Source organism: Maridesulfovibrio ferrireducens (genome assembly GCF_900101105.1).
GTDB classification, from domain to species: domain Bacteria; phylum Desulfobacterota; class Desulfovibrionia; order Desulfovibrionales; family Desulfovibrionaceae; genus Maridesulfovibrio; species Maridesulfovibrio ferrireducens.
On the sequence record NZ_FNGA01000005.1, the window covers coordinates 1 to 57,671 of the forward strand.

Below are 57,671 nucleotides of genomic sequence, written 5' to 3' on the forward strand. Positions count from 1 at the left end.
AATGACGGCAACAATGGTTACACCCGTGAAAACTTTATTTACACGGTCACAGATCCAGACGGCGCAGAAAGCAGTGCATATCTAAGCATGGATATCCGCGGCGAAAACGATAAACCGACAATCGATCTTGATGGCGATGCTCATCTTGAAATGACGTTTGTTAAAGAATCTGCATCATTTATCAATATATTCGGAGTCTATCAGGTTGACGCTGATGGTAACAACCCTTCTGACCCTCAAGTTTTTATAAACGATCAGAATGCGCTGACCACTGGTTCAGACCATGTCCTTGGAACTTTACCCGAAGGACATTCCTATCAGTATTTTCTGATTTCAGACGGAGGTAGAAACTACCCGGACCTTGCAGACAATGAACTTTCTTTCACTTTCGGTGACGATGGGAAAATGCTTCTTAATGTAAATGGAGTACCGTCAACTAAATCTGTTTATTTTTCCCAAACGGAAAACAATCCGGATACTCTTGATGGTCGCACTGAAACGTCAGGTAACGTCGCGAAAGATGGAACTCCGGCTCCCGGTCATTTCATTATTGAAAATGACGGAGACACAACCATCATCCGTATGGAAGATGTAAGAAACGGCGGAGATAAAGATTACTTAGACGTAGTCGTCCGCCTCAGCCCAGCCGAAGCATCAGACGGAACAGGATATCAGGCAACCTTTATTGAAGATGCAGGCCAAGTATATGTAGCGTCGGCAGGACTCACCATTGCCGACGTAGACAGCACAACAATGACCACGGCCGAAATTGTGCTGACCAACGCCATGGACGGAGATCTGTTGCGTGTAGGTAACCTACCGGAAAACATCACATCTTCCACAACAGAAGTTGACGGCAAGATTATAGTTACCCTGTCAGCGGCTGAAGGATATACAGCCTCCCCTGCTGACTTTGAAAACGCTATCCGCTCAGTATCATTTTATAATAACAGCGAAACTCCAGATACGGCTGACCGTATTATCACTGTCACTGTTAACGATGATCATAATGATATCAGCAACACTGCGACATCCACTATCTCGGTTATCGCCAGAAACGATGCTCCGGCACTGCTTAACATACACGACGACACTGCCTCTGAAGCCTACAACGACGACACTGTCGCCCCTTCCACAGGCAACCTGCTTGAACACGCCACTGATGCCGAAGACACGGACTACAGCGACGAAGGCAGCAGTACAACCCAGCTGAACATAGTTAATATTTCATTCACTGATGATGAAGACCACTCCCACAACCAGCAAGTTGCGAATGACGGCAGTGACTCAACTATCGAAGGAAAATACGGAACTCTTACCGTCAGTGCCGATGGAAGTTACTCTTACACCGCAGATAAACAAGCGACCGATGCTCTCTCAGATGACAGCGGCGCAACTGAAACTTTCAAATATACCGTTACCGACAGTGACGGAGCCCGCACAACCGCCAAGCTGACCTTCGACATTGAAGGGATAAACGATGCACCGGAAATAAAATTTTCCGCATTGGACGACTCCGCAGACCTAATCACAAACGGAAGTTTTGAGACCCTTAACAACGGGAACTCCATTCCGGATGAAGATTGGGGCAGAGGAACCGGTCCCGTCGGCTGGGAAATGGATGAGGGTAATCACTGGGAAGTTATGAGCGGAAACCGTCACGGCATCATCGGTGCTACTGACGGAGACAACGTCCTTGATATGGCTGTAGGCAAAGGCGAAGCTATGGTCATTTCACAAAACATAGAAGGACTTAGCACAGGGCAATATATTCTTGAACTGGATATGTTCGACAGAGGACAGAACTTAAAGCAACCGGACAGCGGTAACATAGACGTCCTCTGGAACAATGAAGTTATTGCAACTTTCAATCCCGGCTCCACCGAATTTGAAACGGGACGGGTTCTTATAAATATTCCCGAAGACACAACTTCAGGTAAACTTACTCTGGCATCCCATAATGCAGATGATTACGGAAACGTAATCGACAATATCCGCATGCACGCTGTAAGCGAACTTCCCTCTTCTGACGACCCTGCTGTAAACATAGCGGAAAATTCAAAGGCAGGCAGTTTTGTGGCAAGCGTTGCAGGAATAGATCCTGAAGGTGACGCTCTGACATACAGTATATCAGGAGATGATGCCTCCAATTTTGACATTGATCCTAATACTGGGGAAATCAGTTTATCTGACACAGCTGAAATCAACTATGAAGATGCGGATCATAACAAATTTGAAATCACGGTAACGGTCGATGATGGTAAAACAACTTCATCTGATGATTTGACCATCAACGTAACCAACGTAAACGAAGCGCCTACAGCAAGACATATAGATCTGGGCAGCATAAACGAAGATGCACAAAACGACGACGGCTCGGCAAGTTCCATTCACATAACTCAAGAGACCCTGCTTGCCGGATCAATTGATCCCGAAGGAGACACTCTCAGCATTGAAAATCTGTCTCTGGCGAAAGGCGAAGGTAATCTGGTTGCCAATGATGATGGAACATGGACTTTCACTCCGGCAGAAAACTGGAACGGAGATGTTGAGTTCAGCTATGATGTCAAAGATGCAGATTTCACGGCTACGCAAACAGCAGGCCTCACAGTTGCTGCTGTAAACGACGGCCCTGAACTTAGCTTTACCAGTTCAACTTACGCGGAAATAGATGCTTCCCATAACTTCATCCTCAACGGAAGCTTTGAGACCCTTAACAACGGTAACTCCATTCCGAATGAAGATTGGGGCAGAGGAACCGGACCATCTGAATGGGTCATGGATGAGGGTAACCACTGGGAAGTTATGAGCGGAAACCGTCACGGCATCATCGGTGCCACTGACGGAGACAACGTTCTTGATATGAGCGTCGGTGCCGGTGAAGCTATGGTCATTTCGCAAAATATTGAAGGACTTAGTGAAGGACAATATATTCTTGAACTGGATATGTTCGACAGAGGACAGAATTTAAAGCAACCGGACAGCGGTAATATAGACGTCCTCTGGAACAATGTAGTTATTGCAACTTTCAACCCCGATAATATTGATTTTGAAACCGCAAGTGTAATCCTCGACATTCCTGCCGGAACAACCGAGGGAACATTACAACTGGTATCCCATAATGCAGATGATTACGGAAACGTTATCGACAACATCCGCATGCACGCCATCACTGAAATTGAGACCGTCAACAGCAGCGATGACACAGCTATAACTATAGCGGAAACAGCCGGAACTGCAGATCATGCCAGCATTGTAGCCACAGCAATCGGTTCTGATATAGACAGCACCGATCTTACTTTCAGCATGAAAGATTCATCAAGCAAGCTCTCGATTAATGAAAATACCGGTGAAATATACATCAATGACGGAGAAACCCTCGAAAAGGGTAGCGATTACACATTAGATATCACTGTTACTGACGGCGACGGTGGCTCGACCACAAAAACTCTCAGCATCCATGTCAATGACGCGCCAACCATCGACCTGAGTCAGGCTTACGACATTGACGCAATAGATACCAGTGACTCATGGGGATACAATGCCCTTGGAACTTACTATCTGAATGAAGCTGGAGAGCCCGTTGCAACCAACGTTCTTTACGGCTACGCAGATGAACATGGTTCTGACAGCGAGCATGCTTTAAACGTGCATAAAACCGGAGACCTGCTTGAGCATGTCGAAAGCGGACAAACTCCGCACTTCTTCGTTCTCAACAGTGTAGGCACAGACGGTGACAGAACCGGCCCCGGATTCAACGAAAATTCTGAAATAACTTTCACTAAAGACGATACTGGTCAGTGGTGGGGAACAGGTGTCAACGACAACGGCGACGCCATGAGTTTCAAAGCCTACTTTGATGACGTAAGCCTCAACAATGACGGACAGGAAAGGTTCAAAGTTGACTCTACCGACGACGGAGAGACAAGAGTTTACGACTTTGAAGAATATAACGGTCACGCTAATGACGGCGATGATGTCAGCTTTTCTGTCCATAACACTGTCGACAATGATGATGGATACACAACAACATTCTCAGTGGATGGAGACTCCGTATCGGTTGCCGGTAACATCGCAATCGGCGATTCAGACTCCAGCCAGATGAGCGGAGCTGTTGTAACGCTGCAAGATGCTCAGTCCGGGGATGAGCTCTCAGTTGACACTCTGCCGGACGGAATAACTTATTCAATAAACACCGTAGATGGTAATATCGTCGTTACGTTAACAGGTAACGGCAGTACGGCAGATTACGAAAGCGCGATTAAAGCTATCAGCTTTGATAATGATTCAAGCGACATGAACACAGCTCCGCGCACGGTAACCGTACAAATAACCGATGCAGAAGGCTCAATATCCGAAGGAAGCAATGTCGCAACTTCGACTATCAATGTTGAGGCTGCAACCGATGCTCCGATCATTAACTATGATGTAACCGGACAGGAAGTTATCTTTAACTCCGATCAGGCCAGCTACCGGAATATGCTCGGAGTCTATACGCTTGATGAAAACGGGAATCCTTCCAATCCCAGAATCATCATGGATAACAGTCGCACGGAAATACATGGCAGCACGCTCGAAACTTTTGCTGCGGATGAGAACATCCGATTCTTCTTCATACCGAATATTGCCAACAAAGCGAATCTCATTACCAATGCTGCAGCGCTATCTTTTAAATACAACCACAAAGATATTCCTGAATTGTGTGTCACGGACGATAAAGGACATGATAAAATAGTCGACGTCAAATTTGCACACGAAGGATTCAATCCTGCAAACGAAGAGTCCGGCTACCTATTCGGTAATGACCAAGACGATTCACAGTACAATCACGGTACAAATATTGAACACATGGAATCAGTTCATGTGGATAACGGCGAATCTTTAAATATCAGAATGGACGACCAGTTCAACAATCATCATCAACATAGACCGGTTGGCGGAGATGATGATGACTTTACTGACATCGTTGTAACTGTGAACGGAACCGACAACGGAGTCTTTAACGGCGGAAGCGGTGACGACATTGCGTACGGCGGAAAAGGCGATGACCATCTCAGTGGTCATGCCGGAAACGATCAGTTAGTCGGCGGCATCGGAAACGATGTTCTCGATGGCGGCGCAGGGGCAGATAAACTGTTCGGCGGCGACGGCAACGACCACCTTTCCGGTGGAAGCGGCAACGATATCTTTATTGCCGGAACAGGTGACAATTATATAGTTACCGGAGAAGGCGCAGACAAAATACTCATCGATAAATCCTTTATCGGTGACGACAGCGCAAACCCGACGACCATAACCATCTCTGATTTCAGCGTTGATGACCTCGGCACTGGTATGGATAAGATATCCTTAGGTGATGGACTACACGCGGAATCAGCTAAATACGTCGGTCCATCAGGAAGCGATGCAGGGCACACAGAAATAATCTTCAGCGACGGCATTGATAGCAACGGAACAGAAGACATCGTTGTAAAACTTATGGGAATTGAGTTGACGGATATAGGTTATACTTCAAATGACCATATTCAGTCCGGAAACGACGCAATAGACCATCTCATTCAGAACATAATTGACCATCCAGAAACAAACAGCTAATATTCCTTAAATAAATCAGCTCATCTTCATATGAAGACGGGCTGATTTATTTGCTCAATTTGATATTAACTATTTTTTAAATTGTCATAACATTATTAATAGACACCAAAAGACACTTACTAAATGAAAAAAACTATCCTACTCATACTGATTTTAACTCTGTTCACGTTCAATATCGCCCATGCAGAAATCGACGGAACTGTTTCTTTAAAGGAAAGTGTCATTGAAGCGGTTAAACAACATCCTAAAATTAAATCCCTACTCTTCAATCGTCAGGCCGTAGACGAAACTCTCTCGGCTGCTCTGGGACGTTTTTTCCCTTCACTTGATGCATCATCAAGCGTGGGCCTGCAAAATTACGACAGTGCTGCCACCAGAACTTTAAACCGAAACACTGATTCTAACGGAGCTTCGGACAACTCACTGACATTAACCCAAAACATCTTTGATGGTATGGAACGCATAAGTCAGTATGACCGTGAAAAAGCTCGACTGGAGTCAGCAAAACAACGACTTTTCGATAATGTTGAAACAGTAGCCCTCGATGCTATCCGCACACACATCAATGTTCTGCGGGAACGCAAACTTATGAGTCTGGCTGAAAAAAACATTCAAGACCACCAAGATGTTTTAAGTAATATTTCAGAAAGGGTTACAGCCGGAGCAGGTAATAGAGCTGATGAAATGCAGGCAAAAGGACGTGTAGCAAGAGCGGAAATAACCCTTGTTACATACACCGGTGACTTGCAGACAGTTGAAGCTGAATACCTCCGGGTTGTCGGCAAAAGACCAAAAGCCCTTGCCCCTACGGAATATATGGAAAGTATGGCTCCAACCACTATGGACTCAGTCCTGAGCCAGACTTTGGAGAACAACCCTAAAATCAAAGTCGCTAAAGCTGAAATCTCAGTTGCCGAAGAAAGCAAAGGGGTTATTCAGGCCCGCATGTATCCTGACGTTAATCTCAAACTCAGCTCCCGTTACACAGATCAACTGGACGGATCAAAAACATATTTACAAGACAACCGCGCAATGGTCGGTATTTCCTGGAATCTTTTTAGCGGCGGTACTGATTACAAAGACGCCAAGGCCGCTGACTCACGTGTTAAAGAAGTAGAGGCTGACCTTCAGGATACCAGTGATGACCTCACTCGTCAGGTCGCAACAGCATGGAGCGAATTCCAGACCGCCTCACACCAGATAAGACTTCATGAAGAAGCTCTTCAGTACAGCATTGAATCTCGCGATATGTATCTTATGCAGTTTAATGTAGGACAGCGCAGCCTTCTTGATGTTCTTGACGCAATCAACGAAGTATTCAGTAACAGCGTTTTGCTTGAAACAGCCCGAAGCAATCAGATATTCAGTATTTACAAATTCCTTACACTTCAAGGCACACTTGTGAATACGCTGGAAGTTGCCACGGCCACATACGATACTATTCCTGAATAAGCAGAATAAAGAATAATTCAAAAGGGCGTGATCTTAGGATCACGCCCTTTTTTATTTGCAAGAAACAAGATGAACTTTTCTTATTTAATAAGCTCAAATTGCCAAAGGCTGAACATAAAAAAGCCAAACTCTATTCATAAAAAAGGCTGTGAAGTAAACTTCACAGCCTGAATGTAGTAACCAAAAACCGTCAACTTATTTTAGGGCGGTACACTTTCAACAATCTTTTTAGCTGGCAAGTAACTTTTCAATTTCAGGGGTAGAAACAACCTTACTCAAAACTTCGACAACTTCATGATCAAACTTCGAAGTATCAGAAACTAAAATATCAAGAGCTTGCTCCGTCGATTTTGCTGCGCGATAGACTCTAGGTCTTATCATGGCACAAAAGACGTTCGTAACAGCCAGAATACGGGCCAAGAAGACAATCTCTTCCCCTTTGAGCTGCTTTGGATAACCATGACCATCCAAATGCTCATTCATCTGATAAATTGCCTGAATAACGTCTTCGGCGATATCTATATCCTTAAGAATCTTATAAGCGTGTTCGACATGCTGTTCCATTATCAACTTTTCTTCTTCAGTCAGCTTTCCGGGCTTAACCAATATCTCTTTGGGCACAAAAACTTTACCAATCTGAGAAAGATTCGCCGCAGTCTCAAGCTGCAAAAGATCTGTTTCAGAAAGATTCATAATTCTCCCTATTGCCACGGAGATTCCGGATACAAGCTTTGTATGACCGCCAAGATGAGGATCTGCGGCCTCAATTGTATTGGCAAGAACCATTATAGCTCGTTGAACAAGTCGTTTATTATTTTCTTGAACAGCTACAAAATCCGTAATATCCCGAAAAACAGAAACAACTCCCAGACATGCGCCTGCAGCATTTCTATATGGAGATTTTGCAATATGAAACTGATAACGTTTTGAACGCAAAAAGACTGACTCAGTGAAAGTAATTTTACGATCAGATCCGCAAACAGCTTTATCAGGAGCTGTTAAACGTTTTGCCGTATCAAATCCGAAAATAGCTGCGTCATCCATTCCGATAAGATCTTCTTTCGAACGCCCGGTAGCCTCAGCAAAAGCATCATTAACGTAAGTGTACTTACCGGAAATATCCTTCAAGGTAATAAACTCATCCACAGCCGCGTTGATGCTGTCAATGAACCGCTTCTGACAGTCTATCTGTGAAGCTAGACATTCGAATTTTTTTGCCATGCGCTTGCTGTTGACACTGGCGAGAACCCACCAGACTAATCCGGCCATGAGAATAACTATGAGAATAGCGAAAATTGAAACGATATAAACTGAGCGGGTAAAAGCATCAATGGACTTTCTGGATATCTCATAATCATTTTGCTGAACAATCCACCAATCCAGAGAATCAACTTTGACACCTAAAGAATAAACTTTTCTTTTATAATTATCCAAACCATCCCGTTCACCAAAAGCAAGACCGGAATTTTCAAATTCCATGGAATTCGGAACTTCCGCAAATCCCTCAGAAGTCCAAGGCAAAACATTCAAATACCCTTCGCCCTTCTTCTGAACTAAACAGGTACGCTCCCCCTCTGCGGATAAAGCAGAGTTAGAGAGTAATTCTGTAATTTTGCCTGTTACCTGCTGTGTCATCATCAAAAGCCCAACGACTTTTGAAGCACTGCTATCAGCAAACATCGGCACAAAAACATCCATCTCAAGCCCCTGCGGGGTTTTTCTAAGTGGTGAATATTGAGCATTTTTATTAGTAACTGTGTCACTGGCAAGAGCCATCTGGGCCTCATCAAGAGGAGGAAGATATCCATCCGTAGCAATATAAGCCTGACCATCAGTGCTAAGTATTCTTGCAGTTACAAAGCCCGTATAAGTCGTAAACTCTCTGAGCATATTTTGCATCATAGGCAATTGCGCTGCCAGTTCTGCCTTATCTTCTGTAAGCTCACCATTCTCAAATGAACTCACACTGAAAATTGAAGATAAATCATCTTTGAAGACCTCAACTTCCGAGGCATACAACCTGAAAAGATCTGATTTGATCAGCCTGTCACCTTCTTTGCTAAGATGTTTCAGCCATGTTTCCATTGCTTCGGCTCGCCCTTCGCCGAGTAAAGCTAATCGTTTCTGCTGATTATCTAAAAAGTCTTCGTTGCGATCCGTAATACTTTGGTTCGCTACGAAACAAATCCCTATCGAGACAAGCAGCACCAAAAGAAGAACCACAACGATCTTGCTCGTCGGCTTATCTTCCTGAGGATGATACGTCTCATTGTGCATAATCGGGGATTGTTGTTCTGCCATGATTTAACTCCATCTGAATGGTTACTTTTTATTTATCGGTTTTTTATATGTAGTTTTCTTAGCAGGTGCCACATGGAACCATCTAAAGTTCTCATTCACAGAATACTGCGGCACGTAATGCTTGTACTTCGCGTGCGACAAAACGAGAACTGTCTGATTATCAAGAACATAAACATCATCACTCAAATAAACGACTAAAACGGCATGTCCTATCCCTCTGATGCTGTCCCGGACAGCGACAATACGCATTTTATCCTTGCTGAATCCCAGCTCTTTAAGAGCGTAATACTTGGCGATGGCGTAATCTTCACAATCACCGGATTTGCTCAAAAATTCTATAGGAGTCGCCCAGTAATCCGTCACACCGTAATTTTGCTTATCCAAACGGTAGGGCCACTGGTTAAAATATTTGTTCACAGCCCTCAGCCGGTCCATCTCCGGCTTGGAAGCAATCTGCTTCTTTAAAAGCTTCCAACCCGCCTTGGATGTTTGAGACGCTTTAGATTTAGAGCTGAAATATCCTTTCCATTGTTTCATACCGGCCAAAACTCTAGTCCATTTAGGTAGTTTCGATATCTTACCTTTGAACTCGACAGTTCCGAATATTTTTTGTTTAACAACTTTTTTTGAGCCTGCGAAACCACTTTCTTCAGTCCCGATTACAAAAAAGGCCACAAACAGAACACACAGAACAGTTGCTCTTACAGCGCGTATGCTTTGAAAGAACAACATAAAATATTAACGCTCTCGCAGCGCATTCTGCTTAGCTTTCAAAATAGGCTTTAACAAATAATCCAGAACTGATTTCTTGCCTGTCAGAACATCCACCTGCGCAGTCATACCCGGAATAATAGGAAGTTTTTCTCCGCGATAAAGCATCGCATTTTTCTTTGTTCTTACCTTAACCAGATAAAATTCTTCACCCTTTTCATTCTGGATTGTATCAGCACTGATACGCTCCACAATGCCCTCCAGTCCGCCATAAATAGAAAAATCATACGCTGTAATTTTAACCATCGCCCTCTGGTCGGGATGCAAAAAAGCAATATCCGCAGGACGGACCTCTGCCTCCACTAACAAGGTGTCATCAAGTGGCACTACTTCCATTATGGATTCACCTGAACGTATAACCCCTCCCAAAGTATTCACCATTATGCGTTTAATGATTCCTTTGACAGGTGAACGGACATCAGTTCGTGTAACTCGGTCACTACCGGTGGAAAGTGTTTCCGTAAGGGAGGTAAGTTCAAGACGTCGCTTGTTAATTTCCTGCAGCATTTCATAATTAAGATCAGCCTTAAATTTATCGACCCTTCCGCGAAACTCTTCTACAGCCTTCATCGCTCTGGGAAGTCCCATCGTCAGAGCTCCCACATCACCTTGTAATTCAAGAACCTTCTGCTCCAACGCAAGATAATCCATTTTGGAATGAATCTGCTTCTCCATTAAAGGCTTTGCGATATTCCGCTGCTCCAGTGCAACCTGAAGGTTCTTAAGAAGAAGTCTTTTACGATTTCTCATTTCGGATACTTCTTGAACCTTTTGATCGTATTGATCTTCTAACAGTTCAATTTCTATCTCATTTTTGCGCATCTGAGCATGATAAGTCATTAATTGTTCTTCTACCAGCTGTGGAGCAAAATCGATGACTTCCTTATCGAAAACAGGTTTCCTTCCCTCAACCTGAGCTTTGAGTCTCGCAATGGCTGCATGGTGCTCTATGGAATGAGCGTAAGCATCCCGATAAGAACTGGCTGCCTGCTCATTCTGCAAACGGCAAAGCACCTCCCCTTTCTCTACTTCCTGACCTTCATAAACAAAGATATCACTAAGTATTCCACCTTCAAGATTCTGAATTTCCTGAATTCTCTGAGAGGGAATAACGCGTCCAAATCCGCGGGTAACTTCATCTAAAACAGCATATTCAGCCCATACACCGAAAACAACAATAAACACCATTATGGTCAAATACATTATATAAGTGAACTTTCGCCCTTTGCCGTACAAAGCCTGATCCACTTCCGACACAAAGAGTAGTTCTTCACTGTCTAATTTGTTTTTACCGAACATAAAACAGCCTCATATAGATACCTTTATTTTTCCAGACCTTAAACCGTCCAGCACTGCCTTCTTAGGTCCGTCAACAGCAATTTTTCCTTTATCCATGATCACCAGCCTGTCCACGAGGTCGAGCATAGTATGTCGATGGGCAATAACTATAAGAGTCTTGTCCTTAACATAAGGGCGCAATTTGTCTTTAAGTCGAATCTCAGATTGATTATCCATGTTGCTGGAAGGCTCATCCATAATTAAAACTTCGGGATCAAGAAGTATAGTACGCGCTATGGAAACAGCTTGACGCTGTCCGCCCGAAAGTGACGAGCCTCGTTCACCGACTTTCATACCAAAACCGGCTGGATGGTCTTTTACAAAAGAAGTAACACCCGCAATATCTGCGGCATATCTGATAGATTGATCATCTGCTTCCGGTAATCCAAAAGCAATGTTATCCTTCAACGTTCCGTAGAAAAGCAGGCTGTCCTGAGCAACATACCCTACTCTCCTTCGCAAATCCGCAACATCCATTTGCCTTAAATCGATGTCCCCGAGCTTCACACTGCCTTCAACAGGCTGATAAAGTCCTAAACAAAGTTTACCTAAAGTCGTCTTACCAGCACCGATACAGCCGATTATTCCGACCTTTTCACCGGGTTTAATATGAAGATTAACATTATTGAGCACAGCTTTGTCCGTACCCGGATAGCTAAATGAAACATCCTTAAATGTGATCGAGGGATCACCTCCGGCATAATGAAAAGTTTCCTTATCATCAGGCCTCTCGCTAGGCAGCTTCATTAACATATCCAGTGCCCCCAAAGCCATGCGGGATTGCTGATATCTGGAAAGCAATCCTGCAACAGCGCTCAAAGGAGCCATAGCTCTGCCGGACAGTATGTTACACGCTATTAATCCACCCACCGTTAATTCACCTTTAGAAATCAGAACAACTCCAAGGATAATAATCGCGACACTGACCATTTGAGTAACAAGCACAGAAAACGTAATAGAAATATTAGCCATAACCTTTGCACTACTACTGGAATGGGCACTCATACCCACAACGTTTTCCCAGCGGGATTGCATACGTCCTTCAGCAAGACTGGTTTTAATAGTTTCAAGGCCGTGAACTATTTCAAACAAAAGCGCATTCTTCTGAGTGGATTCTTTATAGTGATTCTCAATTATATGCTGAAAAGGAATCTGAATAAGAATCCCCACAATAATTACAATCGGAACTGCCGCGATTACAGGGAAAACCAGCGGTCCGCCGATCAAATAAATTACCCAGATAAACAAAAGAAGGAACGGCATATCAATAAAGGCCACTAAAGTGCTGGAACTGAAAAATTCCCTTAACGACTCGAATTCACGTATATTATTTGCAACTGCTCCGGCTGATTCCGGCATATGGTCCAATCTGGCGGACATAAGATGCTGCATAAGCCGACTACCAATCAAAACATCAGCATTTCGTCCGGCAACATCAACAAAATAACTACGCAGATTTTTTAGCAAAAAATCAAAGAAATAAGCTATCCCGACACCAATAGCCAACGCCCACAAAGTATCCATAGCGTTATTAGGTATAACTCTATCGTAAACATTCATTGCGAACAAAGGAGCACAAATAGTTATGAGGTTAGTCATAACACTAGCGCCGATAACATGTTTATAAATGGGCCAAAAACTGAATATTGTTCCCCAGAACCAGCGTTTAGCTTTAACTAATTTAAACTCGCTTGCCCGCTTATCAAGCTTACTCGCCCGGTGAGTAAAAATGGCATAACCGGTATATTCGTCCTCAAGTTCAGTTAACGGAATCTCAGATTCATCCATCCCGTTACCCGGGATCATTACACGCGCTGTATCCTCTGTGGTATCAATCAGCACACAAGCATTACCACCCCGCATAAGCAATATACTGGGTAACACCAGCTTTGATATTGATCTTAATTTAGGACGGTGTACGGTCTTTGCTTTTATTCCGATATGTTCTGCGGCCCGGACGATAGAAGCCGCCGTAATGACCCCGCCCTGTTGCGGAATGCCAGCCTTCAAAGTTGCCGAAGAAACAGGCTTACCCATGAGTCTGCTTATGATAGAAAGACAAATCACTAAAGGAGGCTGGAAATCAATATCCTTGGGGGATAATCGTTCATCCGGCTTCAAAGGATTTTCATCAAGTAAAGGCTCACTTTCTTGATCTTGAGCCTGCATTTCTGGAGCCGCGGCAAAAGGCTGTTTCTTATCCGGCATATTGAAAACACTCACATATTCTTATTAGTTATACTCTGGAAGGAGAAATATTACTAAGCCTAACCTAGAGTTTTAATAAGTATTATATATGAACCCACATCATGTCATCCTTTTTGTCAGTTCCGATATTCTATACCTAGCAATGATTTCAGTTTTTAATGAATTGGCAGGTTAAAAAAAGTTAATCCCAGTTTACCTATAAGAGTTCTATCTAAAATCAGAATAACCAATCAATTATATTAAAAAAACACTCATTTCAAAGCATAAATTGATAATATATATTAATTGACACATCGTAATAATATAAATAAACGGATAATTAATATTTGAATTATTTATTAATTACTAAAAAGGAATTATTATGAAGTTAAATGCTATATTTACACTTATTGTAATGGGACTGTTAATAAACATCAGCGGATGCTCAGTATATATGGCCGCGAATCAACCGGACGGAAAAGAAATGTCCATGATAATTGAAGGACAACCAAGGTCTGTAATGCTCGGAGAATTCGGACAACCTATCAGTACTGTTAAACGGGCGGACGGCTCAGTTGAATATGATGTTTTTTCATTCGTTGATGGCTACTCAGGCGGCGCAAAAGCCGGGCGCGCATTATTTCATGGAGTTGCCGATCTTTTTACATGCGGATTGTGGGAAGTCGTCGCGACTCCAGTAGAAGCTGTAGCTGATGGAAGTAGGATGTCCTACAAAATATTATATAGCGAACAAGAAGAAGTAGTAACAATTATCCCTCTTTCAAAAGATGCACAAAAATATGAAAGAAGAAGGACAAATGGCTTAGCAGGTAATTCTCATACAACTAACACATCACATAAAAAAACAGCTGACTCAAAATATAGAGCCCCTAAATAATTATATTACGGCCATAGGCTAAAAATTAAAATATTCTTATTTCGACCAATAAATTTTAAGATCTTACGATTAATCATCGTAGGATCTTTTTTTTATGTCCTCATAATACCTTTAAATTATGACTAAAAAAAGATTTAAATCACATCAATTACACAATTATAAAAATCGTAAAAAAATTAATTCAACAACTCTGCTGGACTCCAACACCCCCTATTTTGATAATAAAAAGCTTTTATAACAGCCACTTAAAATCAGACAATTTTAGTCGGTTATTAACATTAAAAGTGAAGCGTTTTTTACTCCTACCCCCCTTGACGAGACTACAAATATTAACATACCTAACAGGCAGGTAAAAATACCTATCAAACGAGTAGGTATTAATACCAACTTAACAGATAGGGAATGAAGCGCATCGAATCTGTGTGCCCGGGTTTTTAATGCTGGCTGCTCCCGCTGAGGGAATATGAGTCGGCGAATCCGGAAATCACGAGACGGGGCAACAAAGGACGTCTGAGCATACAGCTACATCGTCCAATGCTTTGAGAGAGGGGATCGAAATTATGGCAAACGGGAAAAAATTATTGCGATTGTCCAGCATTCTGATCGTCCTAGCTGGGGTACTCGGCTTCCACTTGGAAGCAATGAGTATGGTAGGAACCCCGCAGGGTGAAGGTAAACAGCGTCCTGATCTTATTATGATCGACGCCATTGCCGCTCAGCAAAAACTGGAATTGCCTGCGGTCGTGTTTCTACACGATGCACACACCAAGGCGGCGGCAGAACAGGGTAAAGACTGTACTGCATGTCACCAGAAAAACAAGGATGTCACCTCGCTTAAATTTATGCGGGTTGAGGACGGCACTCCTGAGAAGTTAAAGGAAATTTACCACAACGGCTGCATAAGCTGTCACGCGAAGGATGCCGCTGCAGGCAAAAAAACCGGCCCTCAGGTCGGAGAATGTCGCAGTTGTCATCAGGCTGACCCTGAGTACAAAGCGGAACGCGCAACAGCGAGCATGGATAAAACCTTGCATTTCCGTCACTGGGACTCAAAAATCATTGAAAATGACAAGGGTCAGGAAACAAACTGTGGAAGCTGTCACCACGAATACGATAAAGCAACACAGAAGCTCGTATACGTGAAAGGACAGGAAGAAAACTGTGGTATCTGTCACACTGCCAAACCAGAAGGCGATGTGAAGAAAGATACTTCAGAAGCTTTCCACAGCCAGTGCGTAACCTGTCATTTGGACCTGGCAGCAGCCAAAGCCAAAAAGTTCGGCCCCGTTCAGTGTGCCGGATGTCATGGCCTCGCCGAAGCAGCAGACATTAAAGCTGATGACGCTCAGTTGCTGAAAAAAATGGGCGGTATATTGCCCCGTCTGCCCAGAAAGCAGCCTGATGCTGTCCTGCTGACTGCACCGGCACCAAAAGATTCCACTGCCAAGACAGAAGTCAAAGGCAAGATGTCTCCGGTCGCTTTCAATCACAAGGCTCACGAAAACGTCACAGAATCATGTGGATCATGCCATCATCAAACTCTTAAGAAATCATGCTCGGAATGTCACACCGATCAAGGTTCTAAAGACGGTGGTTTCATTACTCTCGATCAGGCTATGCACAACCCCGACAGCCCACAAAGCTGTGTAGGTTGTCACGCCATCAAACAGAAAGATCCCAACTGTGCTGGTTGCCATGAGCTGATGCCTAAAAAGGTTATTCAGTCCGAAACAACATGTGTTGTCTGCCACGAAGCTCCTAAAGATGATACCAACCCGGCAGCTCTTGACGCCTCCGCCAAGGCTGAGCTTGCTAAAGACCTTATCATCGAAAGGCCTACTTCTCCGGCAATGCTCGAAACTGCTGACATTCCTGAATTCGTAACCATCAACGCTCTGGAAAACGAATACAAAGAAAGCAAGCTTCCCCACCGTAAGATTATATTCACTTTGGTGGAGAACATGAAGAGCAATTCCCTGGCCAACACGTTCCACAGCACTCCTCTGACTGTCTGTGCAAGCTGTCATCACAACAGCCCAGCATCCAAGACACCTCCGAGCTGTGCAAGCTGTCACGCAAATGCTGCAGCTAAAGAACAGGGCGGACGTCCGGCTCTCAAGGCGGCCTATCACGGCCAGTGTATGACCTGTCACGAAAGCATGGAACTTAAAAAGCCTGCTTCTACAGACTGTTCATCCTGTCACGAACCGAAAAAGAACGGCTAGCCCGAAGGAGAACGGATAAATGTTACGCAGAACATTCCTCGGAATGCTAGGCACAGCCTGTGTGGGAGCCTCTATTCCTAGTGTAGCTTCGGCTAGTAAGGAATTCAATGGCTACCCCGGCAGCAAAGGCGTCCTTTTCGACGCCACTCGCTGCATAGGTTGTCGCAAATGTGAAGAAGCCTGTAATAAGGTCAACGAATTGCCCGCTCCGGACAAAAAGTATGATGACCTGACAGTGCTGGACACAAAACGCAGAACCGATGCCAAGACTCTTACTGTTGTTAATAAATACAAGAGCGCCAAAGGCCCTCTTTTCCGCAAGTCGCAGTGTAATCACTGTCTGGAGCCGGCATGTGCTTCAGCTTGCTTTGTAAAAGCATTCAAAAAGCTGCCTAACGGCGCAGTCGTCTATGACGAATCCGTTTGCGTAGGTTGCCGCTACTGTATGGTAGCATGTCCCTTCGAAATCCCTGCTTACGAATACGACGAACCTCTGACTCCAAGAGTCATGAAGTGCACCATGTGTGCTCCTCGCTTAGCTGAAGGCAAACTGCCCGGCTGTGTTGAAGGTTGTCCTAAAGAAGCTTTGGTTTTCGGTGAAAGAGACGAGCTGCTGAAAATAGCCCGCAAACGCATTGAGCGTAACCCCGACCGTTACATTGATCACATTTACGGTGAGAAAGAAATGGGCGGAACCAGCTGGCTTTATCTCTCCGGAGTTCCTTTCTCTGAGATCGGCATGCGCGAAGATTTGGGAACCAAATCCGCACCCGAACTCACTGCAGGCGCACTCGCATCAGTACCCATGGTTGCAGGCCTCTGGCCCGCACTTCTCGGTGGTATCTATGCTGTAAGCAAACGCAAAGACAAAGTTGCCGAAGAAGAGAAGAAGGAAGCGGTTGCAAACGCTATTGCCCAAGCTAGCGCACAAGCTGAAAAGACCCTTTCCGAGGCCCTTACCAAGGCAGATGTCGCTAACAAGCGTCAGATCGAAGTTGAGGTCAAGAAAGCTGTAGAAGATGCCCTGACTCCCAAAGAAGAGCAGGAAGAAAACAGCGAGGAGGAATCCTAATGTCCAATCCCGGCAACACAGGACCAAAATCTGTAATCAACACATTCAATGTGATTGCAGGTGCCATCATTGTTATGGGTCTGGTCATAACTGTTCTCAGATTCACCAAAGGCCTCGGGGCTGTCACCAATCTTGATGACAACAACCCTTGGGGTATCTGGATCGGATTTGATCTGCTCTGCGGTGTTGCACTCGCAGCCGGTGGATATACCACCTCTGCCGCATGCTACATCTTCGGACTTAAACGCTTTCACTCCGCAGTACGTCCGGCAATTCTGACCGCGTTTCTGGGCTATGCTCTGGTTGTTTTTGCTCTGCAATACGACCTTGGCCGTCCTTGGCGGTTGCCGTACCCCATCTTCTATCAGCAGGGGACAACCTCACTGCTCTTCGAAGTTGGTTTATGCGTTATGTTATATCTGACAGTACTGTTTATCGAGTTCACTCCTGCCATGTTCGAATGGCTGGGCATGAAGAAAATCAGAGCCGTTGTAGTCAAACTGACTCTGGCCATGACCATCTTCGGCGTAGTGCTCTCAACCCTGCATCAGTCCTCCCTCGGAGCACTGTACACAATCGCACCGTCTAAGCTGCACCCTTTGTGGTACTCACCTTATCTGCCGGTGTTCTTCTTTGTGTCCAGTATCGCAGCAGGACTTTCAATGGTAATATTCGAAGGAACCCTTTCCCATAAAAAACTGCACCGCATGATGGATGAGGAATACCTCAAACACCACGACGGAGTAGTTCTCGGATTCGGTAAAGCAGCATCCTTGGTGCTCTTCGCATACTTCGCCATCAAGATGATCGGTCTGGCATACGACAACAACTGGCATTACCTGACTTCAGGCTACGGCTTGTGGTTCATGGTTGAAATTATCGGTTTCGTAGTACTGCCTTGTTTCTTATTCGCCCTCGGTGTTCGTGAAAAGAATATGAGCCTTATCAAGAAAGCGGCTATCATAACTGTTCTTGGTATCATTCTTAACAGATTCAACGTTTCACTGGTCGCGTTTAACTACCACCTTCCTTCTTCTGAAAGGTACTTCCCTACTTTGATGGAGATCGGAATCTCTATCTTCGTGGTTACTCTCGGTGTGGTTATCTTCCGTTTCATTACCACCCGGATGCCGATTTTCTTCGAACATCCTGACTACAAAGGCGAACACTAGCCGCCTAGGAGAAATCAAATGGAAATACACAACCTGCAAGAGTACTACACTTTCACCAAGGGTATCGTATACTTGATCATGGGTGGAGCTCTCATCGGGGTTACTCTGTTCTGGCAGTACCTGATGGGTGGAAACAACAACGACGATTAAATTAGCAATAGTTTGATCGATACTTGAGGAGATTAAAATGTACGATTTTCTAACAGGGCCTATGCTCTGGCTGACGTTCGCCGTCAGCTTCGGTGGCCTGTTGGTGCGCGTCGTGCTCTATATAAAGGGCCTCAGCCAGCAGCTTGACCGAGTAGCTTACCGCGCCCATATGTCCTATGGACTGAAAGGTGCGTTCAACTCAATCATCAGCTTCCTGAACCCTATAGGCGCTCGCGTCTGGAGAATTCGTCCCGGATTCACTTTAATGTTTTTTGCATTCCATATCGGGGTCGTGATCACTCCTATTTTCCTGATCGCCCATAATGTGATGCTACAGGAAAATCTTGGGTTCAGCATGCCCGCTCTTCCAAGCGGTGTAGCTGATTTTCTGACATGGATGGCCGTTGTAGCAGGTCTGTTATTGACTCTGCGCCGCGTTGCTTTCCCCGAAGTCAGAATTATCACCACAGGATATGATTATTTGATGATGGTGATAACTTTAGCACCTTTTGTCACTGGCCTTATCGCCAGATACGCAATCGGTGATTACCAGTTCTGGCTTACCGCCCACATCATCACTGGTGAAATCTGGTTGTTGAGCCTGCCCTTCACGAAGCTCAGCCATGTTGTTCTGTTTTTCATGTCCCGCGCACAGCTCGGAATGGATTACGGTATCAAACGCGGCGGCATGAAGGGTTCCTCCTTATCCTGGTAACAGGAACAGATTCATTCAGACTCATAGAGGAGAAGCACAATGCCTGAAGGAATATTATGTAATAAGACCCCGATTAAAACAGATGAGCAGCTGAAGCTGACTCTTTCTGATAGTCGCGGTACTAAATACTACGCAGAAATGTTAGAGCTGGACGTTGATTCCGATGCTCTATGGGCGCTAGTACAGAAGACCTTGAAATCCAGGACCAAAACCTGGTTGGAAATCTGTGCTCATTGCGGACTCTGCGCAGAAAGTTGTTTTTTATATCAAGTTAATGGCCGGACACCTAAGCAGGTTCCGTCTTATAAGATCCAGTCCACACTCGGACAGATCGTTAAAAAGAAAGGTAAAGTTACTAACGAATTCATGCGTCACTGCATGGATGTAGCATGGTCACAGTGCACATGTTGTAACCGTTGCGGAATGTACTGCCCTCACGGTATCGACATGGGCGTTATGTTCTCATACCTCAGAGGCCTTCTTTATTCTCAGGGATTCGTTCCATGGGAACTTAAAATCGGTTCCGGTATGCACCGCGTTTACCGCGCGCAGATGGACGTTACCACTGAAGACTGGGTTGAAACCTGTGAGTGGATGGCGGAAGAAACCGAAGAAGAATGGCCGGGTCTTGAAATTCCCGTGGACAAGCAGGATGCAGACATCATGTATACCTGTAACGCCCGTGAACCTAAGCATTACCCTGAAGACGTAGCTGAAGCTGCGATTCTCTTCCATGTTGCCGGTGAAAACTGGACCGTGCCTTCTGAAGGCTGGGAACAAACTTCCCTTTCCATGTTTGCCGGGGACTGGGAATGCTGCAAAGACAACGTACAGAACGTATACGATGCTATTGAACGTTTAAATCCTAAACGCGCAATCGGTACCGAATGCGGACATGCCCATCGTGCAACAGTCATCGAAGGACCATACTGGACAGGGCGTCCAGACGGATTACCTCCGCGTCCTTACATTCACTACGTTGAATGGCTGGCTGAAGCTCTTCGTACGGGCAAGCTCAAAATTGATCCTGCAAAGAGAATCAAAGAGCCTGTCACCTTGCAGGACTCCTGCAACTATGTGCGTAATCAGGGCCTCAAAGACATTACTAGAGAAATTATCAGTTACATTGTTGAGCCAGGCTTCTTTGTTGAGATGTCTCCTAACAAAGAACACAACTATTGCTGCGGCGGTGGTGGCGGTTTCAACGGAATAGGCATGTACCGTGAGCAGCGTAACGTTGCTCTGCGTAAAAAAATGGACCAGATCCTCGATACCGGCTGTAAGCTGGTTATAGCCCCCTGCCATAACTGCTGGGATGCTATTCGGGACCTTGAGGAAGAATATGAAATCGGCATCCGCTGGTCATTCCTCAAACCACTGGTCATCGGTATGCTGGATGTGCCCGAGCATATGTTGCCAAAGGACGAAGAGTAACTCCGACCTTTATCGGCAAGAGTGTAGCATCAACAGTCCGCAACGAACGAGGTGTCACATGTTTAAGAAAATTCTTTTGGCCACTACCGGATCTCCGGCAAGCTTCGGAGCTGCCCGCGTAGCATTCGACATGGCCAAACGCTACGGCTCGGAAGTAACGATCTTCCATGTTCTGGGAGTGCCTACCAAGGCTTTCTCTCAGGTTGTAAATGATGTTCGCACAGGCGAAGAAGTTGAAGTGGACGCGGAGTATATCTCCTGGGTTGAAGAAGAACTCAAGACCACTTACGCTAAACAGTTCGCAGGTGCTGAGAATGCCAAAATTGTGATTACGACAGGTGCTCCGCACCGCGAAATACTTCGCGAAGCGCGTAATCAGGATTCTGACCTTATCGTTATGGGCGCAAGCTCAGGCGATAACGTCAAGTACCACAGGGGATATCCCGGCAGCACATTGCAGAAAGTAGCCAAGGCAGCCCGCTGCCCTGTCCTTACTGTGCACCGTGAGTCCGCTTCCTACTGGGGCGGTTTCTCAAGCATCCTGTTCGGAACGGACTTCTCAAAGCAGGCTGCAAGCGCATTTAAATTTGCTCTTAACACAGCCCGCGAGCTTGATTGTGTACTGACCATTTTCCACGCGCTGGATATCAGCGGTAAGGTTCTTGACCAGACTCAGATCGAAGAAAATCTTATTGTTGCCCGCAAACGTATCCGTGAAACATACGTTCCGCTCATGGGTGATTTTAAGAACTACGATATCGAAGTATGGGAAGGAGCTCCTTACGTGGAAATAGTTAAGCTTGCCCGTGAAAAGCAGGTAGACCTGATTGTTATGGCCCATCACACTCGTGAGCTTGATGCTGAAAAAGCAAAGATTGGTTCCACAGTGGAACAGGTCATTGTCCGGGCTAACTGTCCGGTTGTCAGCGTCAGCAAGCCGGATAAAGTCTAACACGACCCAATAACCGCAGCCGGTCAATCCCGGCCGGTTGCGGAAATTATAATTTGCCGGTTAATTCTAGCTTCATCAGGAGGATTGTTATGTCTAAGAAAATTTTAATCGTTGATGACGATCAGGAAATTCGTTCCTACTTGAGCGAACTATTCGGTGATAACGGTTATGAAACTGTGACAGCCGAAGATGGAAAAGTAGCTATCGAAGTTGCTGAAAAAGAAACCCCGGATTTGATCACACTCGATCTGGAAATGCCTAACGAATGGGGCCCTCGCTTCTACCGTAAGCTGACCTTGAACGACGATCTCAAAAGAATTCCAGTCATCGTAATCAGCGGTCTCAATGCTAATCAGTATGCAATTCCTAAAGCAGTTGCCACTCTGACCAAGCCTTTCGATGCTGATCAGTTAATCGCGATTGTTAAAGAGACAATCGGCTAAGTATTATATAGTTCTTGACCCGGCCGGCTTGCGACGAAGTTGCAGGCCGGCCGATTTACATTAAAAGGGCTCACTGGTAAGGTGCCGCTTTTCTCCATAGCGGGAATTAAATCCCGTCAAATAATCCAATAGGTGACAAGCATGCCCAAAAAAATAATGGTTGTTGATGACGATCCGGACATCGTCGACTACCTGATTAACGTATTTGAAGACCACGGTTACCTTACCTGCCGTGCATCTGATGGTCTCACAGCTTTCGATGTAGCCATGGCCGAAAAGCCTGATTTAATAACACTTGATCTTGAAATGCCGCATGAATGGGGTCCGCGCTTCTATCGCAGACTAACTCAGGAAGAACAATTTTCAGATATACCCGTTATTGTTATCAGCGGATTATCCGGCATTCATCTTGCCATCAAACGTGCAGTAGCGACGATTAAAAAGCCTTTTGACCCTACTGATGTTATTGAAATCGTCAGAAAAGCCCTTGGCGACGCTGATGATTAGCCTGTCCGGCGATATTGCTGCAGGCTACGCTACTTTTTTTGGAGGAATGGGATGGGCAACAAAAAATTAATGCTTGTAGATGACGAGGAAGGCATAAGACGCTTTCTCGGACTCACACTTGTCGATCTTGGATATGTTGTCCAAACTGCCGAAAACGGTCAAGCTGCGTTGGAACTGCTTAAAACATTCCGGCCAGCCATCATTCTTACAGATATTAAAATGCCTCAAATGGACGGCATTGAACTTCTTAAGACTGTAAAACGCAAGTTCCCTGAAATTGAAATAATCATGCTCACCGGGCATGGCGATTTAGATCTTGCTATTGAATCTCTTAAATTCGACGCCGCGGATTTCATAACCAAGCCCATAAACGACGAAGTACTTGAAATTTCATTGGAGCGTGTTCTGGAAAAAATCCAGATGAAAAGCAAGCTCCGTGAATACACAGAAAATCTTGAACGGCTGGTTGATGAAAAAACTCAAAGAATTGTTGAATTAGAGCGTCAGACTGCGGCCTGTCAGGTAGTTGAAGGACTTAGCTCAGCACTCTCGAGCGCCTCAAGTGAAGTGGAAACAGGTTCAGGTCTTTTTAATGAACTGCCCTGCCTTGTATCCATCCATAACAGATACCTCGAAATAGTATCCGCAAACAAACTTCTCAAAGATCGCCTCGGTGATGTCGTCGGTAAAAACAGCTTCGACATTTATTCCGACCGCACCTCTGCCGGTAATGCCTGCCCTGTTCAAAAGACTTTCACTACAGGTAAGGGCCAGCGCAGCAAAGAAACTTTCCTGGGTAAAGACGGAGAAGAAATTCCCGTCACAGTCTACACCGCTCCTATTGCTAATAAAGAGGGTGAAATAGAACTTGTTCTCGATATTTCAGTGGATATGACCGAACTGCAACGCCTTAAAGATGAATTGCTGACAACTCAGCACAAATTTGAGCGGTTGTTTGATGAAGCCCCCTGCTATATTTCGGTGCAGAATCCTGACTTCACCATCGCCGAAGTTAATCGCCGCTTCAAAGAAGATTTCGATGACGCATCCGGTACACACTGCTTTAAGACCTACAAGCACAGTCTGGAGCCGTGCAGTGAATGTCCGGTACAGCTCACTTTTCAAGATGGAAATTCTCATCAAATGGAAACGGTTGTGACAACCCGCAACGGTGAACATAAAAATGTACTGGTATGGTCTGCCCCTATACGTGATGCGTATGGAAAAATTATACAAGTAATGGAAATGTCCACCGACATTACAGAAATCCGCCGGTTGCAAGATCATCTGACGTCACTCGGTTTCATGCTCGGTTCCATGTCACATGGAGTTAAGGGGATGCTGACAGCTCTGGACGGCGGTATCTATCGTCTTGAATCCGGCCTGCGCAAAAAAGATCAGGTTCGCGTTGATGCTGCTACCAAGGTGCTCAAAAATACCGTCGGCAGGGTCAAAAAGATGGTGTTGGATATCCTTTACTATGCAAAATCCCGTGAACTTGAAGTTGAAGCAATCGATGCCTCCACCTTCCTGAACGAAACAGCGGAGCTTGTTGTACCGAAGGCTAAAACCGCAGGGCTTGAGCTGACACTTGATATCCCCGAAAATCTTGGAACGATCCAAATAGACTCAAGCGCAATGTCTGCAACACTGGTAAATTTTCTGGAAAACGCAGTTGATGCCTGCGATAATTCTATTGAAGGCCGGAATTACTCCATAGGCTTTTCCGCCTCGCTGAAAGACAGCAATCTTATCATCGTAATATCAGATACCGGTATGGGCATGGACCGGGAGACCAAAGATCAAATTTTCACTCTGTTCTTTTCCTCAAAAGGGAAAAAAGGAACCGGCATCGGACTTTTCATCTCCAATCAGACAATTGAACAACATGGCGGAAAAATCGCTGTTGAATCTGAACTGGGCAAAGGAACCGTTTTTACAATAACTCTGCCTTACACTGTTTAAGCTGAAAGCATCTCCAATAAGCTCTAAAAAACTGCTGTTTTACAAGCTAAAATCAGAATAAAAGGAAATCTTCCCCTCTTTCATTATTTTCGTCCTCCTGTTATTAGCCGGTTATAAACAACGATTTTTACGATAATTCAAATAACAGACCCGAGAAAAATTTCATGAAACTAACTACTCGAAGCCGATACGGAGCACGACTGCTGGTCGATATAGCTCTGCACTCCAAGAATGGACCGGTCCCGAGCAAAGACTCGGCCAGAAGAGAAGGTATTTCTCTTAAATATCTTGAAAAAATATTAAAGATGCTCAAAGAAGGCGGGTATATTAAAGGTAAACGCGGGCCTAACGGCGGCAACATCCTTCTCCGTGAACCGGAAGATATATCCATCGGTGCCATAGCCCAGATTTTAGACGGTCAGGAAAAGATTCTCGACTGTGTCGGAGATGAAACAGTCTGCCCGCGTTCTGCTGTGTGTCTACGTCGTTCTATCTGGGATGATGCAAATCAGGCCATGTATAAAATGCTCGACTCATACTCTCTGGCCGACCTTATGAAAGACGCTTACCTCTGCCCTGCTGAAAGAATGAAATAAAATAAAACTTCTCATAGATCGCGAGACCTTAGGGAGACAGTGCCGTGTTCAAAAGATTGCGCGAAAGTTTAATCATGAAAATGATCCTGTCAGGCGGCATAACTCTCCTGCTGAGCGTTATGCTCTGGACAAGCTTCAACGTGCTCTTTTTCAAAAAGAACATTACTGACAACGTCATGTCCGACATCGCAATGCTGTCCGACACCATTCTGCTGAGCCTTAATTACGCTATGATGCTCGACTCCGAAGAAGACATCAAAGAAGTTATCCAGAACATCAGTAAACAGCGCGAAATCAAAAGTATCCGCATATATAATAAAAAAGGACAAATAGTCTTTTCCAACAAACCTGCTGAAATTAACACTGTCGTTGACCTTAAAACCGTTCCCTGCTGGACCTGTCATCAATACGACCCGATACCCGTCACCATGAGCTTAACCGAACGCAGCCGTATGCAAACGGTTAACGGCGAAAAATCCATAAGCATCATGACCCCTATTGCCAACTCGGAAGGGTGCGCACCCGGGCCTTGTCACATTCACTCAAAAGACGAACGCCTTCTGGGACTTTTAGATATGGAAGTTTCCATGGAAAAGAAAAACTCCATGATTGCAACCTTTGAACAATCGAATATCGCGATTGCTTTGATCGTTTTTATGGCGACATTCGCCGCGCTTATTGTCTATGCTTATAATTTTATTTTCAAACCGATTAGCAAACTGATTACAGCGACTAAAGATATCGGTTCCGACAAAGAATTCGTCGAAGTAGACCTTGAACAATCAGATGAAATCGGCGCCCTCTCCAAAGCTTTCAATATGATGGGCCGACAGGTTATGGAAAAGCATAGAGAACTGATTAAACAGAAAGAAGAATACCGTAACCTGTTCCATAACGTGCCCTGCCTTGTCAGTGTTGTAGATCTTAACTTTCGGGTTATTCGCCAGAATAAGGCTTATGAGGAACATTTCGGCAAGCCTGACGGCAGACACTGCTACCAAATCAACAAGGATCGCGATAAAAAATGTGTAGAGTGTCCGGTTGAAAGAACTTTCTTAGATCTATCACCCCACATGAGTGAAGAATCCGGGCTTTCAAAAACAGGAAAACCTATTCACTGGATTGTGTATACATCTCCTATCATGGATCATTCCGGTAAAATTGTTGCCGCAATGGAAATGATGATAGACATTACTCCACGAAAAGAACTCGAAGAACGTCTGGCGGCCTCTGAACAGCGCTATCACGCAATTTTCGACTCAATCCCCGGCGCAGTCTTCGTGCTTGACGGTGACACTCTGGAAATTCTTAACTGCAACGACCCGGTTGCCAGCATGTACGGTTATTCTTCTGAAGAAATATTGGGCACAAATTTTACAGAATTATTCAGAGAAGAAGAACGCCCGGATTATGACCATCTGCTGAAAATAAAAAAAGAGATCGGGCCATGCACTCAAATAACCAAGTCCAACAAGCACATTTACGTGATCATGCGCATATCTCCCGCTCATTTTCACAATAACAAAACTCTGATTGTGACTTGTAGCGATGTGACTAAAAAGCTCGAAGCAGAGCATCAGCTCATTCAAGCCAGTAAAATGACAACACTTGGAGAAATGGCCTCCGGTGTCGCGCATGAGCTTAATCAACCGTTGGCAATTTTAAAGACAATCAGCAATCTGCTCATGCGTAAAGTTTCCCGCAATCAAACTATTGAGCCTGAAATTCTTCATGAAATGGCAGAAGGGGTTGATACGCATGTGGACCGCGCAAGCAAAATTATTGACCATATGCGTGAATTCGGACGCAAAGCCGACCTGAAAACCATGCCTGTGCAAGTTAATGAAGTATTAACGCGCGGCTTTGAATTTTTCAGTCAGCAACTGCGGGAACGCAATATAGACGTAGTTTGGGAACTTGATAAAGACCTCCCTTTCATCATGGCGGATTCCAACCGTCTGGAACAGGTCGTTATCAACCTGTTGATCAATGCCAGAGACGCTATTGAAGAACATTGGGCAGACAGCTGTCCGCTTTCAGATGACAAGAAAATTTTCATCGCTACATACTTTACAAATACCAAAGTAATTATAGAAATTTGCGACACAGGTCCGGGTATCCCCGAAACAATTCAAGACAGACTGTTCGAGCCGTTCTTCACCACCAAAGACGTCGGCAAAGGAACAGGGCTGGGACTATCCATATCATACGGTATTGTGCAGGATTACAAAGGAACAATTCAAGCAGCATCCCGCGACGGCAAAGGAGCCTGTTTCACCATTGCGTTCCCGCGTGAAGATGTTGATGGAAAGGGGATTAGTTCATAACTTACGAACGTTCCCAGCCATTACAATAGCCCCTCTCTTCCGTCTCTACTCAAATAGATTTAAAAATAACCTCCGCTATTTTTTTGACAGTTCTTGCTTTGCGCTTTCAATACAGATAAACACATAGATCAAATTGAAAAATAGCAAATTTTATATACTGGAGAGGTTATTATGGATGAAGTTTTAGAATTGATTGAGCGGGCGCGGGTTGAGGAATGGGAATTACTAGATCTAAGTAATAAAAATCTAACAGAAATACCACCTTCGCTCTTCACACTTAAAAACCTTAAGATTTTAAATCTATCTCAGAATAAACTTTCAAATATACCTAAAAGAGTTGGTAAATTAAAAGAACTAATACTCCTATCCCTGTTTAAGAATAAAATTTCCAACATTTCACCACAAATAGGAACTCTAGAAAAACTGACCGAACTTATTCTCTTCGAAAATAAACTGACGCAACTCCCCGCATCTATTGTGAACCTCAAAAATTTAAAAAGATTGCTCCTTGCCGGTAATAACCTAAAAAGATTGCCAAAAAATATCCAAAATCTAAAAAACCTAGAAGAGTTAATTCTATATAACAATCCATTGTTATCTGTCCCTATAGAAATAGAAAAATGTACAAATCTTAAAAAAATAGACTTGCAAGGAAACATTACAACAAGCTCACCAATTTTTTTAAAAAAACTAGTAAACTTAGAATACCTTGACTTATCTTACGCTCTATTTACAAATATTCCAGAAAATATAATAGGGTTGTCAAACCTTAAAGAACTAAACCTAAGTGACATTAATCTTAAACAAAAGTTCAAATGGATTGAAAAGCTCACAAAACTAGAAAAAGTAAATTTATCTTTCACCAGATTTACAAAGATTCCTGAAGAAGTCGCCAAACTGAAAAATCTAAAAATATTAACTATTAATAATAATGAAATCATATCATTACCCGAGTGGCTGGACAACTTACCTAAGCTAGAAACTCTAGAATTAAAAAACAACCCTATCCCTATCCCTCCTGAAATACTTGAAACTAACGACGCTCAAGCAATTCTTAATTTTTGGAGAAAATCCCGTACAGACTCAAGACCTTTAAACCAAGGAAAGATGCTACTTGTAGGACAGGGTGGTGTAGGTAAAACTTCTCTTGCAAAAAAACTAATAAGCAATGAGTTTGATGAAAAAGAGCGGATGACGGAAGGAATTAATATAGACGACTGGCAACTCACTGTTGATGATACAGAAATCACAGCAAAAGTGTGGGACTTCGGCGGACAAGAAGTAATGCACGCCACTCACCAGTTTTTTCTAACTGAACGTAGCCTATACCTTCTTGTCTGGGACGCTCGTCAAGAAGATACCTACGGACAAGTAGATTACTGGCTTAAAACTATCCAAAGCTTTGGCGGAAACTCTCCGGTAATCATAGTTTCAAACAAAAATGACGATGGAGGAGCCAAATCTCTCGATGAAAAAGCTCTTTTAAGAAAATACCCCAACATCTTTTCTATCCACAAAGTTTCATGCAAAGAGGATACAGGATTAAAAGAACTTAAAGACGACATATGTAAAGCATACGCTGACATGCCACACATACGAAACCCTTGGCCCGCTTCATGGTTCAACGCAAAAGAAACTCTTGAAACTAAAACAACTGACCATATAACTTTCAAAGATTACAAAGAAATTTGTGGAGCAAACACAGTTGCCGAGGAAGACTACCGTCCTCTTATTGAGTTTTTACACGATCTAGGAGTTGTGCTTTGCTTCCGCGAAGACCCAAGGCTTTGCGAAACTGCCGTTTTAAACCCAGAATGGGTCACAGGCGGAGTATACAAAATTCTTAATTCAGATTTAGCAAAAGAACTACGAGGCAGCCTGTCAGTAAAATCTATCAAAGAAATTTTGAACAACGGAAGCGGCTATAAGGGTAAAGAAATGTTCATCATCGACATGATGAAAAAATTTGAACTTTGCTTTGTGGCCGACGAAGCAGGAACATACCTAATACCGGAACTCCTTGAACCTAACGAACCCAAACTGGGCTGGAATGAAGATGAATGCTTAGTTCTTAGCTACCATTACAACATTCTGCCTCAGAGTATTATATCAAGATTTATTGTTCGCATGCACAACAACATTTACCTTAAAACATACTGGAAAAATGGTGTAGTTCTTATAAACAATGAAGGAACCAACAAAGCCTTAGTACGTGCTGACCCATCAGATAAAACTCTATCAATTTATATAAACGGACCAGTTGAAAACAGGCGCGACTTCATCGCTGAGATTAGAGGCAACCTTGGATATATCCACAAGTCCTTCAAAGAACTTAAAGCCGAAGCCAAAGTTCCCGTACCCAATCAACCCAGTATCTTGGTACCATATGAACATCTTCGCATGTTAGAGAACCGTGGCGAAAAAACATTTTACCCCGAAGGGATGGATGAAAAAGTTGAAGTAAAAACTCTACTGACCGGCGTAAAACCAGACATTGAAAAGTACACCAAAGAATTTGTAACACTACTCCGTCAACTTGAAAAAAATGCACCAGATTATGCGGAATCACTTGCTCAGTTATCTTCTGAGATTGATATCGAGAAGCTTTCGCAAAATAAATATAGTAAAAAGGAAAAAGAAAGTTTTTACGCTCGGGCGCGAAAAGCAATTCAATCAGTACCCAGAGGGCTAGACATGATAGACAGTGCTGTGGCTAACATCGACAGAATAAATCAACTTTTAGATTTAATTCCTAATTTATAGAAAAACATATCACCTTAATCAGTGCATTATTAAAAGACGGCAAAGGTGCCTGTTTCACAATTGCGTTCCCGCGTGAAGATGTTGATGGAAAGGGGATTTCTGAGTAGGTTGCCCCTTCAAACGCCAACCACGCCTTAGACTCAGGAGCTTTCAACATGCTTGATATTGCAATGGAACCGATAAACTTCATCATAACCTTCATTAACTCTATGGGGCTTGGTGAACGTGTATCCATTGCCACAGGGCTGATTTATATAGTGCTGAGTGTCCGGCAGAATGCTTTATGCTGGCCTTTCGGAATTGTGAGCGTGGCGATATGGATGGTTGTTGTCTTTCAAGGCAAACTGTACTCGGACGCATTTCTGCAATTTATATATGTCGTGCTGGGCTTCTACGGCTGGCATCAATGGCTTCGCGGCGGCAAAGATCACGAACCGCTTAAAGTTCGTAAAATTGACCTCAAATTATCCCTCCGCCTTGCCGCGATCGGGCTTATCACATTCATACCGCTCGGATATATCTCAGAAAACTACCTCGGAGCATCTTTTCCATGGTGGGACGCCCTCACGACTGTCATAAGCCTTATTGCTCAATATCTGCTGGCTAAAAAGTACCTCGAAAACTGGATTCTGTGGATTACCGCAGACGCAATGTATATCGTTATATACTACCTCAAAGGATGGACCGGATACAGCGGATTGATGACGGTTTATACTGTCATGGCAATTATCGGATTCGCCGGATGGCTCAAATCTTACAAAGCGGACAGAGTGCAGCAATGCCAACCCGCATAGTAATTCTCGGCTCTGAATGTACAGGCAAAACAACACTCGCCGCAAAAATAGCTGAACATTTTAAAGTAGATTTCGCCCCGGAATACCTGCGGGAATACTTTGAGATGAAAAACGGTCATCTTACGATCAATGACGCCATCCCCATTGCAAAAGGACAACTGGAAAAAGAACGCAAGCTTGAACTGAAGGGTTACTGCCCGCTTCTCTGCGATACCGACATAATAACCTCGATTGTCTACTCTAAGTATTACTTCGGCAAATGCCCGGATTGGATAGAAACGGAAGCTATGAAGCGAGGAAGCACCCACTACTTGCTTTGCGACATAGATGTTCCATGGACTGCCGACGGGCAACGGGACAGACCGGAGGAAAGAGAATACATGCAGAATCTTTTCTTAAACGAACTGCACGAAAGAAACCTGCCATTTGATATTATATCCGGTGACATTGAAAGTAGATTTAATAAATCTGTAACTATCATCAACAACTTACTACACTGCTGACTCTATTCCTTTCTTTTTTTGTACATCACCTTCTATGTATTAACTGAAAGCATTTAACATACACAAAATTACAGTTTTTACTTTTTTACATTCAATTCGAACGTAATAAATTGCAACATCAAATTATTATGCAAAAACACATCAAATTGATTGATTGATCAAAATCCAATCAATACACAACACAAAAGTCAATATTACAAGCCCCACATTACGCATTGCTCAACTCCAAGCCGTATTTTCTTGATTTAACGTTTTTTTTATGTAAGTTATATCCAGATTCACTTGAAGACCAATAAGGAGATTACAATGCGGAAAAAATTATTGCTGACTTTTGCAATCGTAGTATGTTTTGCGCTCGGAGCAACAGTTGCACAAGCCAAAACACTGACTTTGGGCCTCAAGGGAGAACCAACTTCTCTTGACCCTCACTTTCACAACGTTTCAGCCAACAATATGCAGGCTCTGTACATTTTTGACAAACTTATCCGTCAGGACAACAGACAAAAACTCCAGCCGGGTCTTGCCGAGTCCTGGGCCCCTATTTCTGAAACAGTATGGGAATTCAAACTTCGCAAAGGCGTAAAATTTCATGACGGATCTCCGTTCACAGCTGAAGATGTAAAATTCACACTTGAACGCATTCCTAATGTTCCTAACAGCCCGTCTTCTTTCTCCGGATTTGTAAACGAAATCAAAACAATTGATATCGTAGATGCTAACACTATCCGCTTAACTACAGAAAAACCTTCACCTCTTTTGCCCAGACAGCTGGCAGCATTCACCATCATTTCCAAAAAAAATGCTGAAGGCGCATCCACTGCAGACTTCAACTCAGGTAAAGCTGCAATCGGAACCGGTCCTTATGCTTTAGTTAAATGGGAACGTGGAGACAAAATTATATACAAACGCAATGATGCATACTGGGGAGAAAAACTTCCATGGGATGAAATCATCGTCAGACCGATTACTAATGACGGAACCCGCGTTGCAGCACTTAAGTCCGGTGACGTAGACCTCATTAACTTTGTACCGCCTGCCGATATCGATCACCTTGGAAAAGAATCAAAAATTCATCTTTCCGAGTCTCCTTCGACCCGCCTCATCTACCTGCACCTTGACTCTGACCGTGACGACTCTCCTACCGTCACAGGTAACAACGGCGAAAAGATCAAGAATCCTCTGAAAGACCCACGTGTACGTAAAGCTATTTCTAAAGCTATCAACCGCAGAGCTATTGCTGCACGCATCATGGACGGACTTGCTGTTCCTGCAAGCCAGATGGTTCCAGATGGATACGAAGGCACAAGCACAAGACTTAAGCCTGAAGCATACGATCCTAAAGGCGCAAAGAAATTACTTGAGCTTGCAGGTTACCCTGAAGGATTCAAAATCATCATCAACGGACCTAATGACCGTTATGTAAACGATTCTGATATCGCTCAGGCGATTGCTCAGATGCTGACCAAAGTCGGTATCAAAACAGAAGTCAGCACCATGCCTAAGAGTGTTTACTTCGGTAGAGCTTCCAAACTCGAATTCAGTCTCATGCTCGTAGGCTGGGCAACAGATACCGGCGAACAGTCCAACTGCCTCGCATCTTTGCTGCATACTTACGATGCAGATAAAGGTTTCGGCGCATCCAACCGCGGTCGTTACTCCAATCCACAGCTTGACTCCATGCTCGAAGAAGCTCTTGTCACAGTTGATCAGGACAAACATAACGATCTGATTATCAAAGCAACTGAAATTGGTATCAGCGACACCGGAATCGTTCCTATTCACTATCAGGTGAATGTATGGGGAATGAAGAAGGGACTGGATTACAATGGCCGCACCGATGGTTACACCATCCCACGCGAAATCATTTCAGGTAAATAAGATCATTCAAACAACAGAATAAACTTAAGGGGCGTACTTGTACGCCCCTTTTGCAGTGGAGCGTTAACCCTTTATGCTCGCATTTTTGATTCGCAGAATTTCACAAAGCGTCATGGTACTGCTTGTTATGTCCATGCTGGTCTTCGTGGGTGTCTTTTACATAGGCAATCCCATCGATATTCTGATCGCCCCGGATGCTACACCGGCAGAATACGCACGTGCAGTAAAAGAGCTGGGACTTGATAAGCCCATGCTCACCCAATACGGAATATTTTTAAAGGACGCCCTGCACGGTGATTTAGGTAACTCCTTTGTATATAATGAACCGGCATTAAAACTGATCCTGCAAAGGATGCCCGCCACAATGGAACTCGCGGTCACAGCTATGCTTATGGCTGTCTTTATAGGTATCCCGCTGGGGATGCTTGCGGGAATCAAGCACGATACAATGCTTGGCCGAAGTATTATGCGCTTCTCCATTCTGGGATTCAGTCTTCCCACCTTCTGGGTCGGCCTCATGTTCATCATACTTTTTTCCGTTCAACTGGGCTGGCTGCCGTCCGGCGGACGCGGGACCACAGTTGAACTGCTGGGAGTTCCGGTAAGTTTTCTTACATGGGACGGCATACAGCACTTAATCCTTCCGGCCATGAACCTCGCACTTTTCAAGACCTCACTGGCCATCAGACTCAGCAGAGCCGGAGTTCAAGAAAATTTACAGATGGACTATGTAAAATTTGCCAAAGCGAAGGGGCTTTCAAACACCAGAATCATCGGATTGCATGTCATGAAAAACATCATGATTCCGGTCATTACGGTTCTGGGTATGGAATTCGGCGGCCTGATTGCTTTCGCGGTAGTTACTGAAACTATTTTTTCATGGCCCGGCATGGGTAAACTGGTCATCGACTCAATCGGTGTGCTGGACCGTCCTGTAATCGTTGCATACCTGCTGATTACCGTGACAATGTTCATCATTATCAATCTACTCGTTGACATCATCTACTCCATACTGGACCCCAGAGTTCGTCTGGGCGACCAAAATTAGGATCAAAATATGGCAGACATGAACGAATTAATAGAGCCGGATGTAAAAGAAGAATCCCTGCTGTTGCTATCGCTCAAAGAATTTTTTGAAAGTAGAACCGCATCCATCGGACTGGTAATTCTAACGGTGATAGTTGTGGTGGCACTTCTTGCGCCTTATATTTCTCCGCAAAACCCCTACGATTTGATGAGCATCGACATCATGGATTCCAAGCTTGAGCCCGGAAGCAAATCCATGGACGAATCTGTCACCTTTCTTTTGGGAACAGACAGTCAGGGCCGCGATATGCTCAGCTCCATACTCTACGGACTGCGCATCAGTCTCGGAGTCGGGGTACTGAGTACAATAATCGCTCTTATCATCGGGTCAGCTATCGGTCTGTGGGCCTCATTTGTAGGAGGTAAAACAGATTCCTTTATTATGCGGGTAGTTGACCTGCAACTGAGTTTTCCTGCAATTCTGGTTGCACTTATACTGCTGGCGGTACTGGGAAAAGGGATCGATAAGATCATACTTTCACTGGTCATTGTGCAGTGGGCATATTATGCCCGCGCCATACGCAGTAATGTTCTGGTGGAACGCAGAAAAGAATACGTTGAAGCCGCCAAGTGTCTTGCCTTGCCGCAACGACGGGTCATGTTCGGGCACGTGCTGCCTAACTGTACGCCGGAACTGATTGTTATCTCCACCGTAAAAGTTGCCGGAGCTATCGCGCTCGAAGCAACCCTGTCCTTTCTGGGACTGGGAATGCCTATCACAGAACCTTCTTTAGGGTTGTTGATTGCGAACGGGTTTAAATACATGCAGAGCGGATATTACTGGATCAGCTTCTATCCCGGTGTTGCACTGCTCATTTTAATTGTAAGTATTAATATCGTAGGTGACAGACTGCGTGATGTTTTGAATCCGAGGCTTAAAAAATGAGCAATAAATTACTCGATATCAAGAATCTGGAAACTTTTTTTTACACCCGTGCCGGAATTGCCAAGGCCGTTAACGGCATATCTCTAAGCATTGATAAGGGTGAAATCATAGGTATCGTAGGGGAATCAGGGTCAGGTAAATCAGTAACCGGCTTCTCAATTATGGGACTTGTGGACCCTCCCGGAGAAATAGCGGGCGGCAGTATCAAGTTCAAAGGAGAAGAAATTCTCGGACAGAGCGAAGAACAATGGCGCTCTTTCAGAGGCTCAAAAGTTTCCATGATTTTTCAGGACCCGATGATGACTCTGAATCCCGTCCTCCGCATTGACACCCAGATGATTGAAGCCATCCGCGCGCATGAAAAGGTCAGTAAAAGCGAAGCCAGAAAAAGATGCGTCGAAACTCTGGCTATGGTTGGGATTCCTTCACCGGAAGAGCGTATTAAATCTTATCCGCACCAGTTTTCAGGCGGAATGAGACAGCGCGTAGCCATTGCCATCGGACTTTTAAATAAACCGGACCTGATTATTGCAGATGAGCCGACAACAGCTCTTGATGTCACTATTCAAGCACAGATTCTGTCTGAAATGCAGACTCTCTGCCGCAAAACAGGAATGGCGCTGATCTGGATTACTCACGATCTGACTGTCATAGCCGGACTGGCTCATAAAGTAGCCGTCATGTACGCAGGAAAAATCATCGAAGAAGGCAATGTTCAGGAAGTTCTGGATTACCCGCTGCACCCTTATACTCACGGGCTGATCGGTTCTGTTCCGAGCCGGAACAAACGCGGAGAGCCTCTATATCAGATTCCGGGAATGACGCCCTCGCTGATTAATATTCCAGCAGGCTGTTCATTCAGGATGCGCTGTCCCAGAGCTGATGGAATGTGCATGCAGGAACCGGAAGAAGCAAAGCCGACCAACGGGCGCATGGTTCGCTGCCACCACCCTCTCTAAATTAAGCCGGAACAACAGGATTTATATATGAGTGATGCCACCACCCCATTTTTAAGCTGTAAAAACCTCAGCCGGGTCTTTGTTAAAAAGCTCGACTTTGCAGGCAAAATAGCAAGCGCTCTCGGTTCAAAGATTCGCGAGGAAAGAGTTCAGGCTGTCGATAGCGTTGATCTCGACATTATGCCCGGTGAAGTTCTGGGGCTGGTCGGAGAATCGGGCTGCGGAAAATCCACGCTCGGCAGAATGCTTTGCGGAATTCTACCGGATTCAGGCGGCGATATTTTATACAAAGGTCAAAATGTAAAAGACCTGTCTGCAAAGGATGCCCTGCACTACGCCATAAATGTGCAGATGATTTTTCAGGACCCTTACGCGTCACTGAACCCACGGAAAAGAGTGAGCCAGATCATCGGAGAAGCTCCGCTTTATCACGGCCTTACCACTCGCAAAAATTTTGATTCATACTTATCCGAAGTGATGCTTCGCTGCGGACTTGATCCGACCTATAAAGATCGCTACCCGCACCAGTTTTCAGGCGGACAGCGCCAGCGTATCGGTATAGCAAGGGCAATGGCTGTTCAGCCGGAATGTCTTGTTTGTGATGAATCAGTAGCCGCGCTGGATGTATCCATTCAGGCTCAAATTCTGAACCTGTTTATGAATCTGCGCAAAGAGCTGAATCTTACGTGTTTGTTCATCAGTCATGACTTGGGAGTTGTAGAGCATATTTCCGACCGCATTGCGGTTATGTATCTAGGTAGAATCGTTGAGATAGCGTCAGTTGAGACACTGTTCAGCAACCCGTTTCATCCATATTCACAAGCTCTTCTGAACGAAATTCCGAGACTGGAAAAAAGAGATGTAGATTTTGCCCCGTTAAAAGGCGAAATTCCTTCACCGTTAGATCCACCTGAAGGCTGTCATTTTCATCCACGGTGTGCACATGCAATGGATATATGCAGGCTGGCAGTTCCTGAAATACGCGAAATAGCACCGGGACACAAAACCCGCTGCCATCTTTCAAATATCAAAAAATAATTAAGCTTAAAACTTCATTAAAAAAGGGAACCTGATTACAGGTTCCCTTTTTTTATTTAATAATGAATTTCAGGTTCTTTACGATCTTTACAAGTATCAGCAAGAAATTGCGTAACTTTCAAAATCTTCGGAATTTCCATTTTTCTAAAACCTGCAGTACAGACCTTTATACAGGCACAGCACAATATACACTTATCGCCGTCAGTTACTACGTGCGCCCCGACAGCTATTGCTCCCGTAGGACAAACCCTTTCACATGAACCACACAGTTCACAATTATCCAGCGAAATCGGAGAAACAGATGCACTCGCAGATTTTGTCTTATAAGGCTTATTGCCCGGCACTTTAAGTTTTGAATCACTAGCAAAACCGTTGCTTGAAAATTTGCTTGCCAATTCTGCGCCGAAACTCTTTGCTTTATCAATATCTGCAAAATCCGGCCTTCCCACTGAAAGCGGAGTAGCCGAAGTTGAAAAGGAATGTTCCCCGATAAACGCAGCCCCTGCAACAGTTTTAAAACCAGCACCTTCAGCAAGATCTGTAAGCTCAAGCAAGGCATCTTCGTAAGCTCTGTTACCGTAAACCACGACCAAAACAACAGGCACGCCGTTTCCTTTCAAAGTTGCCAGCCTGTCGAGTACAACTGATGGCAAACGTCCTGAATAGACAGGCGCTCCGATTATAACCAGATCATCCTTTGAACAATCAAAATCATCCGGAACTCCATCGTTTCGGGTCACATCAGAAACGGTCAGTTCCTTTGCATCAACACCTTCGGCAATAGCTTTCAGCACGCGCTTTGTTGTTCTTGTAGGAGAAAAACAAATCAACCGAAGCTTAGAACAAGTCATAAATTCTCCAAAAATTATAAATTTTAATCATTAAAAGTACAAAAAACTACTTAGTCAAACTATCCCAATCAGTCTTGAATGCCGCCAATCCCTGATCTGTCAGGGGATGCTTGGCAAGCTCGCTGATAATCTTATACGGAATGGTCGCCACATCTGCGCCGATCAAAGCTGAATCGAGAACATGCAAAGGATTGCGGATACTCGCCACCAGAATTTTAGTGGAAAAGTCATAATTATCGAAAATTGTCCGTATCTGTGAAATCAATTCCATTCCATCGTGAGAAATACCATCAAGTCTGCCAACAAAAGGACTGACATAAGTGGCACCGGCTTTAGCCGCTAAAAGAGCTTGAAGAGGAGAAAACACAAGAGTTACGTTGGTCTTCATTTTCTTTTCAGTAAGAGCCCTAGTTGCAATCAAACCTTCGGAAGTCATAGGTATTTTGATAACAACATTTTTACCGAATTTAGAAAGATCTTCTGCCTCGTTAATCATTTCTTTAGCAGTTTCGCCCATTACCTCTAGACTGACGGGGACAGGAACGGGCCCGTCAACCATACGGCAAATCTCTTTTGCCTGCTCACGCCAGTCTCCGCCTTCACGGGATAAAAGCGTAGGATTTGTTGTAACTCCATCAAGAAGTCCCAAATTCTGTGCGTTCTTGATTTCACTCAAATTTGCTGTATCTAAAAAAAATTCCATTAATATTTCTCCTTGTAATTAATCATGCGTAAACGACAACGCAAACATAAAAAGTCTACCTTTTACACAAATAACCACTAGATATAAGGATATTTTTCAGTCTGTTGCATGAAGCATTTTCATAGCTCAAATGGGACATGAGCAAAAGCACTATCTTTAATCTTAATATAACTCCGAACCAAAACAATTTATAATCCGCATTTGTTGACAACTTTAAAAGATCTGCGTAAACATCAACGCACTATGAACGTAACTTTTTCTAACTTTACCCTTCGCAATTGGTGGTGGCGCATTTTAATGCGTCGCGGGTAGGTTACGTTTAACGAAAAGTAACTAGCAAATATAGCTTTATAAAACCGCGACAGTGAAAACTGGTCGCGGTTTTTTTGTTTTCTGCGACTCACTGTCGAAAAAGAAATTCAGGAGAGAAAAGATGACTGACAATGCAACAATCAATGCAGACGGTTTTTTTGGTGAATACGGCGGACAATATGTTCCCGAACAGCTCATCCCGATCCTTAATGAGCTTGCCGACACGTACAACAAATTTAAAGACGATGAAGAATTCAAACGTGAATTCGAATACTATCTCGCAAAATATTCTGGCCGCCCTACTCCGCTTTATCTCTGTTCAAACCTCACTAATAACCTTGGCGGAGCTAAAATCTATCTAAAAAGAGAAGATTTAAACCATCTCGGCGCTCACAAAGTAAACAATACCCTCGGCCAAATTCTGCTTGCCAAGCGCATGGGCAAAAAGAAAATCGTAGCGGAAACTGGAGCCGGACAACACGGTGTTGCAACAGCGGCAACAGCCGCTCTCATGGGCATGGAATGCACCATTTACATGGGCGCAGTGGATGTTGAAAGACAAAAACTGAATGTTTTCCGTATGCAGATGATGGGCGCAAAAGTTATTTCGGCGGAGTCTGGACAGCGCACTCTCAAAGAAGCTGTTGACGAAGCATTGGGAGCATGGATTCAAGACGCAGACGACACCTTTTATCTGCTCGGCTCAGCTGTCGGACCGCACCCTTATCCGACCATGGTCCGCGACTTCCAGTCCGTTATCGGCAAAGAAGCAAGAGAGCAGTGCCTTGAAGACGAAGGACGCTTGCCTGATTACTGCATTGCCTGCGTAGGCGGAGGATCAAATGCGATCGGCCTTTTCTCTGAATTCGTTAAAGATGAAAATGTTAAGCTCGTTGGAGTAGAACCGGCAGGACGCAGCCTTGAACCCGGCGGACACGCTGCAACGCTTTGCCTCGGTGAACCCGGAATAATGCATGGATTTAATTCTTACATGCTTAAAGATGAAAAAGGCGAACCGGCTCCGGTTTACTCAATTTCTGCCGGACTGGATTACCCAAGCGTCGGCCCCGAACATTCACACCTCAAAGATCTAGGCAGAGCTGAATACGTTCATGCCTCCGATAAAGAAGCTGTGGATGCCTTCTTCACTCTTTCCCAGAAGGAAGGAATCATCCCCGCGCTGGAATCATCACACGCGTTGGCATATGCCATGAAACTTGCTCCGACTCTGCCCAAAGATAATATCATCATCGTCAACTTATCCGGTCGCGGAGATAAAGACGTAGCTGAAATCGAAAATCTGATCAGCAAAGGTGACTTCTGCATGCCTTAAATCCGAAATATTTAAGTCCTGCAAACAGCTTAAAAAAAATCCTGCCAGCCTTAATTTATCAAGGCTGGCAGGATTTTTTATTTCCTTTCCATTTGTCCCCGCAAAGATTCACCTGAAAGCCAACTCGCGTAAGTTCCTTCATAATCGGTTAAAACTTGCTCCATCAAGGGCAGAAAGGATGCAATATGACCGTTAATTCCAAGCTCATCAAGAAAAGCCTGCTGCCCCGCAAAAATAAGGTCTTTCTGAATCATTATTACCGCATTCTGCGGAACGGCAATACAGTCTTTTGACTCATGACTTTTAATACAAGGACCAAGATCATGAGATATCCAGTTGCGGCATGCGATGGGGCGCACTTCATATATTGAACATTTATTATCTTTCAAAAAAGGACACGGACGAAAATATTTCATTGTAAATTCATGCAATCCGGCAGAATCAAATCCCTCTGCCCCTTCCACGCAAACTTCGACAATTTTTTCAAAATCAGAAGCATCAAGTTTCTCAGCCAAATATAATGCTATATTAAATGCTTCCTGCGGCACCAAGGTGATGTGAGAAAAACAGCAGTATGAACACCCTTCTCTACATGCAACCTGAAACGTCGGATCAAGATTACTAATCTGCCCGACTACGGCATTAAAATTAGCCTCAAAACAGCGCATTCCTTTATCAGCAATCATACGGGCAAACAGTTCATTATCAGGTGTAAGCCCCTTCAAGTCAGCACACACGGCAAGAGCCATGTCCTTAAACCATTTCTGCAGTTCAATATGAGCTTCAAACATTGCATAAACATGAGCGAGTTCGTTGTTAATCACGTTTTCAGGGCTGGAATTCATTCTTTCCTCCGTTTTATGAATGCATTTATTTATCTTGCACTCAAAAAACAAGCAACCGAATACATTTATAATCAGCACCCTATTGCCGCGACTGCACATTCATGCTTTACTGTACCAACTAAAATTTATTTATATTTGATTAATTCAGGTCACCCCAAACGTTCAAAGGATTTAACATGAAAAAAACAGCTTTAATCCTGCAAATTCTTATGGTCCTTATATTGGCCTCAGCCTCTTTTGCATACGCAAACGAAGACCAAACCGACGCTCTCATTAAGCAGGTTGTAAAAGTAGTCCCTAAAGGTGCCGAACTTATTGCCCGCGAAGCAAACGACAGCAGCGCATTCGTAGCCTATACACAGGGCGTAAAAAATTATCAGTTCACTCTGTCCGGAGATATGAACCCGCAAATAAAAGATGCAAAGGAATTTAAGTATAAAGGTAAAAAAGCTTTCTATTTCCAGCCCGGAATGGAAGACACCGGCGGGCTTATGATTATTTTAAGCGCAGAAAAAAGCATCGTGATAATTTACTCATCAGGTTTCTCAAATGACGAAGAAGTGAACCAGAAAACCATGACCCAAATGGCTGACCAAATGGACCTCGGCAGTCTTTAATACGATTTTTATGGAAGAACCGTATCCATAACCCATACATCAATGGGAAGTTTCGCATACGAAATTGCTTCATTTAAACGACGCAGATAACGCGCGTCTTTTTTCTTATTCATAATAAGAACAACTCCCGCGCGTTTTCCAGTGCAAGAAGCGTAATATAACGACTGCCCGATAGCTTCTGCCCACTTACGACCGAAATCCATTTCAACAGCATGCGTTTCAGTCAGACAATCCACACGAGTTGCATCGGGAAGTCGATATTCCGTTTTTCCATGATTCTGATCGCACCACAAAACCTGATAATCTCTTTCTGCGCCACCGGCAATGGACGGCATAAATAAAATTAGAACAGATAGTACGAGCGTTTTCATGAAATAGAATATTACATTTATTCAAACCCGAATCAACGCTTATTCTATTTAAAAACATGAAAACATCTATAATTTCGAATTAAAAATATAAATACCTATTAAATACAGGTTCTACAAACCTCTTATATATCCCCTATAAAATATTTATACCCACTCCTGATGATAAAAAACCTGTAAAAACACAGGATTATATACTTAAAAGAGTAAATATAAGAAACTTAGAGCATCAATTTAGAAAGCCCCTGTTCTAAATCTTTTTTAAGGTCATCGACGTCTTCCATACCAATATTAAGCCTGAAAATAGTTTTTCCTTCGTAAGCAAAAGAATTGTTACGCCTAAATCTTCCGCCAGTAATAAGACTTTTATATCCGCCCCAACTGTAACCGAGACCGAAAAGTTCAAGACTGTCGACAAAGGCAGAATGATCCATATCTTCATACTCATCACGAAGCGTAAAACCGAAAAGTCCGCTTGAACCTTTAAAGTCACGCTTCCAGAGTTCGTGCTCAGGATGACTTTCAAGAGCGGGATGAATAACTTTATCCACGGCTTTATGATTAACAAGCCATCTTGCAACATCAAGAGCCGATTGTTCATGATGCTTCAAACGCACATGAAGAGTTCTAAGCCCCCGTAAAGCCTGATAACAATCCTCTTGCGGTGCAAAAATTTCAAAAATATAGCAACACTTTTCAAACTCAGCCCATTTTTCTTCAGTAGTGGAAACTGTGCCAAGCAGAATATCTGAATGACCAGTAATATACTTTGTGGCGGACTGTATGGAAACATCCACACCAAGTTTAAATGGATTAAGATATAAAGGAGTGGCCCACGTGTTATCAATAACACTGATAACTCCCTTCTCGCGGCATACTTTAGTTATGGCTGGAATATCCTGAATCTCAAAAGTATTGGAACCGGGCGATTCCATAAATAGCAACCGGGTATTATTCTTCATAAATTTGCTGATATCAGTCCCTGCATCGGACGGTAGATAGTCAGCGGTAACCCCGTATTTCGACATAAAACCGTCGCAAAAATGCCGCGTCGGACCATACACATTATCACAAATTAGAACATGATCACCCTGTTTAGTGAATGCCAGCAAAACCATAGCAATTGCGTTAATACCGGACTGGAAAGCCTTGCAACCATACGCCCCTTCAAGTTCAGTCATTGCAGCTTCAAAAGCATTCTGAGCCGCAAGTCCGCAGGTTCCGTATGCAATACCTTCAAACTTACCCTGATTGGCTTTCAACATATCTGAATAACTGTCGAACAACACAGTAGAAGCACGGTGCAGCGGTGGATTGATCGTATTTATATTCTGGCGGGCTTCTTTTTTGCCCCCGTTAACTAACTTTGTTGCGATATTTTTCATTTTTTTAGTACCTTTCGTGCAGTTCAGCTTCAATCAACTCAAGCGGAAAATCATCTCTGATAACCGCATGACCAAGTTTATCAAGAGCAACCATTACAACTGCCCCGTCTTTAACTTTCTTGTCACGTTTCATGAGTTCCATAATATCAGCAGGGCGAATATTCAAACAACCAGTTGCAAGGGACAATCTATCCATTACATCCTGATGCAATTCAAGATCTGAATCAGAAAGCATCCCCGCACGATTGCAAGCCCTAGCAACAACTCTCATGCCATGCCCGACACATTCACCGTGCGATAATTTATAACCGGAAAAAGTCTCGATGGCATGCCCCACGGTATGACCGTAATTGAGTATACGCCTGAGGCCGCCTTCCTTTTCATCTCTGGAAACAACATTTGCTTTTATTTCACAACAACGCGCAACCACTGCGGACATCACTTCCCTATCGAGAGAAAGTATTTTATCGGCATTATCCAGCAGATATTCCGCAAACTTTCTATCCGCAATAAAACCGTATTTTACAACTTCGCCCAGTCCGCTCAGAATTTCCTGTTCAGGCAGACTGTCCAGCGCGGATATATCGGAATAAACGCGTTTAGGCTGGTAAAACATTCCGCAATAATTCTTACCGCCGGATATATTAACAGCAACCTTTCCGCCCACAGAGGAATCAACCTGTGAGAGCAATGTGGTCGGAACCTGAACAAAGTTTATTCCGCGCATATAACTTCCGGCAACATAACCGGAAAGATCTCCCACAACTCCACCGCCAAGAGCAACAACAACGTCCTGACGATTGATTCCGGCTTCAAGCATAGCTTCGAGCAGGGATGCGAACACATCCAGACTCTTGCTTTTTTCACCGGCCGGAACTGTAAGCAGAAGAGGATCAATATTTTCAAGTGCAAGCTTATCAGCTAATTTAAGCCCGAAAAGCTCACGTGTATTTTCATCACATATAACAACCGGAGTACGACCGAACTTTTGCGAACACAGATCCGGGATAAGACTATCCATTGCCCCGTCTTCGACTAGAATATCATAGGAGTTATCAAATTCTCCTTTCAGCGTAACATCAACCCTCGGCATTATTTATCTCCGGCAAATGTAGATTCCTGCTGACGCAAAGATTCTTCATGAATGTACTGGAAAATACGAAGCATGAAGTGCTCATCCATACCGCGGGCAACACCTTCACGAGTGCGCTTCTCAACAGTTTTTTTCCACTGTGCAGGCTGGAGGAGAGCAATTCCTTTTTCCTTTTTAAGTGTACCAATTGTACGTCCGATAGCCATGCGTTCAGCAAGAAATTCAACGATGGATTCATCTATTTCATCAAGTCTGATACGTTTCTTTTCAACAGCATGAATAAAATCTTCATCTTCAACGGCAGGATGACGGACCTGAAGTCCGGCAATAACTTTACCAAGATCTTCAGGAGTGAACTGCTGTTTGCTGTCGCTTAAAGCTTTATCAGGATCAATGTGAGATTCGATCATCAAACCGTCAAAAAGGAGATCAAGTGCTTTCTGTGCCACTGCGGGAATAAGCGCACGCTTTCCGCACAGATGACTGGGATCACAAATAATAGGCAACCCTTCGCAACGACGGCGAAGTTCAATAAAAATTCTCCAGTTAGGTGCATTACGAAGCTCTGTAACCTTTGCAGAAGAGAATCCGCGATGAATAGCACCGAGTTTTCTAACTCCGGCTTTATTAAGACGTTCCAACGCTCCAATCCAAAGCTCAACATCAGGGTTGATGGGATTCTTGACCAGTACTGGAATATCGGTACCTTTAAGAGAATCCGCAAGAGCTTGAACGGCAAAAGGATTAACTGTGGTTCTTGCGCCGACCCAGATAAGATCAACATTATATTTAAGGCAGAGTTCTACATGCTCAGGAGTTGCAGTCTCTGTGGATATAGGCATTCCGGTTTCTTCACGGGCTTCAACCAGCCACTTTAATCCTTCTTCCCCCATGCCTTCAAAACAATTAGGACGTGTGCGCGGTTTCCAGATACCGGCCCGCAGCATATGTGCTCCGGTCTTCGCAACACCGCGAGCGGTTTCAAGCACCTGTTCACGTGTTTCAGCACTGCATGGCCCTGCGATAATAAAAGGCCCTTCATGTTTGAAACCCCAGGAATCAATACCGTCGATATCAAGTTGAACACTCATAGTTAAGACCTCCTTAACTTGTTGATAGTTTTTAAGGGTAGGCCAAGCCGGAATTATGATGAAGGCGAGTAGAAGAAGTAACCGACTGGACAGAAAGAAAAATATATAAAACTGGAGATCAAATTATCTCCGACAAGACATCAGTCTTCAGACTCTTCGAATTCTTCGGGCTCTTCGGCCAAGGCTCGTTTCAAGGAAACTTCGAGCATCATTTTTTGCAGCCGGATACTCTTTGAATCACTCTCCATAATATTCTCTGCCAGGCCGCGAAGTTTATCCACAGCCTCAAGGCTGGCTGTTATCATCAATTCAGTTGGAACAAGATCAGTGGATCGTATCAATTCTAACATATTTTCAAGAGTATGAGACAATTCTTCAATATTACGAAGCTTCAGGAGATTAGAACCGGCTTTAACAGAATGCGCGTCACGAAAAATAGAGTTTATCAGTTCGTGAGATCCATTTTCAGTATTTTTTTCTAAAGTAAGCAGTCCTGATTCCAAGCTGTCGAGACGTTCCAAGGTCTCTTCTTGAAATATATCTAATAGTCTGTCGCCTGTACTCATTTAATATAATGCCTTTATTTTATTTAATCTGCATCGCTCGCTAAATACGGGTGATTTTTTTTGCAAAAACTGAATTTAAATTATATATGTTATCTGCCCTACTGCATTAATTTCGTCAATCTCCGAGATAAGGCAAAACCACTATAAAATTTCTGAGCCACTGTAAGTCCTTTCCTTTTCCGGTGCAACCATCTACACTGCTGCCCTCGTGAAGATTAATACTTTTTACGCATTTTATCAGATTTCATCATATATAATTTTTTCAGAACATAACGCGGAGTTTAAAATATGGCCTTAATGAGTGTAAATAGTGTCTCAATGTCGTTCGGCGGACCACTGCTTTTAGACAAGGCATCCTTTCAGGTTCAGCCCGGACAGCGCATCTGTATCGTCGGCAGAAATGGAGAAGGAAAGTCCACTCTGCTGAGACTCATGAGCGGGGATTTAGTTCCTGACAGCGGAGTTATTTCCACCCAGAAAGGAGTAACAGTAGCAAGGCTTTCTCAAAAAGTACCGGAAGTCCTGAATGGAACCGTCTTTGATGTAGTCTCCGAAGGTCTCGGAGAACTGGGTAACGCTTTGGCAAAATATCATCGCGTCAGCACAGAAGTGGCTAACGGAGGCGATGTTTCAAAGCTTTCTGAAATCGAAGACATCATGGAACAGCACGGTGGCTGGAATGCCATGACCACAATCGAAATGGTCATATCCCGCCTTTCTCTGAATCCTGAGACTCGTTTCGAATCCCTTTCAGGTGGACTCAAAAGACGCGTACTGCTTGCCCGCGCACTAGCCAGCACCCCTGACATATTACTCCTTGATGAGCCTACTAACCATCTGGATATCGATTCCATTGCATGGCTCGAAGAATTTATTTTAAAACATATCAAAACTCTCATATTCATTACTCATGACCGGATGTTCCTGCGCCGCATCGCTACCCGTATCATTGAAATGGACCGCGGCAAACTTGCCGACTGGACCTGCGATTATGATACTTTTTTAAAGCGTAAAGAAGAACTTCTTGATGCCGAAGAAAAGAACTGGTCCGAGTTCGACAAAAAACTCGCCAGAGAAGAAGTCTGGATCAGACAGGGTGTTAAAGCCCGAAGAACCAGAAACGAAGGCAGAGTTCGTGAACTCGAAAAACTGCGAAGCGAAAGAAGTCAGCGCCGCGAAAAAACCGGAACCGCCGCTATCCAGATTCAGGAAGCATCCCGTTCCGGTAAAATTGTAGCCGAAACAGAAAATGCCAACTTTTCATGGGACGACAAGCCTGTATTTAAAGACCTTAACGTTACCATCATGCGCGGCGACAGAATCGGGATTATCGGGCCTAACGGAACTGGTAAAACAACCCTTATTCAAGTTCTGCTGGGCAATCTGAGACTTAACTCAGGTAAAATCAAGTTAGGAACCAAGCTTGAAATTTCATATTTTGATCAGCACAGAGAACAGCTTGACCCTGATAAAACAGTGCGTGACAGCGTTGCGGACGGCAACGATGTCGTCACAATCAACGAGCGTACTAAGCATGTTATGGGTTATCTCAAAGACTTTCTATTCCCTGCTGACCGCGCCAACAGTAAGGTAAGAGTTCTTTCCGGCGGAGAAAGAAACCGCCTTCTGCTCGCCAGATTATTCACCCGTCCATCCAACCTGCTGATAATGGATGAACCTACAAATGATCTTGATGCAGAAACCTTGGAACTTCTCGAAGATAAGCTGATGGAGTACCCAGGTACTGTCATTATTGTAAGCCATGACCGTGCATTTTTGAATAACGTAGTAACAAGCACAATCGTATTTGAAGGCGACGCAACTGTTAAAGAATTCGTCGGCGGTTATGATGACTGGCTCAGACAAAAACCTAAAGCAGAAAAAGAGAATAAGCCTAAAACTCTGAAAGCGGCAAAAGAAGAACAGCCCAGCCTTGCTGTTCGTCCTAAAAAAATGAGCTATAAAGAACAGCGTGAACTGGATCTTCTTAAAGAAGAAATGAAAAATCTTCCGGCCCAGATCGAAACACTTGAAAAAGAAATCGGAACTATACAAGAACTCATGCTCGATTCAGAATTTTATAGAAAATCAGCACAGGAAATGGCTAAAACCAAAACCAGACTGGCTGAACTTGAAAGTGAACATGAAAAAACTTTTGAGCGCTGGGAAGAAGTTGAATCCAAGCTTGCTAAATATCGTTCATAATCAAAATAAAAGCTGACGAATATATATAACTTCTAAGTTAAAATCACCCCGGGCGGCGGAAAAGGTAAAACTGTTGCCATATCCTCCGCTCGGGCGTAAATTCAGCCAATGAAATCAAAAGCATCTTCCCCTTTCTGGGTGCCTATATATGCCTTCCTGACCACAATCATTGCAGGTGGTTTGTTACTGAAACTGGACGTTTGCCATCCGGGCAAACCGCTTTCATTCCTTGATGCGATATTCACAGCAACATCCGCAGTATGTGTAACCGGGCTTGCTGTAGTTGATACTGGTTCCTTTTTCAGCCGCACAGGTCAAACCGTGATTCTGACGCTGATACAGCTCGGAGGCCTAGGAATCATGACCTATGCCAGCCTTGTAATATATCTTCTAGGTAAAAAGGTCAGCGCGGCAGACCGCATCGCAGTAAGCCAGACACTTATTCACGACCCCTCATTTAATATCGGCAAATTTATTGTCGGAGTAGTAACCGCAGTTCTTTCAATTGAACTGATCGGAGCCGTTCTCCTGAACAGAATGGACCCTCAAGGATTCGCGCCCTACTCTGCAATATTCCACTCCGTATCAGCATTCTGCAATGCGGGATTCTCATTGTATCCAGACAGCCTTTCCACTTGGAAAGATCACGCTGGCATCAACTTTGTGTTCATTGCTCTCATCGTAATGGGCGGCCTTGGATTCTATGTTTTGACTGAGCTGTGGCAGAAATTATGTGATTACATCCGCAGGAAAAAACGCCCTATAACGGCGCATCCCATTTCATGGCAAACACACATAGTGCTTGAAACAACTTTCTTTTTAATCATTGCAGGCGCTGTGGCTCTTTTGCTGGCGGAAAGTTTAAGGGCTCATGCAATACCTAACTTTGAAAGCAATGAACTAAGTGCCTTATTCCAATCAGTCACTTGCCGAACAGCCGGATTCAACACTCTGGATATTTCCAGCATGACCAACGTTTCACTTATTTTCATGATATTTCTTATGCTTATCGGAGGTTCTCCGGGATCGTGCGCCGGCGGTTTGAAAACAACGACCTTCCGCGCCCTTTTCGGATTTGTTCTCGCCAAAATAAGAGGGAGAAGTCAGGTCCGTGTCGGCTGGTACGCTCTGACTGAAGACAGCATAAATAAATCCCTGACCATAATGGCTCTTGCCGGAGTAATCCTCGGAACGGCAGTAATCCTGCTCAGCATAACTGAAGGTGGCAACATTCCCCACACTCAGGCCAGAGGACATTTTATCGAGATTCTGTTTGAAACTGTTTCAGCGTTTGCTACAGTGGGTCTTTCCACCGGAATCACCCCGAAACTGACTTCCGCCGGTAAGGTAATTATCATTTCGCTGATGTTCGTGGGGAGACTCGGTCCGGTATGGCTGTTGACAGCGATTAACAATTGGCAAAGCGAACCTCGCTATAAAGTACCTGAAGACGATCTTTCATTGGGATAATATTTCTATACATTTAAGCGCACATATATTTGGAGAACTAAATGGCAGATAAAATAGAAGTAGGAGTTATCGGACTCGGTAAATTCGGGCTCGAACTGGCCCGCAACTTACGGGAACTCGGTCACGGAGTAACCGGAGTTGACTCCAGTCAGGAAAGAGTAAAAACAGCAAAACCCTATCTGACTCAAGTATTTGAAGCCGATGGAACAGACCAGCAGACGCTTGAACAACTCAGCTTTCAGGACTTTAACTATGTTGTAGTTTCCACCGGAGATTCCATGGAAGCAAGCATTCTGGTTGTTCTCAACTTGCAGGAAATCGGTGTTAAAAAAATCTGGGTCAAAGCCATGAGCGCCGCCCACAAAAAAGTTTTGAGCAAGCTTGGAGTAGATTTCGTTGTCTTTCCAGAACACTTTGCCGCAAAACAATTGGCATATAAGCTCGCAACCCCCGGAATGCTGGATTATCTTTCTATGGGACAGGATGTTCTTATAAAAGAAAAAGAAGTGGGGGAATGGAAAGGAAAAACTTTGAAAGATTTGAATTTAACAAACAATTTTCAAGTTCAGGTGATTGCAATCAGAAAAAACGGAGCGACCGAGCTTAATTTTGTACCCAAAGCCAATGACCCATTACAGGAACATGACATACTCGTCCTGATAGGCGCACACGAAAACCTCTTGAAAATATCTTAGCGCCGGGGATATTACTTGTTGTTTTCGTCTAGATTATAAAGATCTTTTTCAATTTCGCGAAGATGTCTTTCTTCCTCTTCAATTGCGATCATACGATCACGTATCTGATGGGTTTTTTCAATAGCTTCATCAAGCTCAACTCCGGCTGCAACCTGCATTTTGCGTAATAAGGACAAGATATCACTGCGAAGCTTGGTACCAACCTCAGCTGATCCGAATTCCCGGAGCATATCATCATCACTTGTACTCTTTTTAATAATATAAAAAGAGAATTTGCGAGCTTCTTCCACTCCTCTGTTTTTCTCAAGACACATGGTCAGATAACGAAAACAGTTTTCCCAGTCTCCCGCTTCAAAATGAGTTCTGGCTATATTAAAATAAAGATTTTCGTCTTCGCTGTCTAAATCTACCCCTCGATTATAATACTGCAACGCTTCTTTATACATTCCGCTTTTCCGCATAGAAATGCCGAAATCATTAAACATATGCTTATGTTCTACTTTAAAAGCAGATTTAAGCTGCAATACCTTGGAGAATACTTCCTGAGCTTTTTCTATATCCCCTTTATCAAGATAAGTAAGACCAAGCCCGAAAGTAGCGCGAACATTACCCTCGTCCACCTCCAGTGCTCCGGCATACTCCATCTCGGCACTGTACAGTTCACCTTGAGCTCTATGACTTTCCCCTCTTTGTACCGTTTTATCCAAAGTATCCATACCGGGGCGGACTTCCTGATGCCAATAATCCAATTCCAAACTATAGTCTGAAGAAAATTCTTCGCTGGATACTAATTTAATAGGACCAGTGGGAACATGGCTAGAGTTAATCTCTTGCAATTCAAACATTTCTCCGGGGGTTTCACGCACCAGCCAGTACTTTTTTTTATTTCCCCGGGCTTCAGCTTCTGACTTAAGGGAAACTACTGTAACTAATTCAGGAGTAGTTTTTTCCTCCTTCTTTGACGGAGGCTGATACTTAAAAAATGTAGTATTTGATCCCATTTTATTTACCTCTTAAGAGGCCTTTAAAAAATTTATAGAAAGTTAATGATATAAATAAAAAACAGCCTGTTCAATTCTGGAACTTCTCAAGAAAATCGGCTAGGTTTCCGAGCAATGCATAAATATCATATAATTATCGGATTAGTAGCGCTTGTCCTTATCTTGCCCATTTTTGCGGCAAAAAGCCATGCTAGAAATTTTCTACATAAAGCACCCATAATCAACTGTAAAATTCTAAACTCATTTCCACACGACGAATCCGCCTATACTCAAGGTTTTTTATATCACGATAATTTTTTCTACGAAAGCACAGGAAAGCACGGGCACTCTTCCATCCGCAAAATTGAACCGGAAAGCGGCAGGCTGTGCACTGAATATAAAATTGATCAGAACCTTTTCGGCGAGGGGCTATGCCTCTGGAATAAAAAAATATTTCAGCTCACATGGAAATCTGGAAAGTGCTTCGTATATGATTCAAAGTCCCTTGCACGCACAGGTTCATTCAAATACAAAGGCCAAGGCTGGGGACTCACCTCTGACGGACAATTTTTAATTCAAAGTAATGGTTCAGATTCGCTGACATTCCGGGACCCGCATGATTTCAAGAAAATAAACACTCTTAAAATCACTGACGGCAACACAAAAATATCCCGCTTAAATGAACTTGAGTATGCAGACGGAGTCATCCTTTGTAATGTATGGTACAAGGATAAAATCGGTGCTATTGACCCTGTAAGCGGGAAAATAAAATTCTGGCTGGACATTTCCAACCTTCGTCCTCTTGCGGGAAAAAAAGCGGAAGTTGCCAACGGGATTGCATGGGACAATAAAAATAAACGACTTTTCGTCACTGGTAAATTCTGGAATAAAATCTTTGAAATTAAATTACATCAACCGAAGCAAATTACATCTGACTTATAATATATGAACAAATCACTAGGCATTTGCGCCGGAGCCTCGACCATAGGCATGGTCCTAATTTCTTTAGAGAACGGAAAAACAACCGTTCTTAAAACCGCCTCGGTTTCTCACGAAGGAAACCCCGCTGCGACAATTCTTTCCACTTTGAAAAAATTCGGCAACCTCGAAAACATACGCATTGCAACCACGGGCAGAAAATTCAGACACCTCTTAAATCTGCCATCCATATCCGAACCGCAAGCCCTTGAGTCCGCCCTGTCCTTTATTGATCTTGCAAAAGAGGGTTACCGCACACTTCTCAGTGCGGGCGGCGAAACGTTTATGGCATATCTTCTAAGCCCGGAAGGTAAGGTCGAAACGGTTCATACCGGGAATAAATGTGCATCCGGTACAGGTGAATTTCTTGTGCAGCAACTCAGTCGTATGGGCCTTGATCTTAAATCAATGGCTGATATGGATGAAAACCTGCCTCCGCACAAAGTTTCAGGCAGATGCTCGGTATTTTGTAAAAGTGATTGTACTCACGCCCTGAACAAGGGAATCGAAAAAGACGCAGTTGTTGCCGGACTGGCCCGCATGATGGCCGGAAAATGTTTAGAGCTGCTCAGGAAACTTCCTTCTGATAAAGTAGCTCTCATCGGAAGCTGTACCCTGAACAAGTTCATGGTCAGAGAACTGAAAAAAGAATTACCGGACCTTGTCATTCCAGAGCATGCCAACTGTATGGAAGCTCTCGGAGCCGCTTTGTGGGCTGCTGAGAACGGAAAAGTTCACTCCGATAATTTCAGTGAACTGATTATTAAAGGAAACACCAGTTTTACCTTTTTACCCCCTCTTAAGGATTACATAAATTTCGTAGAATTCCATGAAGAAGAACAAGCTGAATTTACTTCCGGCAACAAGCTTGCGTTAGGTCTTGATGTAGGTTCGACAACAACGAAAGGCGTTCTGGTCGATCTCTCAACTCTTAAAATCATCGCATCCTGCTACCTGCGCACTGACGGAGACCCAATCGGAGCCTCGCGCAACGTATACTCCGAACTGGCAAAACAGATTCCCACGGGAACTACAGCCGAAATTATGGGTGTCACAGGATCAGGACGCAACATTGCAGGCCTTCATGCCGGAACCGAAGGCATCATTAATGAAATTACCGCACACGCCGCAGCGGCAGTTCATTACAATCCAGAAGTTGATACAATTTTTGAAATCGGTGGACAGGATGCCAAATATACTTGGCTGAAAAATTCAGTCCCATGCGATTATGCCATGAATGAGGCATGCAGCGCCGGAACCGGATCATTTCTGGAAGAAAGCGCCAAAGAAACGCTTGGAATTGAAGTAACCGATATCGCAGACGTGGCTTTCAAAGGACAGAATCCACCCAATTTCAACGATCAATGCGCGGCCTTTATCGGATCAGATTTAAAGCTGGCAAGTCAAGAAGGAGTGCCGCTTGATGATATGATCGCAGGTCTGGTTTATTCTATATGTATCAACTATTCCAATCGGGTTAAGGGCAACCGCACACTTGGAAACAAAATTTTCATGCAGGGCGGAGTCTGCTATAACAAAGCCGTTCCTGTTGCCATGGCGGCCCTTACCGGCTGTAAAATAATCGTGCCTCCACATCCCGGTTTGACAGGAGCTTTCGGAGTAGCCCTCGAGGCTGCAAAACGTACACAGCAGGGAATACTCTCCGAAGGAATATTTGATCCAGAACTACTCTCGAAAAGAAAAGTTCACTACAAATCTCCCTTTATCTGCAACGGTGCAGGCAGAGACTGCGACTTAGGATGTTCCATCGCCCGCATTGAAATAAATAATAAAATTTTCCCATTCGGCGGCATCTGTAACAGATTTGATAATTCTAAAATTTCCGCTCATAAAATCGAAGGGGAAGACCTCATTACATGGCGCGAAAAAAGAGTTTACCGCGACCTGAAAGAGCCTGAAAAAGGTCAACCCGTTATCGGTATGAACCGCTCACTACTGATGAATACGTGGTTTCCGTTCTACAATACTTTTTTCCGCACGCTCGGATTCGGAGTCAGGCTCCCTTCCTCGGTCGATGCCGAAAGTATTGAACAAAAAGGCGCTCCCTTCTGCCATCCCGTTGAGCTTGCTCACGGCAGCATGGGCGAACTGTTAAAGCTGAATACAGACCATATTTTCCTGCCTCATGTACGATCACTGCCACTTAAAAGCGGCGACCGTTCTTCCGCGTGCGTACTTGTGCAGGGAGAACCTTACTATTTGCGTTCAGCCTTTCCCGAACTTGAAAACAGATCAGTGCTGACTCCTGTAATTCATATGCAGGAAGGAATAGATCAAGTCCGCAAAGTTCTCGTTAAAACAGCAAAAAATCTCGGTATAAAATCAGGTAAAGCCACACAAGCTTTTGACGAAGCTGTTACAGCGCAGAACCTATTTTTTGATGACCTTCTCAAAAAAGGTGAGCAGTTCTTAATAGGCCTCAAAAATAATCCGGAAAAGAATGCTGTAGCCCTCTTCGGTAGGCCGTATAATGCCTTCAATTCATGGGCTAATAAATCAATCCCTGCCAAATTTTCCACACGTTCTATCGATATTATTCCTTGCGATATGCTGCCCAGAACGGAAAATGGAGAAACCGAAGGATGTAATAAAGACCGCAACATGTACTGGGCAACGGGTGAACAGATTTTAGATTCAGCGGATTATGCGGCAAAACATCCGCAGCTTTTCGGTACATTCATCACAAATTTTTCATGCGGACCGGACTCGTTTCTGCTCAGCCATTTCAGACGCGCCATGGGCAAAAAACCATCACTTACACTTGAGCTGGACAGCCACACCGCGGATGCCGGAATAGAAACCCGCATTGAAGCCTTTCTTGATATTGTAAACGGTTTCAAACGGCAGAATATTAATCCAGACTCAAACAAAAAAGATTTTATTCCCGCACGCAGTGAAACCCGCAATAAAATTTCAGGGATCACTGATTCCAAAGGAAAATGGCGTCCTATAAACGATCCCGAGGTAATTCTCCTTATTCCTAGCCTCGGAGAAATAAGCACAGATTTTCTAGCAGCCTCAATGAGCAGAGACAATATCCGCTACAAGGTGCTGCCCCACGCTGACGAAAAAGCACTTAAACTGGGACGAAATAATTCATCATGCAAAGAATGCCTCCCGTTGCAATTAACAGCCGGAGCTTTGCTTGCTCATCTTGAAGAAAGAAAAGAATCCGAAGTTTCACTCTTCCTTATGCCCACAGCAAAGGGACCGTGCCGTTTCGGTCAGTACTCTGTCTTTATGAATGATCTTGTCAGCAGACTGGAAATACCGGACCTTGCTATTTTTTCTCCGAGCTCTACGAAAGGTTACGGAGGATTAAGCACAAAAGTAACTCTCGGCATATGGCAGGGAATAGTTGCCGGATCTATTCTTGAAGACATCCACGCAACTATTGTGACAGCAGCAAAGGACAAGGAAAACGCACTCAAGCGGTTCTGGAAAGTACGACAAAATCTGCTTGATGCCATGAAAACGGATTGGAAAGAATTTTCAACAGCACTTCACAAGGGAGCTAAAGATCTTTCCGTCATTGAGCTTGAAAAACCTATTAATGAATATCCCGTAATTTCACTTCTCGGTGAAATATATGTCCGGCACGATCCACTTGCACGGCGCAATCTGCCCGAGCGGCTTTCAGCGGAAGGATTTATTGTACGGGTTGCCCCTGTGCTGGAATGGATGAAATATACGGATTGGCTGAATCGCAAAGGACTTGAAGGTAAAGCCGGACTGGGGTCCATCATCAAACAAGGGATAAAAGGATATTTTGAAAAACGGATTCGCTCTATCCTGTCAGCAAGCGGACTTGTAAACTTCGCCGGGCCGGATATTCAGGAAATAATAAAAACAGCCGCGCCTCATATTTCAAAACAACTCACAGGCGAAGCTGTGCTTACAGTCGGAGCCTCGCTGCATGAAATTATAACTCCATCCTGCGGAGTTATTTCTATCGGTCCTTTCGGCTGTATGCCCTCTCGAGTAGCAGAATCAATACTCAGCGAAAATTTCAAAGCCATATCCGCAGGTAAAAAAGCTTCGTCTGTTCTTGAGGATGACACAAGACTCCCCTTTCTCGCCATAGAAACAGACGGAAACCCTTTTCCTCAGCTAATCGAGGCCCGCCTCGAAGCGTTCTGCTTACAAGCCTC

General features: G+C 44.0%; 43 protein-coding genes (1 of these 43 running past the window's edge). 30 read left to right on the forward strand and 13 right to left on the reverse strand.

Annotation, left to right across the window (positions count from 1 at the left end):
- Both BLT41_RS17510 and BLT41_RS14665 read left to right on the forward strand, forming a co-directional pair.
- Window positions 1–5,595 (forward strand): tandem-95 repeat protein (locus BLT41_RS17510; protein WP_170830385.1); only part of this gene is annotated, 5,595 nt, incomplete at its 5' end.
- A 123-nt stretch (window positions 5,596–5,718) separates the two neighbouring features.
- On the forward strand, window positions 5,719–7,047 hold the full coding sequence (locus BLT41_RS14665) for a TolC family outer membrane protein (protein ID WP_092162490.1): 1,329 nt from the start codon (window positions 5,719–5,721) through the stop codon (window positions 7,045–7,047).
- Window positions 7,048–7,275: 228 nt separating this feature from the next.
- On the opposite strand, the gene BLT41_RS14670 is transcribed toward BLT41_RS14665, so the two are convergent.
- Genes BLT41_RS14670 through BLT41_RS14685 form a run of 4 tightly spaced genes read right to left on the reverse strand, consistent with a single transcriptional unit; the run spans window position 7,276 to window position 13,665 of the window.
- Entirely contained in the window at window positions 7,276–9,348 is a 2,073-nt protein-coding gene (locus BLT41_RS14670; protein ID WP_244512296.1) for an HD domain-containing phosphohydrolase, read from the reverse strand.
- A gap of 21 nt (window positions 9,349–9,369) precedes the next feature.
- Window positions 9,370–10,080 (reverse strand): transglutaminase-like cysteine peptidase, encoded by a 711-nt coding sequence (locus tag BLT41_RS14675; RefSeq protein WP_092162492.1) that lies wholly within the window; start codon window positions 10,078–10,080, stop codon window positions 9,370–9,372.
- Window positions 10,081–10,086: 6 nt separating this feature from the next.
- Window positions 10,087–11,418 (reverse strand): HlyD family type I secretion periplasmic adaptor subunit, encoded by a 1,332-nt coding sequence (locus tag BLT41_RS14680; protein WP_092162494.1) that lies wholly within the window; start codon window positions 11,416–11,418, stop codon window positions 10,087–10,089.
- Window positions 11,419–11,427: 9 nt separating this feature from the next.
- A complete protein-coding gene (locus tag BLT41_RS14685) occupies window positions 11,428–13,665 on the reverse strand; it encodes a type I secretion system permease/ATPase (protein ID WP_244512297.1) in 2,238 nt (745 codons plus the stop codon).
- Window positions 13,666–14,026: 361 nt separating this feature from the next.
- Here BLT41_RS14685 and BLT41_RS14690 point away from each other — a divergent pair, with 361 nt between their 5' ends.
- The 21 genes from BLT41_RS14690 to BLT41_RS14790 all read left to right on the forward strand — a co-directional run bounded on the left by BLT41_RS14690 (window position 14,027) and on the right by BLT41_RS14790 (window position 38,007).
- Window positions 14,027–14,542 (forward strand): hypothetical protein, encoded by a 516-nt coding sequence (locus tag BLT41_RS14690; protein WP_211477666.1) that lies wholly within the window; start codon window positions 14,027–14,029, stop codon window positions 14,540–14,542.
- A gap of 560 nt (window positions 14,543–15,102) precedes the next feature.
- Entirely contained in the window at window positions 15,103–16,767 is a 1,665-nt protein-coding gene (gene hmcA / locus BLT41_RS14695) for a sulfate respiration complex hexadecaheme cytochrome HmcA (RefSeq protein WP_092162496.1), read from the forward strand.
- 19 nt (window positions 16,768–16,786) lie between these two features.
- Entirely contained in the window at window positions 16,787–17,839 is a 1,053-nt protein-coding gene (gene hmcB, locus BLT41_RS14700; protein ID WP_092162498.1) for a sulfate respiration complex iron-sulfur protein HmcB, read from the forward strand.
- The gene (gene hmcC / locus BLT41_RS14705) at window positions 17,839–19,011 is read left to right on the forward strand and encodes a sulfate respiration complex protein HmcC (RefSeq protein ID WP_092162507.1); all 1,173 of its coding nucleotides are present in this window, start codon (window positions 17,839–17,841) and stop codon (window positions 19,009–19,011) included. Before hmcB ends, hmcC begins: the two co-directional genes overlap by 1 nt.
- An 18-nt stretch (window positions 19,012–19,029) precedes the next feature.
- Entirely contained in the window at window positions 19,030–19,161 is a 132-nt protein-coding gene (gene hmcD, locus BLT41_RS14710) for a sulfate respiration complex protein HmcD (RefSeq protein WP_092162508.1), read from the forward strand.
- A 37-nt stretch (window positions 19,162–19,198) separates the two neighbouring features.
- Window positions 19,199–19,876: a sulfate respiration complex protein HmcE gene (gene hmcE / locus BLT41_RS14715; RefSeq protein WP_092162509.1), complete on the forward strand. Its 678-nt coding sequence runs from the start codon at window positions 19,199–19,201 to the stop codon at window positions 19,874–19,876.
- Between the two features lie 39 nt (window positions 19,877–19,915).
- Window positions 19,916–21,310: a sulfate respiration complex iron-sulfur protein HmcF gene (gene hmcF, locus BLT41_RS14720; protein ID WP_092162510.1), complete on the forward strand. Its 1,395-nt coding sequence runs from the start codon at window positions 19,916–19,918 to the stop codon at window positions 21,308–21,310.
- A 58-nt stretch (window positions 21,311–21,368) separates the two neighbouring features.
- Complete coding sequence (locus tag BLT41_RS14725) at window positions 21,369–22,262, forward strand: universal stress protein (protein WP_092162512.1); 894 nt, start codon at window positions 21,369–21,371, stop codon at window positions 22,260–22,262.
- A gap of 89 nt (window positions 22,263–22,351) precedes the next feature.
- Complete coding sequence (gene divK / locus BLT41_RS14730; RefSeq protein WP_092162513.1) at window positions 22,352–22,705, forward strand: DVU0259 family response regulator domain-containing protein; 354 nt, start codon at window positions 22,352–22,354, stop codon at window positions 22,703–22,705.
- Window positions 22,706–22,846: 141 nt separating this feature from the next.
- Window positions 22,847–23,212, forward strand: coding sequence for a DVU0259 family response regulator domain-containing protein (gene divK / locus BLT41_RS14735; protein ID WP_092162514.1), 366 nt, complete (start codon window positions 22,847–22,849; stop codon window positions 23,210–23,212).
- Window positions 23,213–23,263: 51 nt separating this feature from the next.
- Window positions 23,264–25,177, forward strand: coding sequence for a response regulator (locus BLT41_RS14740; protein ID WP_092162515.1), 1,914 nt, complete (start codon window positions 23,264–23,266; stop codon window positions 25,175–25,177).
- Window positions 25,178–25,341: 164 nt separating this feature from the next.
- Window positions 25,342–25,773, forward strand: a complete 432-nt coding sequence (locus BLT41_RS14745; RefSeq protein ID WP_092162516.1) for an RrF2 family transcriptional regulator — start codon at window positions 25,342–25,344, stop codon at window positions 25,771–25,773.
- A 44-nt stretch (window positions 25,774–25,817) separates the two neighbouring features.
- Entirely contained in the window at window positions 25,818–28,100 is a 2,283-nt protein-coding gene (locus BLT41_RS14750; protein ID WP_092162517.1) for a PAS domain S-box protein, read from the forward strand.
- 171 nt (window positions 28,101–28,271) lie between these two features.
- Entirely contained in the window at window positions 28,272–30,863 is a 2,592-nt protein-coding gene (locus BLT41_RS14755; RefSeq protein WP_092162518.1) for a COR domain-containing protein, read from the forward strand.
- Between the two features lie 155 nt (window positions 30,864–31,018).
- On the forward strand, window positions 31,019–31,657 hold the full coding sequence (pnuC, locus tag BLT41_RS14760) for a nicotinamide riboside transporter PnuC (protein ID WP_244512298.1): 639 nt from the start codon (window positions 31,019–31,021) through the stop codon (window positions 31,655–31,657).
- Window positions 31,642–32,160, forward strand: a complete 519-nt coding sequence (locus BLT41_RS14765) for an AAA family ATPase (protein ID WP_092162519.1) — start codon at window positions 31,642–31,644, stop codon at window positions 32,158–32,160. The genes pnuC and BLT41_RS14765 overlap by 16 nt, the downstream gene beginning before the upstream one ends.
- Before the next feature lie 306 nt (window positions 32,161–32,466).
- A complete protein-coding gene (locus BLT41_RS14770; protein ID WP_092162520.1) occupies window positions 32,467–34,038 on the forward strand; it encodes an ABC transporter substrate-binding protein in 1,572 nt (523 codons plus the stop codon).
- A gap of 73 nt (window positions 34,039–34,111) precedes the next feature.
- Entirely contained in the window at window positions 34,112–35,086 is a 975-nt protein-coding gene (locus BLT41_RS14775; RefSeq protein ID WP_092162521.1) for an ABC transporter permease, read from the forward strand.
- Between the two features lie 9 nt (window positions 35,087–35,095).
- Window positions 35,096–36,010 (forward strand): ABC transporter permease, encoded by a 915-nt coding sequence (locus BLT41_RS14780; RefSeq protein WP_092162522.1) that lies wholly within the window; start codon window positions 35,096–35,098, stop codon window positions 36,008–36,010.
- A complete protein-coding gene (locus tag BLT41_RS14785) occupies window positions 36,007–36,969 on the forward strand; it encodes an ABC transporter ATP-binding protein (protein ID WP_092162523.1) in 963 nt (320 codons plus the stop codon). The genes BLT41_RS14780 and BLT41_RS14785 overlap by 4 nt, the downstream gene beginning before the upstream one ends.
- Before the next feature lie 27 nt (window positions 36,970–36,996).
- Complete coding sequence (locus BLT41_RS14790; protein ID WP_092162524.1) at window positions 36,997–38,007, forward strand: ABC transporter ATP-binding protein; 1,011 nt, start codon at window positions 36,997–36,999, stop codon at window positions 38,005–38,007.
- A 56-nt stretch (window positions 38,008–38,063) separates the two neighbouring features.
- Here the strand turns inward: BLT41_RS14790 and BLT41_RS14795 are convergent, their stop codons facing one another.
- Window positions 38,064–38,858: a 4Fe-4S binding protein gene (locus BLT41_RS14795; RefSeq protein WP_092162537.1), complete on the reverse strand. Its 795-nt coding sequence runs from the start codon at window positions 38,856–38,858 to the stop codon at window positions 38,064–38,066.
- Between the two features lie 46 nt (window positions 38,859–38,904).
- Window positions 38,905–39,561: a fructose-6-phosphate aldolase gene (gene fsa / locus BLT41_RS14800; protein WP_092162539.1), complete on the reverse strand. Its 657-nt coding sequence runs from the start codon at window positions 39,559–39,561 to the stop codon at window positions 38,905–38,907.
- A 433-nt stretch (window positions 39,562–39,994) separates the two neighbouring features.
- On the opposite strand from fsa, the gene trpB reads away from it, so the two are divergent.
- Window positions 39,995–41,206, forward strand: a complete 1,212-nt coding sequence (gene trpB, locus BLT41_RS14805) for a tryptophan synthase subunit beta (protein WP_092162546.1) — start codon at window positions 39,995–39,997, stop codon at window positions 41,204–41,206.
- Between the two features lie 77 nt (window positions 41,207–41,283).
- Here the strand turns inward: trpB and BLT41_RS14810 are convergent, their stop codons facing one another.
- The gene (locus BLT41_RS14810) at window positions 41,284–42,051 is read right to left on the reverse strand and encodes a YkgJ family cysteine cluster protein (protein WP_092162547.1); all 768 of its coding nucleotides are present in this window, start codon (window positions 42,049–42,051) and stop codon (window positions 41,284–41,286) included.
- Between the two features lie 176 nt (window positions 42,052–42,227).
- Here BLT41_RS14810 and BLT41_RS14815 point away from each other — a divergent pair, with 176 nt between their 5' ends.
- A complete protein-coding gene (locus BLT41_RS14815; protein ID WP_092162548.1) occupies window positions 42,228–42,668 on the forward strand; it encodes a hypothetical protein in 441 nt (146 codons plus the stop codon).
- A gap of 8 nt (window positions 42,669–42,676) precedes the next feature.
- Here the strand turns inward: BLT41_RS14815 and BLT41_RS14820 are convergent, their stop codons facing one another.
- The 5 genes from BLT41_RS14820 to BLT41_RS14840 all read right to left on the reverse strand — a co-directional run bounded on the left by BLT41_RS14820 (window position 42,677) and on the right by BLT41_RS14840 (window position 47,171).
- Window positions 42,677–43,039 carry a hypothetical protein gene (locus BLT41_RS14820; protein WP_139167361.1) on the reverse strand — a complete coding sequence of 121 codons (363 nt, stop codon included), beginning with the start codon at window positions 43,037–43,039 and terminating at the stop codon, window positions 42,677–42,679.
- Between the two features lie 218 nt (window positions 43,040–43,257).
- Entirely contained in the window at window positions 43,258–44,421 is a 1,164-nt protein-coding gene (gene metC, locus BLT41_RS14825) for a cystathionine beta-lyase (RefSeq protein ID WP_092162550.1), read from the reverse strand.
- A gap of 4 nt (window positions 44,422–44,425) precedes the next feature.
- Window positions 44,426–45,514: a 3-dehydroquinate synthase gene (gene aroB / locus BLT41_RS14830; RefSeq protein WP_092162551.1), complete on the reverse strand. Its 1,089-nt coding sequence runs from the start codon at window positions 45,512–45,514 to the stop codon at window positions 44,426–44,428.
- Window positions 45,514–46,605 (reverse strand): bifunctional 3-deoxy-7-phosphoheptulonate synthase/chorismate mutase type II, encoded by a 1,092-nt coding sequence (locus BLT41_RS14835; protein WP_092162552.1) that lies wholly within the window; start codon window positions 46,603–46,605, stop codon window positions 45,514–45,516. Before BLT41_RS14835 ends, aroB begins: the two co-directional genes overlap by 1 nt.
- 140 nt (window positions 46,606–46,745) lie before the next feature.
- Window positions 46,746–47,171, reverse strand: coding sequence for an Hpt domain-containing protein (locus BLT41_RS14840; RefSeq protein WP_092162564.1), 426 nt, complete (start codon window positions 47,169–47,171; stop codon window positions 46,746–46,748).
- Window positions 47,172–47,459: 288 nt separating this feature from the next.
- Between BLT41_RS14840 and BLT41_RS14845 the strand changes: the two genes are divergently transcribed.
- The 3 genes from BLT41_RS14845 (at window position 47,460) to BLT41_RS14855 (ending at window position 51,541) form a co-directional block, all read left to right on the forward strand.
- Window positions 47,460–49,376, forward strand: coding sequence for an ATP-binding cassette domain-containing protein (locus BLT41_RS14845; RefSeq protein WP_092162566.1), 1,917 nt, complete (start codon window positions 47,460–47,462; stop codon window positions 49,374–49,376).
- A gap of 108 nt (window positions 49,377–49,484) precedes the next feature.
- Window positions 49,485–50,846 (forward strand): TrkH family potassium uptake protein, encoded by a 1,362-nt coding sequence (locus BLT41_RS14850; protein WP_092162568.1) that lies wholly within the window; start codon window positions 49,485–49,487, stop codon window positions 50,844–50,846.
- Window positions 50,847–50,887: 41 nt separating this feature from the next.
- Entirely contained in the window at window positions 50,888–51,541 is a 654-nt protein-coding gene (locus tag BLT41_RS14855; RefSeq protein WP_092162570.1) for a potassium channel family protein, read from the forward strand.
- Window positions 51,542–51,552: 11 nt separating this feature from the next.
- On the opposite strand, the gene BLT41_RS14860 is transcribed toward BLT41_RS14855, so the two are convergent.
- A complete protein-coding gene (locus BLT41_RS14860; protein WP_092162572.1) occupies window positions 51,553–52,542 on the reverse strand; it encodes a tetratricopeptide repeat protein in 990 nt (329 codons plus the stop codon).
- A 114-nt stretch (window positions 52,543–52,656) separates the two neighbouring features.
- Here BLT41_RS14860 and BLT41_RS14865 point away from each other — a divergent pair, with 114 nt between their 5' ends.
- Both BLT41_RS14865 and BLT41_RS14870 read left to right on the forward strand, forming a co-directional pair.
- On the forward strand, window positions 52,657–53,463 hold the full coding sequence (locus tag BLT41_RS14865; protein WP_092162573.1) for a glutaminyl-peptide cyclotransferase: 807 nt from the start codon (window positions 52,657–52,659) through the stop codon (window positions 53,461–53,463).
- Window positions 53,464–53,466: 3 nt separating this feature from the next.
- Window positions 53,467–57,671 carry the 5' portion of an acyl-CoA dehydratase activase gene (locus BLT41_RS14870; protein ID WP_092162574.1) on the forward strand. The gene runs 40 nt beyond the window's last position, so 4,205 of the gene's 4,245 nt are visible here — the first part of the coding sequence; it begins with the start codon at window positions 53,467–53,469; the stop codon falls past the right edge of the window.

Bases quoted from the DNA above. Each gene is read 5' to 3' on its own strand.
- BLT41_RS14865 (WP_092162573.1), top strand. From the start codon at position 52,657: ATGCATAAATATCATATAATTATCGGATTAGTAGCGCTTGTCCTTATC.
- BLT41_RS14835 (WP_092162552.1), bottom strand. From the start codon at position 46,605: ATGAGTGTTCAACTTGATATCGACGGTATTGATTCCTGGGGTTTCAAA.
- BLT41_RS14790 (WP_092162524.1), top strand. From the start codon at position 36,997: ATGAGTGATGCCACCACCCCATTTTTAAGCTGTAAAAACCTCAGCCGG.
- BLT41_RS14840 (WP_092162564.1), bottom strand. From the start codon at position 47,171: ATGAGTACAGGCGACAGACTATTAGATATATTTCAAGAAGAGACCTTG.
- BLT41_RS14785 (WP_092162523.1), top strand. From the start codon at position 36,007: ATGAGCAATAAATTACTCGATATCAAGAATCTGGAAACTTTTTTTTAC.
- hmcC (WP_092162507.1), top strand. From the start codon at position 17,839: ATGTCCAATCCCGGCAACACAGGACCAAAATCTGTAATCAACACATTC.
- hmcD (WP_092162508.1), top strand. From the start codon at position 19,030: ATGGAAATACACAACCTGCAAGAGTACTACACTTTCACCAAGGGTATC.
- trpB (WP_092162546.1), top strand. From the start codon at position 39,995: ATGACTGACAATGCAACAATCAATGCAGACGGTTTTTTTGGTGAATAC.
- BLT41_RS14820 (WP_139167361.1), bottom strand. From the start codon at position 43,039: ATGAAAACGCTCGTACTATCTGTTCTAATTTTATTTATGCCGTCCATT.
- BLT41_RS14780 (WP_092162522.1), top strand. From the start codon at position 35,096: ATGGCAGACATGAACGAATTAATAGAGCCGGATGTAAAAGAAGAATCC.
- BLT41_RS14810 (WP_092162547.1), bottom strand. From the start codon at position 42,051: ATGAATTCCAGCCCTGAAAACGTGATTAACAACGAACTCGCTCATGTT.
- BLT41_RS14665 (WP_092162490.1), top strand. From the start codon at position 5,719: ATGAAAAAAACTATCCTACTCATACTGATTTTAACTCTGTTCACGTTC.
- BLT41_RS14795 (WP_092162537.1), bottom strand. From the start codon at position 38,858: ATGACTTGTTCTAAGCTTCGGTTGATTTGTTTTTCTCCTACAAGAACA.
- BLT41_RS14855 (WP_092162570.1), top strand. From the start codon at position 50,888: ATGGCAGATAAAATAGAAGTAGGAGTTATCGGACTCGGTAAATTCGGG.
- BLT41_RS14845 (WP_092162566.1), top strand. From the start codon at position 47,460: ATGGCCTTAATGAGTGTAAATAGTGTCTCAATGTCGTTCGGCGGACCA.
- BLT41_RS14725 (WP_092162512.1), top strand. From the start codon at position 21,369: ATGTTTAAGAAAATTCTTTTGGCCACTACCGGATCTCCGGCAAGCTTC.
- metC (WP_092162550.1), bottom strand. From the start codon at position 44,421: ATGAAAAATATCGCAACAAAGTTAGTTAACGGGGGCAAAAAAGAAGCC.
- BLT41_RS14670 (WP_244512296.1), bottom strand. From the start codon at position 9,348: ATGGCAGAACAACAATCCCCGATTATGCACAATGAGACGTATCATCCT.
- hmcB (WP_092162498.1), top strand. From the start codon at position 16,787: ATGTTACGCAGAACATTCCTCGGAATGCTAGGCACAGCCTGTGTGGGA.
- fsa (WP_092162539.1), bottom strand. From the start codon at position 39,561: ATGGAATTTTTTTTAGATACAGCAAATTTGAGTGAAATCAAGAACGCA.
- BLT41_RS14775 (WP_092162521.1), top strand. From the start codon at position 34,112: ATGCTCGCATTTTTGATTCGCAGAATTTCACAAAGCGTCATGGTACTG.
- hmcA (WP_092162496.1), top strand. From the start codon at position 15,103: ATGGCAAACGGGAAAAAATTATTGCGATTGTCCAGCATTCTGATCGTC.
- BLT41_RS14690 (WP_211477666.1), top strand. From the start codon at position 14,027: ATGAAGTTAAATGCTATATTTACACTTATTGTAATGGGACTGTTAATA.
- divK (WP_092162513.1), top strand. From the start codon at position 22,352: ATGTCTAAGAAAATTTTAATCGTTGATGACGATCAGGAAATTCGTTCC.
- aroB (WP_092162551.1), bottom strand. From the start codon at position 45,514: ATGCCGAGGGTTGATGTTACGCTGAAAGGAGAATTTGATAACTCCTAT.
- BLT41_RS14755 (WP_092162518.1), top strand. From the start codon at position 28,272: ATGGATGAAGTTTTAGAATTGATTGAGCGGGCGCGGGTTGAGGAATGG.
- pnuC (WP_244512298.1), top strand. From the start codon at position 31,019: ATGCTTGATATTGCAATGGAACCGATAAACTTCATCATAACCTTCATT.
- BLT41_RS14680 (WP_092162494.1), bottom strand. From the start codon at position 11,418: ATGTTCGGTAAAAACAAATTAGACAGTGAAGAACTACTCTTTGTGTCG.
- BLT41_RS14850 (WP_092162568.1), top strand. From the start codon at position 49,485: ATGAAATCAAAAGCATCTTCCCCTTTCTGGGTGCCTATATATGCCTTC.
- BLT41_RS14815 (WP_092162548.1), top strand. From the start codon at position 42,228: ATGAAAAAAACAGCTTTAATCCTGCAAATTCTTATGGTCCTTATATTG.
- BLT41_RS14675 (WP_092162492.1), bottom strand. From the start codon at position 10,080: ATGTTGTTCTTTCAAAGCATACGCGCTGTAAGAGCAACTGTTCTGTGT.
- BLT41_RS14765 (WP_092162519.1), top strand. From the start codon at position 31,642: ATGCCAACCCGCATAGTAATTCTCGGCTCTGAATGTACAGGCAAAACA.
- BLT41_RS14770 (WP_092162520.1), top strand. From the start codon at position 32,467: ATGCGGAAAAAATTATTGCTGACTTTTGCAATCGTAGTATGTTTTGCG.
- divK (WP_092162514.1), top strand. From the start codon at position 22,847: ATGCCCAAAAAAATAATGGTTGTTGATGACGATCCGGACATCGTCGAC.
- BLT41_RS14745 (WP_092162516.1), top strand. From the start codon at position 25,342: ATGAAACTAACTACTCGAAGCCGATACGGAGCACGACTGCTGGTCGAT.
- BLT41_RS14685 (WP_244512297.1), bottom strand. From the start codon at position 13,665: ATGCCGGATAAGAAACAGCCTTTTGCCGCGGCTCCAGAAATGCAGGCT.
- BLT41_RS14860 (WP_092162572.1), bottom strand. From the start codon at position 52,542: ATGGGATCAAATACTACATTTTTTAAGTATCAGCCTCCGTCAAAGAAG.
- hmcF (WP_092162510.1), top strand. From the start codon at position 19,916: ATGCCTGAAGGAATATTATGTAATAAGACCCCGATTAAAACAGATGAG.
- BLT41_RS14740 (WP_092162515.1), top strand. From the start codon at position 23,264: ATGGGCAACAAAAAATTAATGCTTGTAGATGACGAGGAAGGCATAAGA.
- hmcE (WP_092162509.1), top strand. From the start codon at position 19,199: ATGTACGATTTTCTAACAGGGCCTATGCTCTGGCTGACGTTCGCCGTC.